The 57,671-nt window shown below is 39.2% G+C and carries 55 protein-coding genes; 28 read left to right on the top strand and 27 right to left on the bottom strand.

Going from position 1 to position 57,671, the window contains the following annotated elements; all coding sequences use genetic code 11:
* Positions 1–86 precede the first annotated feature (86 nt).
* The 5 genes from XEN7305_RS20220 (at position 87) to XEN7305_RS20200 (ending at position 10,460) form a co-directional block, all read left to right on the top strand.
* Complete coding sequence (locus tag XEN7305_RS20220) at positions 87–1,799, top strand: lipoxygenase family protein (RefSeq protein ID WP_006511373.1); 1,713 nt, start codon at positions 87–89, stop codon at positions 1,797–1,799.
* Between the two features lie 173 nt (positions 1,800–1,972).
* Entirely contained in the window at positions 1,973–7,273 is a 5,301-nt protein-coding gene (locus XEN7305_RS20215; protein WP_006511372.1) for a diguanylate cyclase domain-containing protein, read from the top strand.
* Positions 7,274–7,509: 236 nt separating this feature from the next.
* Positions 7,510–8,115, top strand: coding sequence for a hypothetical protein (locus XEN7305_RS20210; protein ID WP_006511371.1), 606 nt, complete (start codon positions 7,510–7,512; stop codon positions 8,113–8,115).
* A gap of 62 nt (positions 8,116–8,177) precedes the next feature.
* Complete coding sequence (locus tag XEN7305_RS20205) at positions 8,178–8,531, top strand: STAS domain-containing protein (protein ID WP_006511370.1); 354 nt, start codon at positions 8,178–8,180, stop codon at positions 8,529–8,531.
* 6 nt (positions 8,532–8,537) lie between these two features.
* Positions 8,538–10,460, top strand: a complete 1,923-nt coding sequence (locus tag XEN7305_RS20200; RefSeq protein WP_006511369.1) for a mechanosensitive ion channel family protein — start codon at positions 8,538–8,540, stop codon at positions 10,458–10,460.
* A 60-nt stretch (positions 10,461–10,520) separates the two neighbouring features.
* Here XEN7305_RS20200 and XEN7305_RS20195 read toward each other — a convergent pair whose 3' ends face one another.
* From XEN7305_RS20195 to XEN7305_RS20185, 3 genes are all read right to left on the bottom strand, one after another.
* Positions 10,521–11,588, bottom strand: a complete 1,068-nt coding sequence (locus XEN7305_RS20195) for a mechanosensitive ion channel family protein (protein ID WP_006511368.1) — start codon at positions 11,586–11,588, stop codon at positions 10,521–10,523.
* 267 nt (positions 11,589–11,855) lie between these two features.
* Positions 11,856–13,145 carry a glucose-1-phosphate adenylyltransferase gene (locus XEN7305_RS20190; RefSeq protein WP_006511366.1) on the bottom strand — a complete coding sequence of 430 codons (1,290 nt, stop codon included), beginning with the start codon at positions 13,143–13,145 and terminating at the stop codon, positions 11,856–11,858.
* Between the two features lie 199 nt (positions 13,146–13,344).
* Positions 13,345–14,358: a glucokinase gene (locus XEN7305_RS20185; RefSeq protein ID WP_006511365.1), complete on the bottom strand. Its 1,014-nt coding sequence runs from the start codon at positions 14,356–14,358 to the stop codon at positions 13,345–13,347.
* A 126-nt stretch (positions 14,359–14,484) separates the two neighbouring features.
* On the opposite strand from XEN7305_RS20185, the gene XEN7305_RS20180 reads away from it, so the two are divergent.
* Entirely contained in the window at positions 14,485–15,570 is a 1,086-nt protein-coding gene (locus XEN7305_RS20180) for a hypothetical protein (protein WP_006511364.1), read from the top strand.
* 42 nt (positions 15,571–15,612) lie between these two features.
* On the opposite strand, the gene trpD is transcribed toward XEN7305_RS20180, so the two are convergent.
* Positions 15,613–16,668 (bottom strand): anthranilate phosphoribosyltransferase, encoded by a 1,056-nt coding sequence (trpD, locus tag XEN7305_RS20175; protein ID WP_006511363.1) that lies wholly within the window; start codon positions 16,666–16,668, stop codon positions 15,613–15,615.
* Positions 16,669–16,860: 192 nt separating this feature from the next.
* On the opposite strand from trpD, the gene XEN7305_RS20170 reads away from it, so the two are divergent.
* Positions 16,861–17,157 carry a hypothetical protein gene (locus XEN7305_RS20170; protein ID WP_006511362.1) on the top strand — a complete coding sequence of 99 codons (297 nt, stop codon included), beginning with the start codon at positions 16,861–16,863 and terminating at the stop codon, positions 17,155–17,157.
* A gap of 192 nt (positions 17,158–17,349) precedes the next feature.
* Complete coding sequence (locus XEN7305_RS20165) at positions 17,350–17,661, top strand: nucleotidyltransferase (RefSeq protein ID WP_040898832.1); 312 nt, start codon at positions 17,350–17,352, stop codon at positions 17,659–17,661.
* 2 nt (positions 17,662–17,663) lie between these two features.
* Here XEN7305_RS20165 and XEN7305_RS20160 read toward each other — a convergent pair whose 3' ends face one another.
* A complete protein-coding gene (locus XEN7305_RS20160) occupies positions 17,664–18,794 on the bottom strand; it encodes an esterase-like activity of phytase family protein (protein ID WP_006511360.1) in 1,131 nt (376 codons plus the stop codon).
* Between the two features lie 120 nt (positions 18,795–18,914).
* On the opposite strand from XEN7305_RS20160, the gene XEN7305_RS20155 reads away from it, so the two are divergent.
* The 3 genes from XEN7305_RS20155 to XEN7305_RS20145 all read left to right on the top strand — a co-directional run bounded on the left by XEN7305_RS20155 (position 18,915) and on the right by XEN7305_RS20145 (position 22,215).
* On the top strand, positions 18,915–20,165 hold the full coding sequence (locus tag XEN7305_RS20155) for a lipopolysaccharide assembly protein LapB (protein WP_144053331.1): 1,251 nt from the start codon (positions 18,915–18,917) through the stop codon (positions 20,163–20,165).
* A 203-nt stretch (positions 20,166–20,368) separates the two neighbouring features.
* Positions 20,369–20,677 (top strand): nucleotidyltransferase family protein, encoded by a 309-nt coding sequence (locus XEN7305_RS20150; protein ID WP_006511358.1) that lies wholly within the window; start codon positions 20,369–20,371, stop codon positions 20,675–20,677.
* Positions 20,678–20,877: 200 nt separating this feature from the next.
* Positions 20,878–22,215: a histidine phosphatase family protein gene (locus tag XEN7305_RS20145; RefSeq protein WP_006511357.1), complete on the top strand. Its 1,338-nt coding sequence runs from the start codon at positions 20,878–20,880 to the stop codon at positions 22,213–22,215.
* A 64-nt stretch (positions 22,216–22,279) separates the two neighbouring features.
* Here XEN7305_RS20145 and XEN7305_RS20140 read toward each other — a convergent pair whose 3' ends face one another.
* The 4 genes from XEN7305_RS20140 to XEN7305_RS20125 form a co-directional block, all read right to left on the bottom strand.
* The gene (locus XEN7305_RS20140) at positions 22,280–23,128 is read right to left on the bottom strand and encodes a DNA-formamidopyrimidine glycosylase (protein WP_006511356.1); all 849 of its coding nucleotides are present in this window, start codon (positions 23,126–23,128) and stop codon (positions 22,280–22,282) included.
* Between the two features lie 145 nt (positions 23,129–23,273).
* The gene (locus tag XEN7305_RS20135) at positions 23,274–23,483 is read right to left on the bottom strand and encodes a photosystem I reaction center subunit IV (protein WP_006511355.1); all 210 of its coding nucleotides are present in this window, start codon (positions 23,481–23,483) and stop codon (positions 23,274–23,276) included.
* 85 nt (positions 23,484–23,568) lie between these two features.
* Complete coding sequence (locus XEN7305_RS20130; RefSeq protein WP_006511354.1) at positions 23,569–24,195, bottom strand: DUF6391 domain-containing protein; 627 nt, start codon at positions 24,193–24,195, stop codon at positions 23,569–23,571.
* Between the two features lie 192 nt (positions 24,196–24,387).
* Positions 24,388–25,125, bottom strand: a complete 738-nt coding sequence (locus tag XEN7305_RS20125; RefSeq protein ID WP_006511353.1) for a hypothetical protein — start codon at positions 25,123–25,125, stop codon at positions 24,388–24,390.
* 112 nt (positions 25,126–25,237) lie between these two features.
* On the opposite strand from XEN7305_RS20125, the gene cobJ reads away from it, so the two are divergent.
* The 7 genes from cobJ (at position 25,238) to XEN7305_RS20090 (ending at position 30,626) form a co-directional block, all read left to right on the top strand.
* Complete coding sequence (gene cobJ / locus XEN7305_RS20120) at positions 25,238–27,142, top strand: precorrin-3B C(17)-methyltransferase (protein ID WP_006511352.1); 1,905 nt, start codon at positions 25,238–25,240, stop codon at positions 27,140–27,142.
* 39 nt (positions 27,143–27,181) lie between these two features.
* Positions 27,182–27,472 carry a hypothetical protein gene (locus XEN7305_RS20115; protein ID WP_006511351.1) on the top strand — a complete coding sequence of 97 codons (291 nt, stop codon included), beginning with the start codon at positions 27,182–27,184 and terminating at the stop codon, positions 27,470–27,472.
* Between the two features lie 128 nt (positions 27,473–27,600).
* On the top strand, positions 27,601–27,912 hold the full coding sequence (locus XEN7305_RS20110) for a hypothetical protein (protein WP_006511349.1): 312 nt from the start codon (positions 27,601–27,603) through the stop codon (positions 27,910–27,912).
* A 213-nt stretch (positions 27,913–28,125) separates the two neighbouring features.
* Entirely contained in the window at positions 28,126–28,326 is a 201-nt protein-coding gene (locus XEN7305_RS20105) for a type II toxin-antitoxin system HicB family antitoxin (RefSeq protein WP_006511348.1), read from the top strand.
* Positions 28,326–28,550 (top strand): type II toxin-antitoxin system HicA family toxin, encoded by a 225-nt coding sequence (locus tag XEN7305_RS20100; protein ID WP_006511347.1) that lies wholly within the window; start codon positions 28,326–28,328, stop codon positions 28,548–28,550. The genes XEN7305_RS20105 and XEN7305_RS20100 overlap by 1 nt, the downstream gene beginning before the upstream one ends.
* 103 nt (positions 28,551–28,653) lie before the next feature.
* Entirely contained in the window at positions 28,654–29,757 is a 1,104-nt protein-coding gene (locus XEN7305_RS20095) for an agmatine/peptidylarginine deiminase (protein WP_006511346.1), read from the top strand.
* Between the two features lie 128 nt (positions 29,758–29,885).
* On the top strand, positions 29,886–30,626 hold the full coding sequence (locus XEN7305_RS20090; RefSeq protein ID WP_006511345.1) for a TIGR00297 family protein: 741 nt from the start codon (positions 29,886–29,888) through the stop codon (positions 30,624–30,626).
* A gap of 721 nt (positions 30,627–31,347) precedes the next feature.
* Here the strand turns inward: XEN7305_RS20090 and fni are convergent.
* A complete protein-coding gene (gene fni, locus XEN7305_RS20085) occupies positions 31,348–32,379 on the bottom strand; it encodes a type 2 isopentenyl-diphosphate Delta-isomerase (protein ID WP_006511344.1) in 1,032 nt (343 codons plus the stop codon).
* Positions 32,380–32,744: 365 nt separating this feature from the next.
* Between fni and XEN7305_RS20080 the strand changes: the two genes are divergently transcribed.
* Positions 32,745–34,358 (top strand): glycoside hydrolase family 3 N-terminal domain-containing protein, encoded by a 1,614-nt coding sequence (locus tag XEN7305_RS20080; RefSeq protein WP_006511343.1) that lies wholly within the window; start codon positions 32,745–32,747, stop codon positions 34,356–34,358.
* Between the two features lie 3 nt (positions 34,359–34,361).
* On the opposite strand, the gene XEN7305_RS20075 is transcribed toward XEN7305_RS20080, so the two are convergent.
* Positions 34,362–34,703, bottom strand: a complete 342-nt coding sequence (locus XEN7305_RS20075) for a translation initiation factor (RefSeq protein ID WP_006511342.1) — start codon at positions 34,701–34,703, stop codon at positions 34,362–34,364.
* A gap of 82 nt (positions 34,704–34,785) precedes the next feature.
* Here XEN7305_RS20075 and XEN7305_RS20070 point away from each other — a divergent pair, with 82 nt between their 5' ends.
* The gene (locus tag XEN7305_RS20070) at positions 34,786–35,745 is read left to right on the top strand and encodes a lysylphosphatidylglycerol synthase transmembrane domain-containing protein (RefSeq protein ID WP_006511341.1); all 960 of its coding nucleotides are present in this window, start codon (positions 34,786–34,788) and stop codon (positions 35,743–35,745) included.
* A 146-nt stretch (positions 35,746–35,891) separates the two neighbouring features.
* Entirely contained in the window at positions 35,892–36,215 is a 324-nt protein-coding gene (locus tag XEN7305_RS20065; RefSeq protein WP_006511340.1) for a hypothetical protein, read from the top strand.
* Between the two features lie 26 nt (positions 36,216–36,241).
* Here XEN7305_RS20065 and XEN7305_RS20060 read toward each other — a convergent pair whose 3' ends face one another.
* Entirely contained in the window at positions 36,242–36,784 is a 543-nt protein-coding gene (locus XEN7305_RS20060; protein WP_006511339.1) for a COP23 domain-containing protein, read from the bottom strand.
* Between the two features lie 420 nt (positions 36,785–37,204).
* A complete protein-coding gene (locus XEN7305_RS20055) occupies positions 37,205–37,993 on the bottom strand; it encodes a hypothetical protein (protein WP_006511338.1) in 789 nt (262 codons plus the stop codon).
* A gap of 171 nt (positions 37,994–38,164) precedes the next feature.
* Here XEN7305_RS20055 and XEN7305_RS20050 point away from each other — a divergent pair, with 171 nt between their 5' ends.
* Positions 38,165–38,674, top strand: a complete 510-nt coding sequence (locus tag XEN7305_RS20050) for a peptidoglycan-binding protein (RefSeq protein ID WP_158500426.1) — start codon at positions 38,165–38,167, stop codon at positions 38,672–38,674.
* Positions 38,675–38,775: 101 nt separating this feature from the next.
* Here the strand turns inward: XEN7305_RS20050 and XEN7305_RS20045 are convergent, their stop codons facing one another.
* The 4 genes from XEN7305_RS20045 to XEN7305_RS20030 form a co-directional block, all read right to left on the bottom strand.
* The gene (locus tag XEN7305_RS20045; protein WP_006511336.1) at positions 38,776–39,180 is read right to left on the bottom strand and encodes an NIL domain-containing protein; all 405 of its coding nucleotides are present in this window, start codon (positions 39,178–39,180) and stop codon (positions 38,776–38,778) included.
* 103 nt (positions 39,181–39,283) lie between these two features.
* Positions 39,284–40,078, bottom strand: coding sequence for an ABC transporter permease (locus XEN7305_RS20040; RefSeq protein WP_006511335.1), 795 nt, complete (start codon positions 40,076–40,078; stop codon positions 39,284–39,286).
* A gap of 69 nt (positions 40,079–40,147) precedes the next feature.
* Positions 40,148–41,110 carry an ABC transporter ATP-binding protein gene (locus tag XEN7305_RS20035; RefSeq protein ID WP_006511334.1) on the bottom strand — a complete coding sequence of 321 codons (963 nt, stop codon included), beginning with the start codon at positions 41,108–41,110 and terminating at the stop codon, positions 40,148–40,150.
* Positions 41,107–41,571, bottom strand: a complete 465-nt coding sequence (locus XEN7305_RS20030) for a hypothetical protein (protein ID WP_006511333.1) — start codon at positions 41,569–41,571, stop codon at positions 41,107–41,109. The genes XEN7305_RS20035 and XEN7305_RS20030 overlap by 4 nt, the downstream gene beginning before the upstream one ends.
* A 62-nt stretch (positions 41,572–41,633) precedes the next feature.
* On the opposite strand from XEN7305_RS20030, the gene petN reads away from it, so the two are divergent.
* From petN to XEN7305_RS20015, 5 genes are all read left to right on the top strand, one after another.
* Positions 41,634–41,723, top strand: a complete 90-nt coding sequence (gene petN / locus XEN7305_RS27860; protein ID WP_006511332.1) for a cytochrome b6-f complex subunit PetN — start codon at positions 41,634–41,636, stop codon at positions 41,721–41,723.
* A 59-nt stretch (positions 41,724–41,782) separates the two neighbouring features.
* Positions 41,783–41,923: a hypothetical protein gene (locus XEN7305_RS29370; protein WP_173399709.1), complete on the top strand. Its 141-nt coding sequence runs from the start codon at positions 41,783–41,785 to the stop codon at positions 41,921–41,923.
* Between the two features lie 246 nt (positions 41,924–42,169).
* Entirely contained in the window at positions 42,170–42,508 is a 339-nt protein-coding gene (locus tag XEN7305_RS20025) for a hypothetical protein (RefSeq protein ID WP_006511330.1), read from the top strand.
* Positions 42,509–42,721: 213 nt separating this feature from the next.
* Positions 42,722–42,976: a hypothetical protein gene (locus tag XEN7305_RS20020; protein WP_238569012.1), complete on the top strand. Its 255-nt coding sequence runs from the start codon at positions 42,722–42,724 to the stop codon at positions 42,974–42,976.
* 74 nt (positions 42,977–43,050) lie between these two features.
* Positions 43,051–43,941, top strand: coding sequence for an FTR1 family protein (locus XEN7305_RS20015; protein WP_006511328.1), 891 nt, complete (start codon positions 43,051–43,053; stop codon positions 43,939–43,941).
* A 250-nt stretch (positions 43,942–44,191) separates the two neighbouring features.
* On the opposite strand, the gene XEN7305_RS20010 is transcribed toward XEN7305_RS20015, so the two are convergent.
* The 8 genes from XEN7305_RS20010 to XEN7305_RS19975 all read right to left on the bottom strand — a co-directional run bounded on the left by XEN7305_RS20010 (position 44,192) and on the right by XEN7305_RS19975 (position 52,163).
* Positions 44,192–45,937, bottom strand: a complete 1,746-nt coding sequence (locus XEN7305_RS20010) for a ShlB/FhaC/HecB family hemolysin secretion/activation protein (RefSeq protein ID WP_006511326.1) — start codon at positions 45,935–45,937, stop codon at positions 44,192–44,194.
* 37 nt (positions 45,938–45,974) lie between these two features.
* A complete protein-coding gene (locus XEN7305_RS20005; RefSeq protein ID WP_006511325.1) occupies positions 45,975–46,769 on the bottom strand; it encodes a YdcF family protein in 795 nt (264 codons plus the stop codon).
* Between the two features lie 25 nt (positions 46,770–46,794).
* On the bottom strand, positions 46,795–49,320 hold the full coding sequence (locus tag XEN7305_RS20000) for a mannose-1-phosphate guanyltransferase (protein ID WP_006511324.1): 2,526 nt from the start codon (positions 49,318–49,320) through the stop codon (positions 46,795–46,797).
* A 233-nt stretch (positions 49,321–49,553) separates the two neighbouring features.
* Entirely contained in the window at positions 49,554–49,736 is a 183-nt protein-coding gene (locus XEN7305_RS19995; protein WP_006511323.1) for a hypothetical protein, read from the bottom strand.
* A gap of 165 nt (positions 49,737–49,901) precedes the next feature.
* The gene (hisF, locus tag XEN7305_RS19990; RefSeq protein WP_006511322.1) at positions 49,902–50,669 is read right to left on the bottom strand and encodes an imidazole glycerol phosphate synthase subunit HisF; all 768 of its coding nucleotides are present in this window, start codon (positions 50,667–50,669) and stop codon (positions 49,902–49,904) included.
* A 4-nt stretch (positions 50,670–50,673) separates the two neighbouring features.
* Positions 50,674–51,513 carry an SWIM zinc finger family protein gene (locus XEN7305_RS19985; RefSeq protein WP_006511321.1) on the bottom strand — a complete coding sequence of 280 codons (840 nt, stop codon included), beginning with the start codon at positions 51,511–51,513 and terminating at the stop codon, positions 50,674–50,676.
* Between the two features lie 34 nt (positions 51,514–51,547).
* Positions 51,548–51,925: a type II toxin-antitoxin system VapC family toxin gene (locus tag XEN7305_RS19980; RefSeq protein WP_006511320.1), complete on the bottom strand. Its 378-nt coding sequence runs from the start codon at positions 51,923–51,925 to the stop codon at positions 51,548–51,550.
* A gap of 1 nt (position 51,926) precedes the next feature.
* Positions 51,927–52,163 (bottom strand): type II toxin-antitoxin system Phd/YefM family antitoxin, encoded by a 237-nt coding sequence (locus tag XEN7305_RS19975; RefSeq protein WP_006511319.1) that lies wholly within the window; start codon positions 52,161–52,163, stop codon positions 51,927–51,929.
* Positions 52,164–52,304: 141 nt separating this feature from the next.
* On the opposite strand from XEN7305_RS19975, the gene XEN7305_RS19970 reads away from it, so the two are divergent.
* Complete coding sequence (locus tag XEN7305_RS19970) at positions 52,305–53,312, top strand: caspase family protein (RefSeq protein WP_006511318.1); 1,008 nt, start codon at positions 52,305–52,307, stop codon at positions 53,310–53,312.
* A gap of 177 nt (positions 53,313–53,489) precedes the next feature.
* Here the strand turns inward: XEN7305_RS19970 and XEN7305_RS19965 are convergent, their stop codons facing one another.
* Both XEN7305_RS19965 and XEN7305_RS19960 read right to left on the bottom strand, forming a co-directional pair.
* Positions 53,490–56,699 carry a DEAD/DEAH box helicase gene (locus XEN7305_RS19965; protein ID WP_040898809.1) on the bottom strand — a complete coding sequence of 1,070 codons (3,210 nt, stop codon included), beginning with the start codon at positions 56,697–56,699 and terminating at the stop codon, positions 53,490–53,492.
* An 85-nt stretch (positions 56,700–56,784) separates the two neighbouring features.
* A complete protein-coding gene (locus tag XEN7305_RS19960) occupies positions 56,785–57,375 on the bottom strand; it encodes a DNA-3-methyladenine glycosylase I (protein WP_040898819.1) in 591 nt (196 codons plus the stop codon).
* Positions 57,376–57,671: the final 296 nt, after the last annotated feature.

Raw genomic sequence — 57,671 nt, 5'->3', positions numbered from 1 at the left:
TTCGATTGAGAGGATATTACGACAGGGCATTCATCTAGGTCTGTTTACGAAATGTATTTGAAACAATTACTCAGGAGAGATTTCCCATGAATAAATTAGTTTTGCCTCAACATGATCGACAAGATACAAAAAAGAGAAAGAGTTACTTAGACAAACAGCGCAAACTCTATGAGTATGTATATAAACTTGGTGGGAATATTGCTCGGCTGAAATTACCTGAGTATTTAGAAAAAAAACAGCCCACATATCTAAAATTAATAAATTTGTTAAGAGCATTTGTCCTGTGGTGGCCGAAACGAGTACCATTTAGTTTTGAATTTTTCTTCAAGTCAGTTGTCAGATGGACAACTCTCGTGCCGCTGGTCTTGCTGGCCTGGTTGAAAATGTTGATTAAAGGATTTCCTTTCCCCGAATTTCAGGATTATTTCCTTTATTCCTTCTACCCCTATCCGTTTAAACGCTTTTTACATAATTTTGATGATGATGTATATTTGGGACTACAAAGAGTCGCGGGGGTAAATCCTACTTTAATTGAAGGACTAACGCCAAAAAACCCTTTACGCGAGACCTTCCAGGCGCAAGAGATAGTTAAGTTTTTGACCCCTAAATCCTACGAGGAAGCATTGCAAGATAGCCGATTATATGTCACAGACTACTCGGTTTTGAAAAAACTTGCTGACAATCCTGGGTTGGTTGATGGTGAGACAAAATACTGCACCACACCGATCGCCCTTTACTATCGTCAGGACAGCGGATTACTTAAACCACTAGCGATACAACTATACGCAGAAAAACCGACAAGTTCTGAGAATCCTGTCTTTACCCCAGCTAATGGAAATCATTGGTTGATGGCAAGAGCCTATGCCCAATCTGCTGATGCTAACCTTCAAGATACTTGGACACATGCTGTCTTCCTGCATTTTGTGATGGAGGGAATTATTTTAGGAACTTATCGTAACCTTGCTTATAACCATCCACTTTATGCATTGCTTTATTCTCATACAGAAATCACCCTTTTACTCAACAACCTTTTTCCATACTTCGATCCCCCTCCAACGGCTCTAACCCGATTATTTGCGGCTGATCAATATACAACTGTCGCTTTTGTTGGCCAAGCTATGGAAAAGTACAATTTTCGGGAACAGATGTTTTTCGAGGATATTAAGCGGCGGAAGGTAGATGACCCTAACTTATTTTATCCCTATCGAGATGATGGTCAGCTTGTTTGGGATACTATTTATGAATTTGTAGATGAATATATTAGGCTCTATTACAAATCTGAGCAGGATGTATTAGAGGACATTGAATTACAAGCTTGGGCTGATGAAATTGGAAGCAGTTTTAAGATCAATGGCTTTCCAACACAATTCACCACCATCAAGGATTTAGTTGAAATAATCGCCAACATTATTTTCTTAGTATCAGCTAAACATAATTGTATTAATTACAGTCAATTTGAGTACCATACCTTCATGCCTAATAATCCTTTTGCAATTTATGAGCCTCCCATTACCGACTTGAACAAACCTATTTTCAAAGAAAATTTAATTAAGCTATTGTCTCCAAATAAGTTGACGACCTTGATCCAAACTTACCTCTTCTATTTGACGGGCTTTAAGATTAATCGGCTGGGTGACTATCCCTTAGAAAAATTTGATGATCAAGCGAAAGAAGTTATCCAGAAATTTCAGCTCAAGTTAAAGATAATCTCAAAAGAAATTGAGAGACGTAATCGAGATCGAGATTTCCCTTATCCCCACATGGATCCTGCGAATATTCCCAACAGCATAACTGCATAACTTTGTTATTGTCTGAATTCTGAATTCAGCACTTGAGTCGAGAATTATTGTGATTGAGCTGGCTATATAGCTTTTGCTGATGAGGTCGGAGTTGATTGATTGGATGTTTTCTCTAGAAAATTGGGCATATTACATACATTGGTTGGGATAGAAAACAGATAAGAGAGACATTCATGAGACGAGTAATTGCCAACTATCTTCTTACTGAGAAAATTTATGAAAGTGCCAACTCAGAAGTGTATCGAGGTAGTCGAGAGTCAGATCGTCGCTCCTTTATTCTCAAAGTCCTCAAACAAGATTATCCCACAGCACAAGAACTGACACGCTATAAACAAGAATATGAAATCACGCGCAACTTAAATTTAGATGGAGTCATCAAAGCTTATAGCTTAGAACCCTATCAGAGAACGCTAGCAATCATCCTGGAGGATTTTGGTGCATCGTCTTTAAAGAAGTTGATGAATGATTCCTCTCTTTTCCCGCAAGCTAAAAGCGTTGCGGAGCGAACTAAGGCATTTCTCCGCCTCGCTATCAAAATTACCGAAACCTTAGGTCAAATTCACACCACGAATATTATTCATAAAGACATTAATCCGTCTAATATCGTCCTTAATCCAGACAGTCAAGAGGTAAAAATTATTGATTTTGGTCTGTCTACAATTCTGACTCGCGAAAATCCTACCCTCAAACATCCCAATGTTTTGGAAGGTACATTAGCCTATATTTCACCAGAACAAACGGGAAGGATGAATCGTTCCCTGGACTACCGCACAGACTTTTACTCCTTGGGAGTCACTTTTTATGAACTACTGACAGAACAATTACCGTTTCCTACTGCTGATGCCATGGAGTTAGTTCATTGTCAGATTGCGAAACAGCCGGTACCGCCCAGTGAACTTTTAGAAAGGCATGGTGATGATGATTTTCGAACCACTGTCATCTCAGACATTATTATGAAACTGATGGCGAAAACGGCAGAGTCTAGATACCAAAGTGCTTGGGGACTGAAAGCCGATTTAGAAAAATGTCTTAGGCAATTAGAGACAACTGGCATAATTGAAGAGTTTCCTCTGGGTTCTCAGGATATATCTGACAATTTTCAAATTCCCCAAAAACTCTACGGCAGAGAGCAAGAAATAGAGACTTTATTAGCAGCATTTGAGAGAGTAGCGGCTGGGGGAAGAGGCTCAGAAATTCAGGAACTAGAGGGAAAATTAAATCGTGCGGAGAACAAGGTTCCATTAGAAATGATGCTGGTTGCTGGTTATTCTGGCATTGGTAAGTCGGCGTTGGTGCAGGAAATCCATAAACCGATTACCGAAAAGCGTGGCCATTTCATTTCTGGAAAATTTGACCAGTTTCAGCGTAATATTCCCTACTCGGCTATAGCCTCTGCTTTTCAAGGATTGGTAACCCAACTGTTAACTGAAAATTCGGAAAGCCTTAACCAATGGAGAGAAAAACTTTTAGCAGCTCTTGGAGCAAACGCGCAAGTGATCATTGATGTTATTCCTGAAGTGGAATTGATTATCGGCAAGCAGTCAGCAGTGTCATCTTTAGGCCCAATCGAGTCGCAAAATCGTTTTAATCTTGTATTTGGCAATTTCATCCGAGTATTTTGCAACCAAGAACATCCTTTGGTAATCTTTTTAGATGATTTACAATGGGTCGATTCGGCTACTCTCAAGTTGATAGAACTGATGGTGACCGATAATGACACGCAATATCTGTTTCTGATTGGAGCCTATCGGGATAATGAAGTCAGTTCTAACCATCCCCTGACGATTACTCTTAAGGAGTTGCAAAAGCAAGCGGTCATTATAAATCAAATTACCCTAGCACCTTTAGCACTCGATAGTGTGGTTCAAATCCTTGCTGAGACCCTATATTGCGATCGCGGTAGTGACAGCTTTGCTGATCGCGCAGTGCCTACCGAAAGGTCTCGCGGTAGTGACAGCTTTGCTGATCGCGCAGTGCCTACCGAAAGGTCTCGCGGTAGTGACAGCTTTGCTGCTCGCCTATCGGTGCAACCCCTAGCAGAATTGGTGATGTCCAAAACTAGAGGAAATCCTTTTTTTGTTAATCAATTTCTGAAAACTCTCCATCTTGAAAATCTGCTCAAGTTTGATTTTGATCGTCTCTGTTGGCAATGGGACATAGCTCAAATTAAAGCCATGGACATCACAGATAATGTAGTGGAGTTGATGATTAGCAAAGTTAAGCGACTACCATCACCCACCCAGCGAGCTTTACGTTTAGCGGCTTGTGTCGGTGCATCTTTTGACTTAAGGACTTTATCTATCATTTGTGAACAATCCACCTCAGAAGTTTTCCAACATCTTTTGCCAGCAGTTCAATCAGGGTTAATTCTAACCATCTCAGAGTTAGACGAAGATTTATTAATTCAAGATTATAAATTTAGTCACGATCGCATTCAACAAGCAGCTTATGCTTTGATTGAGGAAAATATAAAAAAACCGATTCACCTTCAAATAGGAAGACTTTTGCTGGCGAATCTCTCCGCACAACAGCGTTTGACAAGGCTGTTTGAATTAGTAGACCATCTCAATATGGGTCGAGAGCTGATTGCCGATGCGCGAGAACAAACAGAACTACTAACATTGAATTTAGAAGCTGGTCAAAAAGCGAAACAAGCTACAGCTTACGCCGCTGCGCTGCAATATGTGACTATAGGAATGGAATATCTCAGCAAAAATAGCTGGGCTGAAAATTATGAACTCACCTTTAAACTAACCCAAGAAAAGTCAGAGCTTGAATATTTAAATGGTAATTATGAGCAGGCTGAATTTTTGATTATGCTTCTCTTGGAAAAAGCAAGGTCATCCATTGAAAAGGCTGACACTTACAGTTTTCTGGTTCTGCTCTATACCATGCTTGGAGAGTACCTAGAAGCCATTGAAGCTGGGCGCAAGGCCCTAAAACTACTTGGCATTGATTTACCGAAAGATAATTGGTTGGATGCACTAAACCAAGAACTTATTGAAGCCAAGGCTAATTTGGGAGACAAGCCCATTATTTCCCTAAGTGATGCTCCAGAAATGGTTATTCCTGAAAAAAAAATAGCCATAAAATTGCTTAAAAATCTGCTGACGCCGGCTTATGTTTTGAATCAAGATTTATTTGGTTTAATTTGTAGCAAAAGCGCCAATATTTCTTTTCAATATGGTGCTCATCCAGAGTCAGCAATGGCTTATGGGTCTTACGCAACGACATTGTTATCCCGTTTGGATGATTATCAATCAGCTTATGAATTTGGATTGGTGGGTCTGAAAATTAGTGAGAGGTTTAACGATTTAGCGAACAAGTGTAAAGCCTGTAACATGCTAGCGAATCATATTATTCATTGGATTAAACATAGCAAATATGCTCAAGCTATCAATGATGAAGGTTATAAGGTGGGTTTGGAATCTGGGGAAATACAATTTGTAGGTTATATCTTACATTCCCAAGTAGTGCATGGGTTTTTTGAAGGTAAAAATCTACAAGATCTTCTGGCTGTTATTCCCAACTCTCTATTATTTGCTAGTCAACCCAAGAATATTTTGGCGTACGATACATTATTTGCCTATCAACTCACAATAGTTAACTTAATCGGTAAAACTCATGTTCAACATTCTTTGGTTCAGCAGGAAATAACGGAGGAAAAATACCTTGAAAATTGTCAATTGCAAAAAAATGACTTCTCTCTTTGTTATTACTATATCTGCAAATCCTATACTCACTATCTTTTTCATCAATATAATTTAGCCCTTGAATACTCAACTAAGGCCAAAAAGATACTTTCTTTAATTCGGGGTATGGTAGCAGAAGCGGATCAAAATTATTATGCCTCACTTAGTTCAGTGGCTATCTATTCTAGCGCTACTGCCCCGGAGCAACAAGCATATTGGAGCAAGATAGAAAGTAATCAGAAGCAAATGAAAATTTGGGCTGACAATTGCCCAGAAAATTTTCTCCATAGGTATCTTCTAGTCGAAGCTGAAATTGCGAGAGTTGCAGGCCAAGATTTAGAAGCAATGGAATTGTATGATCGCGCTATTGCCTCTGCTGCGGAAAATAAATTTATCCAAAATGAAGCCTTAGCCAATGAACTAGCAGCCAAGTTCTGGTTAATCCATGGGAAAGAGGAATTTGCCCAGCTTTATCTAAAGAAGGCTCACTATGGCTACCAACTCTGGGGAGCGCAACGCAAAGTAGAGGATTTGGAAAAGAAATATCCCCAGTTACTCTCTAGAGCATTTACTACCACAAAACAAGAAATTCAATCCACTAGTAACATCTCTTCTGAGAGCAATTCTAGCGTTCTAGACTTGACAACTGTTATTAAAGCATCCCAAGCATTAGCTAGCGAAATCGTCCTGGATAAATTACTCGCCAATTTAATGAAGATTTTGATTGAAAATGCTGGCGCACAAACCGGAATCCTGATTTTGCCATTAATCAGAGAAGGTATAGAGCCTGATGCTTGGGTCATTGAAGCGGCAGGGGTTGCCGATTCAGAGGAAGTTAAGATCTTGCAGTCAATTCCCATAGATGCAATTAATGCGGCGACACAACTCACGCATCTTTCTACATCTATTGTTAACTATGTTCTGCGCACTCAGGAAAGCCTAGTCTTGAAAAACGCAGCTTTTGAGAGTAAATTTATAGGCGATCCCTATATTGTTGCTACCCAAACTAAATCTGTTCTCTGCGCACCTTTGCTGAATCAGGGGAAACTCAATGGCATTATCTATTTAGAAAATAACCTGACGACAGGAGCTTTTACTTCAGAGCGAGTTGAAATTTTAAGGATACTCTCAGCGCAAGCCGCAGTTTCCATTGAAAATTCACGTCTCTACGCAAAATTAGAAGATTACAGCCATACCCTAGAAAAAAAGGTTGAGGAACGGACAAAAGAACTTCAGAATGCCAATCAAGAACTAGAGCGTTTGGCAAATCTAGACGGGTTAACCAAGCTTGCTAATCGACGCTATTTTGATGAATATTTAGCTAGAGAATGGAAGCGAATGCTCCGAGAGCAGAAGTCATTGTCCCTGATTTTATTCGATGTGGATTTTTTCAAACGCTATAACGATCACTATGGGCATCAGGCTGGAGATGATTGTTTAGTGAAGGTAGCCCAAGCAGCGAAACAGGCTGTTAAGCGACCTGCTGATTTGGTAGCTCGCTATGGTGGTGAGGAGTTTGTTGTTGTTCTGCCCAATACAGATTTTGAAGGAGCAAGCGCGATCGCAAAACGGATTCAAGATGAACTCCAGCAGTTTCAAATTGCCCATGAAAAGTCAGAGGTTAGTCCCTTCCTTACCATCAGCATAGGACTAACCTATCAAATACCGACCCCAGGTCACGACTGCAAGCAGATGGTTGGCGAGGCCGATGCAGCCTTATATATGGCTAAACGGCAGGGTCGGAATCGATATTGTCTCTATAGTCCACCCACGCCAAATTAGGGAGGAAAGAATATGGATACTATAATTTAGATTTCTAATGATGTCCGAACAAATATTGGCAAACAAAAAATCTTTGAGGATCAACAAGGTCAGATCCTCAAACAGCAATAAATTGAAATAATAATTTAAATTTATATTAGGGAATACTAGAAATCATAAAATTCAGCAGCCAGTTGTTGATAATATTACTTTAATAATACGGAACCAGTAATAAATTTATTTTAAGAGGTTCAAAAATGCCCAAACTGTTTGGGGAATTCTTCGATGTATTACCTTATGTAAGAGATTCTTTGGAGATTATCTTTAGTCCCACAGCTCATTGCGTCAGGAAAAGATGGTCGATCAATCGGATATCTGCTCAATTTATTGCTGATTATTTCTCTGCTTTTTTGCCAATAGATGAAAATGAGACTGATGGCGATCGCAGAATTGAGGAGGCGAAGAGTTCAGTTATCTACCTATCTAATGAGTTGCTAGAAAATGCGATGAAATTTCATTTTTTAGAAAGCAACATGAAGGTCAAATTTGCAATTTATATTCTAGAGAATAGCTCCAATGAAAGCTCCGAGATCACGATAACACTTCACACTACAAATAGCCTTAGCATAGAAGCCCAGGAAAAATTTCAAATCTTTTTAGTTAACTTACTTGCTTGTGATCCTGAAGAATTATATGTTAGCCAAGTCGAACAAACTCTTGAGCAAGAGGACACCGAATCATCAGGATTGGGTTATTTAACCATGATTAATGATTACTCAGCCAAACTAGGTTGGAAATTTGAAACAGTCAGTGTCCGGCCTCAGATTTTAACTGTAACTACGATGGTGCAAATAAAAGTATAAGATGAGGAAATAAACAATTTATTGAAATAATTAAAGAAAAATTCTAAAAACTTTTAAGTATTATGACAATTAAAGAAATTAAAGATCAAGATTACATAGTGCAATATGATTCCGATGCCAACCTAGTCGATTTTATCGGTTTGTTTAGCCTCAAGGGACCCAAAGAATATGCCCCTATCGCCGAGCTATTAAATAAAATCGCAGCAGATGAACCAGAACAAATGACTTTAAATCTAAAAAAATTAGAATTTCTTAATAGTTCTGGTATCAGTATGTTGTCAAAATTTGTTTTAGGTTTACGCAAAAAAAAAGCAATTCAATTAGTGATTTTGGGCTCAAATAAAATGTCTTGGCAGACTAAGTCATTGAAGAACTTGCAAAAATTCCTACCTAGTTTAAAACTAGAAATTGACTAATTCTTTATGTTAGAAGAACTTCTCCCTTTTGAAAGTAATAGCGGAGCCTTTGTGATCGCTAGCTTGCTCATCGCAGCTGTCGGGGCAGTTCTACTATATATAATTTTATTTTACGTATTGCGATCGCTGTTTCGCCAATTTGAAAAAGATATTGCTCTGGTTACTCTAGATACTTCGGCCTATCCAGCACTGGCAATTTTTGTGCTATTAGCGCTGAAAATTAGCTTCAGCCACTTAGACTCGATCGAGATAATTGCCAGTCTGGAAAATCTTCTAACAGCTAGTCTTATCATCGTATTTAGTTATTGGCTTATTCAGCTTTTAAATAAAGTTGTTATCTACTATCTTAGGGATTACACACAACAAACCGAGGTCATGTGGGACGATGTATTGTTGCCCATAATCGAAGCTGCGGCTCCTATCGTCATCCTAATTGTTGGTGGGGGATTAGTTCTTAAATCTTTTGGGGTCGATCTTACCGGAATCTGGGTTACTTTAGGCGGAGCCACTTTTATTATCGGTTTTGCCATTAAAGATATTCTAGCCAACTTTTTTAGTGGAATTGTGCTCCTAATAGATACTCCGTTTCAATTTGGGGATGTCCTGTGCCTAGAAGACGGTTCCTTAGGCATGCTCAAAAAAATTGGGGTGAGAGTAACGCAACTATATATGTTTGATAGTCACTGTGACATTTACATTCCCAACAGTAAATTACAGGGTCAAAATATTACTAATCTTAGTCGCCCCACTTCTTATTATTATTACGAAACATCAATTGAAATTCCTGTTACCTGGGACTTAGATCGTGCCAAGACAATCATGGAAGAAATTATTCTAGCGCATCCAGATACCTTAGGTGACATTGATTTGAAACTAAGATTTATTGAGGAATTTTACCAAAATGAATTAGCTGGGGTTTCTGTTGAACAACAAAGTATTGGTAAATTGAGATTGTTAACAGAACAAGAAGTCAATTCTAAACTAGAAGAAATTGGCGCATTTTTAGAATCGCTGATTCTGACAATCCAATTTGCCGAAAAAGGAGGTTTAAATGAGGAAGAAATTGCCAATATCCAACAAGAATACCTGAATATATTATTATTAATTGGATTTAAAGTGGTTGTAGATTTTGAGGAAAATTCTTCGGGAACCACCTTAAAAGAAACAAAGTCTGAAGATTGCTTAATTGAATTAGTCAGAGAATGGTATCGAGCTTCCTTAAAAGACCCCAATTTGCTCTATGATGACCAATATCTTATTTCCGAACAATGGGAACGTAATATTAATCTTTTGACCAAAAGAGTCAACAAATTGTGGCAAGTTATATCTAATCCGGAACGAGAAGAAACCAGGGTAGATGATCGTGTTTTAGAACTACTCCAGTGGCTCAAAGGAAGATTCAAACAAATTAGAAGCCAATGGCAACAACCTCAAGTGAAAATGAAAGGACTTAGCCATGATGAAGATTGCGTCTTCGTCGAATTTGAGCTAAACTTTTATGTCGATGACATCAGATTAGAGGATGGTAAACGGGGAACTCGTATTTGTAGTCAAATTTATCAGGAAATAATCCGTTACTTCAAAAATAATTACCCTAGTTGGAGCGGGAATGAAGAGCCTCCATTTAGAGAAGAAGTTATTACTGAAATCCAAAATGATCAAGAGCCGCTCAGAGAAGAAGTCCTTGTCGCAGTCCAAGATGAAAAGTCACCATTAGCGGAGAAAACTTTTGTCGAAACGCAAAATAATGAAGAACAATTATTGACAAAAGAAATTCTTGCTGAGAACCAAAATGATGAAGAGTCAAGATCTACAGGAGAAGCCCTTGCCGCAACCACAAATATCGAAACGACAAATATTGTGTCAACGAATTCAGAGCAGGGCGTAAAAAGCCGCCTAAAAGCTTGGTTTATGGGAAATCGAGAGTGATAATACTCTTCAATTTTACTCAGTCATCAGTTCTCTCCATCCCATAAAAAAATTAACTGTTCACTGATTTGACGAATTATCATCAAAAGTCTGGGTTAATTTTTCATTGGCAATATAGGCGTTCTTAATGGGGAAAGGAATTTCAATATTTTCGCTTTGATATCGTTTATATAATCGCTTGATGAATTCATGAGTAATAATCAAATGATCATAAAACTCTTGAATTTGCAGATAGACAGTGAACTCAATACTAAAATAATCGAAACGTTCATAACGCATAAAAGGCTCGTATTCGGCATCTCCTCCCAGAACTTCGGCTAGGGTTTCTCGGGCTACTTGCAACGTTACTGTTTCTACTTTCTCCAAGTCACTATCGTAGCTAATACCGACTTTCACGGGGATTAACATTTTGTTTTCTGGCAAGGCATAGTTTCTAAAACTTGAAGCAATTAGCTGAGCGTTGGGAATTACCAGCAGATTTCCTGTAATTTCTCGAATCACTGTATATTTCAACTCAACATCTACGACATAGCCTTCTTCACCGGTTTTCAGTTTGATATAGTCTTGAGGTCTAATTTTTTTGGAAGTGATGATATTAATCCCAGAAATTAGGTTGGCTAGTGGTTCTTTGAGTGCCAAACCCAGAGAAAGACTACCTACCCCCAAAGTAGCTAAGATTGGGGCGATCGGAATATTAAGTGATTCGAGAGTAATCAGAATACCGATCGAGAGCACCAAAATCTTGGTGATAGTCTCAAACAAAGTTGTAAGCATGGGACTCGTTCCTTCTCGGCTACTATAGAGCTGAAGAAAACTAACCGCTAATCGTGATACTAAAAGGGTGATTGACAGAAGAAAAACAGCATATAAAGCACGATGAATTACGACTACGCCCTGGAAAGTTAAGAAAACACTTGCGAGGTAACAACCACCTAAAGCAAACCAAATAAAGCTAATGCCCTTAACATTATCAATAATTAGATCGTCTCCTTTCCAAGCAGTTTTTTCGGCAAAAACGCTTAAGCGCTTCAGGACCCTCCTATCAAAATAAAGTCCCAAACCTATGCCAGCTACAACGAACAAAACAGGAATAGAGAATTGTTGTATTAGAAGAAGCCATTTAGACATTATTAATATTTTTCAAATCTAAAACCTACCACTTAAAACCTAACACCAATCTTGACGAGGAAATCGTGTCTTCTACTAAGTCGCGTTCTAAAGTGTAATGGAAGCATCTCGCGCAAAGAGGTGCGACCCCGCGGAATTGGAAATCCGCAAGGGAACGCGCACCTAGCAAAGACGCAAAGGGAATTAAAAAAGCGATCGCAATGTAAATGCGATCGCTAATTGTCATCAAAAATTAATAAAGTAAATTGAGTTATATTGTTTGTTGTTTTAAATTACTGTGTTGTCAGGAATAGTTGCTCCCTTGATAACCACAACAATTCCATTGCGAATATAAAAACCTTCGTCTTCTCTTTTCGCTTCTTCTACCCGATCTTTGTTGGTAATCTGGACATTACGACCAATGCGAGCATTTTTATCAATAATAGCCCGGCGGATTGTGCTCCCAGCACCAATTCCCACGGGAACTTGATTATTTTGTAGACCAGATTTTCTTTCGGCAAAGGGCTCATAAAAATCGGCGCCCATAATCAAAGTGTCTTCGATCGTACAATCGGCTTCGATTCTCGTCCGAATGCCCAATACAGAATGATGAACACGACATTCTTTAAGAATAGATCCTTCCCCAATCATGGACTCTGTGATTTGACAATTCAAGAGTTTGCTAGGGGGCAAATACCGAGAACGCGTATATATAGGGGCTTTTTCGTCATAGAAACTAAAAGCAGGTGTAGGCTGTTCGGTTAAAGCTAAATTTGCATCATAAAAAGACTCAACAGTTCCGATATCTTCCCAATAACCTTTGAAAAGATATGCTTGAACATTATGGTTTTCCGCTGCGGCAGGAATAATTTCTTTACCGAAATCAGTTTGCTCTAAATTGGCTTGCAGAAGATCAATCAAAACATTTTTTTTAAAGACATAAATTCCCATAGAAGCAATATAAGGACTCTCTTTAGCTTCTTGGGGTGTTAATCCTAAAACAGTTGTATCTACCTGCATTTTTTGGAGAGCATCACCTTGGGGTTTTTCATAAAAGTCAACAACCCTACCTTGATCGTTGATTTTCATCACACCAAAGCTCGAAGCACGTTTCTCATCGATGGGCACTACCGATAAAGTGATATCCGCATTAGTATCTCGGTGACGTTGGATGAATTTACTGTAGTCCATACGATATAGATGATCTCCTGAGAGAATAATATATTCATCTACATCCCAATCTTTTAGGAGATTGAGGTACTGACGCACTGCATCCGCTGTTCCTTGAAACCAATCCTTACTTTCAGCAGTTTGTTGTGCCGATAAAACCTCTACAAATCCTTCTCTAAATCCAGAAAAGTTATAACTGCGGTTTAGATGACGATTGAGAGAAGCAGAATTAAATTGAGTTAAAACATAGATTTTGAGAATCTCTGAATTAATACAGTTACTAACTGGAATGTCGATTAAACGATATTTACTTGCTAGGGGAACTGCCGGCTTTGCCCGCAGTTTGGTTAGAGGGTATAAACGCGTGCCCGCGCCTCCTCCTAGAATGATACCTAATACTCTTTTCACAAGACCAACCTCGCAACTGCTTAAATCTCTCAAGATAAAGTTTATCAGGGATCGGGAATTGGAGATTAGGGATTAATAATCAGTAGTTGAAAATGGGGGATCGCTTGAAGGTGAAAGCTTTTAACCGAGCCTGAGCTTATATGTTCAACCAAAGATCAATCTAAGAATATTCACCTTAATCGCTCATTAAAATACTAGTTTAGCTATTGAGAAGATATAAAATTGCGCCCAATAGACCAACTTCTGAATTTAAAACCACATGAAGAGGAATTCGCTCCATAAGTGACTTCATCCGACCCTTATCTTGAAAGGCAGCCAGAAAATTCCCATCTTGCATCAAGGATAAGTTTTTTGCGGCAATCCCTCCTGCAATATACATTCCTCCATAAGGAAGTAGTTTTAATGCCATATTTCCCGTTTCTGCGCCATAGGCTTCGATAAACATGTTCATTGTTTTGGCACATAACTCATCTCCGTTGGCTGCGCCTTGAGAAATAATTGCCGCAGGATCAATGGTTTTGGCGGTTTCTTGTTCCCAACGACTTATCGATTCACCAATAGCAGACGATTCGGCAGCAAAATTAGCATCCCTCAAGAATTGATAAATCGAAATAATACCCTGACCAGAAGCAATTCTTTCAACCGAAATATGGCTAGTATTCAGCTTGGCTTGTAAATATTTGAGCAAATCGAATTCTAAATCATTCCGCGGCGCAAAATCAGTATGTCCTCCTTCGGTGGCAAAAACTTGATAAATTTCTCCTTGAGGAATTAAAAAGCTCTGCCCCAAACCGGTCCCCGCACCAATGACTGCTATGGGAGCATTTTTATTAATTTCTCCAGTTTGGATAGTTGCAAGCTCCGTATCTTTTAGCCCGAGAACACCATAACTATTGGCCGCAAAATCATTGATTAATCTTACTTTGCCGATATTGAGTTCTTTTTCTAATCTATTACCGCTTAAGTCCCAACTGAGATTGGTAAGTCGGCAATTATTATCGATCACGGGCCCTGCGATCGCAAAACAGGCAGATTCTGGGGTCTCTTGCTCACCTGCTGCTAAAAAATCTTCAACTATGGGAACTAGATCAGGAAAACTCGCACTGACATATTTCTGCTCTCGAATAGATTTAAAAGACTTATCCTGGGGATCTGCTTCTACCAAACGCAGAATTGTTTTTGTACCACCAATATCACCAGTGAGTAATAGCATAAATTTTAACCAAATCTAACTTGATTTTTTCCGAAGCACATCGAAATTCATGTTAAATCAAAATTTGACTTTTCTAACACCTAAAACCAGCCTTACCTAGACCATAACAATTATAATCTTGTGATTATGTCTTCTTATTTTCAACTATTTTGTTTCACCTTGATTTTGCTTTTGATACCAAAAACTTCCAAAGCAGAATTTGTGCGGCTTCAGGACGATCAAGCCCAATCATGCTCACTGCAACTTGCCTCGGCGAAAAATATACCCCATCAATGTCTGGCCAAGACAGACCAGAGCAGTCCCTTGGAAGTCTGGCAACAGAGACTATCTTTTGTTTTTGGCAAAATTTCTGAACAGGATTTTATCTTACTCAAAAATACCTATAGTGGATGGAGTGATGCAAAAACTGCTGTTTCCTATGATCGCGATCGCTCCTATCAACTCGTGGATTTTTTGCCGCCCTTAATCCAAGCCCTTAATGGTCATCGATTTGTTCCCGAAACAAGAACATTCAAGCCCCAAGATGGGAATTTGTTGGCAGAGCTATCTGCTTCTAAAACTGAATTTAAAAAATATTTATATATGAACTGTTGGGGACTGGTCTATGAGGTTATGCGCGCAGCTCAAGATTCTGAGGCCAAACCTGCAATTTTTATGGCTCAGGCTAGCCTAATGCTGGAGAAAATTCGTACCAATTCTGAGATGCTTTCGGCTTTTTCGGAACCTTCGGAAATGCCGATTCCTGGGGAATCAATTCAACCGGGAGACCTGATTCTCGTGATGCATAGAAGTTCTGCGGGCTATGAATATCTCGACCATATTGCGATCGCGATCGATGATGGTCTTTATTTTGAAAAGGCAGGAGCTGGGGAACATGTTCCGATCAGAATAACTGACGAAGCAACTTTACTGAAGATCTGGCCTCCTGGAGTTTTTCATTATGAACTGCGACGACTAAAGCCGAATGCTTCCCTGCCTCACCCTCAAGAAATTTTTAGTCTCAACTCGCCCCAAATCAGAGAACAACTTTTTCCCCTGGCGGATATTCCTTTGACTATCGGCAAAGATACGAGCCTGACTTGGGATATTGAAAGTAATAGTTTATCTGCGATTTCTTGGTTTTATCTGATTGATCTTTCCCCATTATCGAGGGACGAGACCGAGAAATTCCAACTGAGAGATAGCTTATATCAACCTCTTTTAAAAGATTAGATGGCAGATGAATAAATTCTACTTCTCCTTATTGGCTTTGTTTTAACTATCCAAAAATTTAACTAATTCTTCTAATTTAGTCCAAGCCGCACCACTAGCAATGATCTCGCGGGCTTTAGCAACTCCCTGCCCGTGATCGCCAAACTTGACAGCTTCTCCTACTTGCAAGGCAAAGGATGCATTTAAAGCCACTGCATCTTGTTGAGCCCTAGTACCTTTTCCTTGGAGAACATTCTGCAAAATTGAGGCATTCTCAATCACTTCTCCACCCTTCAAAGCCTCTAAAGATGCCGAGGTGAAACCCAACTCCTGGGGGTCAACACTAGATAAAGTTACTTTGCCATCTTTGAGCATTGCGATATCTGTGACATCTCCTAATCCAGCTTCATCAAGTTTTTCTCTGCCATGTAGCGCGATCGCGCTGGGAGTTCCTAAGATATTCAGAGCCTCTGCCATAGTTGCGACAAAAGCACCATCATAAACCCCAATCACTTGACCTGTGGGGCATAGAGGATTGACCAAAGGCCCTAATAAATTAAATACAGTTCTCACCTTAAGAGTTTTCCGTAAAGGGGCGACTCCTTTCATTGCAGGATGCCAACCTGGAGCGAACAAGAAGGTAATACCCACTTCCTCCAGTGCCGATCGCACCTTTTCACTCGAAGCTGTCAATTTTACTCCTAGATATTCCAACACATCGGCTGAACCAACTTTGCTCGAAGCCGAACGATTACCATGTTTTGCAACTTTAACCCCGGCAGCAGCAGTGACGAAAGCAACAGCGGTCGAAATATTAAAAGTAGATGCGCCATCGCCTCCGGTACCACAGGTATCAACAACGGGAACATGATGAGTAATCTCTTTTTGTTGTAGCGATTGGGCTTTTAAAACTTGCGCCATCCCTGCCAATTCGGAAGCAGATACTTGCTTGGCTTGAATTGCTGCCAAAATTGCCCCTGATAATACGGGGGGAATCTCCTCTTTGAGCCATCCTGTCATGAGTTGAGCGGCTTGAGCTTGAGAAAGGGATTGTTTGTCCAAAAGTTGTTGTAGCAAGCTTGAAAGATCAACCGATGGATCAAGGGAGTCTGGTTTCATCAGTGTAGTGGTTTTTATTATTAAAGACTTCTTTACGGATAGTAGAATATCATTTTCCAGCCCAAAATCATTTTATTTGTCTAGGCAGAACTTAAAATCTATTCGTGCGCCTAATTAAAAAATTACATTAATAAAAGTATTTAATCAAAAATTAAAGGTATAGTATTATAATTGAACCCCAATAAAACGACTATGTCTAATACGAGAAGTATCCAACTAAAAGTAAATGTAGAGCCTCAGCTGAAAAATGATTTCCAAGCTTTATGCGATCGCGAAAATGTCAGTCTCTCTTCAGCCATTGAAGATCTAATGGGCAAATGTATAGATAAAGATACTTTAGCTATCAGTAGTAGTTCTCGCCTTCATTTCCATGATAGGGAGATTGAGACTTTAAAAAATTTAGCCTCTAACTATAGTGATTTGTTAAATAACTTTTATTTGCTTCAAAAGCGTGTCTCGCGACTTGAACAGTTATTCCAGGAATCTTAGAATATCGAGAGCTCTTGAAATCTTCCTCAATGAGATTAATTTTTGTAATGAGTCTTGATTAGCGTAATGCACTCGAACACCACAGCACCACCAATCGAGTTACGAAGGAATGGGTTACTCTTAAAATGGAGAATGGTGATTCTTAGCCTGCGATTCAAGCCTCTAAAAAAATATCAGTCAGAAGTTTTGACTATGAAACAAAAAAAACTTCCCATTAATTTGTCTCAAGAAGAAATTAAACAATTTTGTCAACGCCACTCGATCCACAAATTGTCCTTATTTGGTTCGGTGTTGACAGATCATTTTACAAGAGAAAGTGATGTTGATGTTTTGGTGGAGTTTGAACGGGGCAAAACCCCTGGTTTAGCTATCATTACGATGGAAGATGAGTTATCAAATATGATCAACCGCAAAATAGATTTAAGAACTCCAGCAGGTTTAAGTCGCTATTTTCGCGAGCAAGTTCTAGCAGAAGCGATGCTTATTTATGATAAGGATTTATAGTATTAGTTGAAACGAAACAGTAAAAACTGAGTAACTTGATCCTCACTAAAATTATTATCACTAACAAGAATTAAACTATTACTCCCATCGGGTAACCGAGGCCCCATCGTCATTCCTTCCAGATTATCGAGATAAATCCCCAAATCTTGTAAATCTAAAAGTAAATCCTTATTTAGAGGTTGGATATCAGAGATATCCTTAAGACTGTCAATCGTATAAGTATCATTAGCATTCCCTGCGACCACTTGAAATATTTTGGCTCCTGCACCAGTAAAGCCAAAAGTACGCTCCAAACTAAGAAAATAGCCTTCTTGATCGAGAGTCAATAATTCTGTTAAACCATTAGAAATCGTTTCCGGCTCATCTGGTTCTAGTAAATATAAATTCTCGGCCACTACAATTGGACTGCCAATAGGATTGATTACATAATGCAAAAAACGAATCCTGGCATTTTCCTCTTCGGTTTGATCTTGAATTAATGATGATTCGATCGCAGTAAATAATCGAAAAGGATCTTGAGGCAAACCCAATGGCTTGATAGCCAAAGATTCAAAAGCGAGATTTTTTTGGATGCCCTGATTTTCTTCAGGAAAATATTTTGGAGAAAGTGGGACAGTAGACTTTAGCTTTCCTGTTTGTAAATCAAATTCACCAATGAAAGGATTAATCTGGTTATCAGGTGCACCCTCACTAGAGATAAAGATTGTGCCTCTGGGAGATAGGGCAAGCCCTTCTGGATCAATCGTTCCTTCTGCAAAGAAATTGCCATTGTGATCTTTGAGGAAAGTGACATTTTCTACTGTGATATTTTCAATAGAAATTTCATCATTATCATTAGCTTGGAGATTTAACTTCATAGTATAAAATCTTGCCGCTCCCCTTTCACTACGATCATCAGATAAAACGTAAAACAAATCCGAGACTTTGTCATAGGCGATCGCAGACAACCCGCCAACTATGGTATCTTCAAAGGTGGTTGGCGGTAATTCGTAACTGTCGAGAAATTCTAAGGATAGATCGAGGAACATTCTGTCCTGCGCCATGACCCGAGGTGGCAGACTACAGGCGGTGACAGAAAATAGTATGATTAGACAGCATAAGGAACGAATTAAAGGCAAGCGGAAAACATTCATTATGTCAGGGAAACTATAAGCTTGGCGGTACAGTCCTCATATTAAAGCGAAAAGGAAATTTTATTAGTAATTCCTAAAAAAAGAGGTGGTTTTAAATCATCCATTGTCCATTTGCAATTATTGAATAATCTAGTGTCAAGCGATCGCATATTTTCAGAAATCATTAAACATTCAACCATAGTACTCTTAACTATCCTTGGCATTGTAGTTCCGAGCACGATCCACCAGAAAATAGTTATTGCGCAAACAGATGTTTTCGACCCTTTAGCGACTCCTCAAAGCGATCCTTTATTGCCGCCATTAAATGTCAAAAGAGAATTAACCCCATTAGAAAAAACGCGGGTGAGAAATGCCATTATCGAAATAGATCAAGAGGCCAAAAATCAGCTGGCACAAGGAAATGTTGAGCTAGCTTTTGAACTGTGGTTTCGAGAGTTGAGATTACAAAAAGCTATTGGACTAAACGAAGAAATTGTCGATCTTGGCAGAATAGGTGCGATCGCATGGCAAGAAAATCTCGGGGAAAATTTACGGGTTATAGCTCGTCGCCTAAGTGTCATTGAACAAGAGGCGACCGCCGCTGATAATCGCGATCTAGAATTATTTACCAATCTGGGAACGGCTTATCAAGAAATTCGATACCTGGATCGGGCAGTCAATATTTATGAGCAGATTCTAACTGAGATTCGAAAAGAAGATAATCCAGAAGAGGAAGAAGAACTTCTAACTATTTTAGGTGATCTTTATCTGGCAAAATTTGATTATGTCGAAGCAGGAATTGTTTACGAAGAGTTACTATCTCTTGTGCAACAGGATATTAAAGATATTTCTCTCGATGAACCAGACTTACAACAAACTTATTTACTAAAGTTAGTAGATATCTACGATAGTTCGAAGCAGCCAGAAAAAGCAATTGTGATTAAAGAGCAGCTTGTAGAAAAATATGCTGAGCAAGAGCAACCAGAACAAATAGCTAGCCTCAAAATCTCTTTAGCCGCAGATTATCAGGCAATTGACGAACTAGAATTAGCTCAAAAATCCTATCAAGAAGCTTTTATTCTGGCTCAATATTTACAACAAATTGCTTTAGCTAATGAATCTCTAGAAAAACTGGCAATACTTTATCAAACTAGCGATCAATTAATATTGGCAACGCAAACCTATTTACAGTTGTTTGAGGTTCAAGAGCAAGCTAATAATGCCTACGCTTTACTTAATATTTGCGATCGCCTGGGCGAACTTTACTTATTACAAAATGATTATGATCAAGCATTGAATTATTACAGTCAGGGTTTAGAATTTGCCCAATTACTCAACTATCGTACGGAGTATTTTCAAACCCAAATTAGAGAGCTAAGAGGTAAGATGTAAAGATATTGCTGAATTCAAATATGGTTTATTATCTCGCGCAAAGACGCAAAGGCGCAAAGAAAGACACAAAGAATCTTTTTCATGTTTAAAGTAATTTTACTTCATAATGAATAGCCAAGTAAACAGCCTAAAACCTATAGTTAAGCGGTATAAGAAAATTAATTCAGCAACACCGATGAGAATAATAAATAAACCAACATGAAATGAATAATATCAATTTAGAAACTGAAAAAATATCAAAAATTTGTCAACACTGGCAAATAGTCGAACTAGCTTTATTCGGTTCAGTATTACGCGAAGATTTCAACTTTAATAGCGACATAGATATCTTAGTTTCTTTTGCCGAAGATGCGAAAATCACCTTCTTCGATCTCGATGACCTTGAACAAGAATTCAGTCAATTATTTAATCGACCCGTTGATGTAGTAACCAAAGCAGCTATTGAACAAAGTCATAATTGGATACGAAAAAACAACATTCTCGGAAACTCACAGATAATCTATGAACAGTGATTCTCTTGCTCTCTTTCTCTCTGTGCCTCCACGTCTCTGCGCGAGACAAACTCACATTCCCTAAAACCCAAAAGCAACTTATAAACAGCGATCGCAAAACCCATCAACTCCTATAAAAAAGAGATTGTTTCTTAAACTAAAGACTCCATCAGCTAGAATCTTTAGAGACATTTGTAAAGATCATAGAGAGGAAAAAGGAATTGGCTACTCGCGTCATTATTGTTCGCCACGGACAAAGCACTTACAATGCCAAGAAAATAATTCAAGGTCGTTGCGATGAGTCGGTTTTGACAGAAAAAGGTATTGCCGATGCCAAAAATGCCGGTCAGGCATTGAGCAACATCAAAGTAGATGCTTTCTATTGCAGTCCCCTACAGCGAGCAAAACAGACAGCCGAGATTATTCATTCCTGTTTAAATAATCCTCCTGCTCTGCAACCTACAGAACAATTGATGGAAATCGATTTACCTTTGTGGGAAAAGATGCAAAAGCAAGAAGTATTAGACAAATATCCCACCGAATATAGCCATTGGAAACAACAGCCTCATCAATTCAAAATGGTCTTAAACGATGGACAAGAATATTATCCCGTCCTCTCTCTTTACGAACAAGCAAAAGGCTTTTGGCAAGATGCTATCGCCCAGAATCAAGGGAAAACAATTTTAATTACGGCTCATAATGGTATCAATCGCTGCTTAATTATGTCGGCGGTGGGCATTCCTCCCGAAAGGTATCATTCTATTCAACAGTCCAACTGCGGCTTGACTGTCCTCAATTTCAGTGGTGATTTTGGTGATTCGGTACAAATTGAATCTCTCAACCAAACTTCCCATCTTGGTTTGCCAGTCCCTTCCTATCGTAAACCCCATCAAGGGCCCCGTTTGCTACTAGTACGTCACGGAGAAACCCAGTGGAACAAAGAATCTCGTTTCCAAGGAATTAAGGATATTCCCCTCAACGAAAATGGCAAAGCCCAAGGAAGAAAGGCAGGAGAATTCCTGAAAGACATCGAGATTGATTTTGCCGTATCTAGCTCCATGTCTCGCCCCAAAGAGACAGCAGAAATTATCCTAGAACATCATCCTGGAGTAAGTTTGGAGACTACTTCGGAATTGGTAGAAATCTGTCATGGCTTGTGGGAAGGCAAATTAGAAGCAGAAATCGAAGCGGGCTTTCCAGGATTATTACAACAATGGAAAGATAAACCCGAAACTGTGCAAATGCCTGAAGGCGAGAATCTCCAGCAGGTTTGGGATAGAGCGATCGCCGCTTGGTCAAAAATCGTCGCTAACTACAGCAATAGCGAATCTCCTCGCACAGGAATTGTCGTTGCCCATGATGCGATCAATAAAGTATTGATTTGTTCTTTATTAGGTTTACAACCAGACAATTTCTGGAATATTAAACAAGGCAATGGTGCAGTCACAGTGATTGATTATCCTGAAGGAGCAGAAGGCAAAGCCGTCTTGCAAGCAATTAATATCACGAGCCATCTGGGAGCTGGAGTATTTGATAAAACAGCAGCAGGAGCTCTTTGACAATTATCAGTTATCAGTTGCAATCTTTTTCCTCATCCTTTATCCTTCATCCCTCATCTTGATTCTATTCCTGACATTTCGGACAAAAATGCGAGGACCGGCCTCCTAATTTGATTTTCTCAATAGGAGTATTGCATACTCGGCAGGGTTCTCCTTGCCGACCGTAAACTAATGCCGAATTACCATAATTGCCGTTGACTCCTAATAAATTCAGAAAATCGCTAAAAGTGGTTCCTCCTTGGGCGATCGCGATTTCCAAAACCTCAATAATTGCTGCATGAAGCTTATCTATTTGAGCAACTGTTAAATCTGTCGCTAAGGTTTCGGGTCGAATCTGACTTTTGAAGAGAGTTTCATCGGCGTAAATATTGCCGATTCCGGCCACGATATTTTGATCTAGAAGTAAAGTCTTAATATTACGGCGACGCTTGCTCAATTTTGCCGCAAGATAGGCACTGGTGAATTCTGTCGCGAAAGGTTCAGGGCCCAATTTTTGCAATCCTGTAATAATCGTTTCTGGTGATGATGCTGGGGGAACTAACCAGAACTTGCCAAAGGTTCGAGTATCGACAAAACGCAATTCTTGATTACCAGGAAAAAATAAACGTACCCGAGTATGTTTCTGTAGGGGCTCAGATTGTTTTAGCCAGAGTAGCTGACCAGTCATGCGCAGATGTACACCCAAATATCCTGCGGGTTTTTTTGATTTATCTATTAATTCAGCAATTAAATATTTGCCTCGTCTTTGCCAAGACGCGATCGCAGCTCCCAAGATACTGTTATCAAATTCGGCAACAGAAAGAGGGTAAGCAACTGTCCTTGGTAACAAGACTGCACTTCCCTCTATAAATTGATTCGTAGTTAATTTGTCCAATCCACGACGGACAGTTTCTACTTCTGGTAATTCAGGCAAAGCTCAGGCGACCTCCTTATCCCGCTGTGCGGAAGTAATAAGTAGTAAGGTAATTAAGTATAAAACTTTTTACTTGTTACGCAAGGAATGCGCTAGAAGGAAACAATTACTCATCTGCCTTCTGCCCTCTGCCTTCTGCCTTCGATTAAACTTCTGCTAGTTCACTTTCAGCATAGTTGTTAGTATTAACGCCAGTAGCAGAACCGCTGATACCGTTATAGTTAACTCTATCAAAACGAACGATCACAGGGTAACGAATACCACTTTTGTCGACGCTAGCTACAGTACCGACATCTTGGTACCAGTATGACTCTTTACGAAGAATTCTTACTTTAGAACCACGTTTGATTGCCATAGTATTTTTTTTATTTAAAAATGAGCATTGTTCCCAAGATACTATTCGATGATGGGTACATGATTAAGCACAAGTTTAATTTTTATTACGAAGTTTGCCATTGCAAGCCAACAAAATATGCTTGATTGCCCCACATATCAATACTTTTGGCGATTTCTAAGATTTTTAAATTAAACGGGATCGCTGTCGTAATATATTTTTGCACCATCATGCCTATATCGGGAGCAAAATAGTTAGCCGTTGCCGTTGCCAATCCCATGCCAACCAATTGCCCAATAGGTTCTCGGGGTAACACTAAATGAGTAGTCAGAATCATTCCTGTAGTTAACAATGCTGCCACTGATGAATTTGTTCCACAACGGGGATGAATCGCCAAATCCCATTCCCCCCTCTTGAGACGAGCCAGAGCCAAATGTACTGCCTTTTTCAGCTGCTCAAGATTAATATCCCCATAGAGGAAAAAACCTTTTTCTGTTGACAATCCACCAATGTTTTCATTGTCATCACTACTACTAGAGTTCCTGTGAGCTGCTACTCCACCTAAAGTGCTAAGCATCCAAACTGTGGCATGTTCTAAGGCATGTACCTGACGCAACACTAATAAATCCTTAATGCCAGGCACGAAACCCCATTGCTGTAGCAACTCACTATCTTGGTCTTTTTGAGGGGGAAAAAACCAATCCCAACTATCGTAAATAGTAGCTTGACTCATTAGCTAATAAACATTCGAAATTCTATCCTTCATGCTAAAACCTATCGACAGCAGATCAGCATTACTTTTATGATTTCTTTGCATCCATGAATTTATTTTGTGGCAAAAAGCGATCTCCAAGAAATCTGCGTGGAGAAACGCACAGCCAAGGAATTTGTGAGACCGCATAGCGCCAGGTTATACCTAAACCGCCTATTTTTTCACTTGTTTATCAACATTAGTTACTTCCTCATAGACTTTGGTAAGACGGTGAACCCCTGCACTGCCACCCGCCAATAGTCCCCCAGTAAGCAGAACATCTATGGAATTGAAAAGAGATAGTTGTGTCCCCACAAGCGAGACATCAGCAAAGGACTGCAAGATTCGAATTCCCCCTAGACTAATAACAACCCCAGCTAATAGGCTCAATCTAGAAACAACAGCTTTGGTCTCATCTCTGTACTTACCCAAATCCTCTTGAGCCACTTCTAGTTTTTCCTGTAAAGTTTTCAGTTCTCCCTTTTTCTCGGCTAATTCCTTGGGGTCAAGAACTACTACTACATTAATGGTTTTATCAGCTTGTGGAGATGAAGCTGAGGGATCTTTTACAGAGTTGTCGGGGGCGACAACTGGGGTGGGATTTATTAAAGCTTTAATTTCACCAATATCTTGATTTAAACTACTAACAAGTCGTGTTTTTCGACTGCTTTGTTCTCCTCGCCAGTTACTAACAAAAACACCTAGCGAACTCTGAAGTGCTAGGGAGACAAAGGAAAAAACCACAATTGTGTTTCCCAGATCGGTTAAAGCTGATTGCTTTGGGGTAATGCCCCCGGTAAAGGAAGGAAAATAATTTAGTAATGCCCACAATAGCGATATAATCGCGAGAAATATTACTGAAGCAATAATTAGCGTCAAGCCACCTTGTTTCTTGTCTGAGGTATTTGTCATACAGTTAGAGGGTATAGTAATCTACTATTTAATTGGAAAGAAGATGCTATCACTGATGACATTAGCTGACGAGTTAACGATACAATAATTAACCCGCCAAGCTCTTTTCCCAATGTTAAATATTGCTTTCTCTCAATTCCAAACTATAGGATTTATTGGCATAACTCATACCAAAGCTTTGCAAATACTACACAACTTGCAAAATCATACAGGCGGAACTCTTTGGGTTTCTCGTGATTATGCCCAAAAATATTCTCAAGAACAAAATCCATTACTTGAGAAAGTTGAAGTCTACAATTCCTCGCTTAAAGAACATTTAGCGACAATTTGGAAGGACTATAATGCCTTAGTTTTTTGTTTAGCGACAGGTGCAGTAGTAAGATTGATTGCGCCTTTGCTCAAGGACAAAGCTCATGACCCGGCAATAATCGTTATTGATCCTGAGGGTAGTTTTGTTATTAGTCTCTGTGGCGGACATCAAGGTGGTGCTGATTTATTAACTAAAATGATTGCGCTACAACTTGGCGCAACACCAATTATTACAGGAGCTTCAAGCAGTTTGAGTTTACCAGGAATTGATATTTTAGGTCGTCCTTACGGTTGGGTCAAAGGACAAGGTAGTTGGACTAAGCTGATGGCGAAAGTTGCTAATCAAAATGAGATCGCAGTTATTCAAGAAGCAGGATCTGATCTTTGGCGGTCGAGCCTGCCCGAGAGTTTTTTTAAGAATGGGGAAAATGATAGAGTCCGGGGGAAGATTTGGATTAGTGCCAAGCAAAGAGATTTTTCCGATGAACCGGTCATCCCTCAAGTGCAATGGCATCCGCGAGTTTTGTGGGTGGGAATTGGTTGTGAGAGGGGCACTTCAAGGGAATTAATTGATCAAGCAATAGAATCAACTTTTGCCAAGCATGATTTGGCAGTAGAAGCGATCGCAGGTGTTGCCACGATAGATATTAAGGCAGATGAAAAAGGGCTATTAAAGGTCTGTCGAGATCGCAATTTACCTTTACAAACTTTTCCTGCGAGCATTTTAAAAAAAGTTGCGGTGCCGACTCCTTCAACTGTAGTCAACCAAGAGGTAGGAACTCCCAGTGTGGCTGAAGCATCTGCGATCGCAGCGGCAAAATTATTCGATGAGCAGAATATAAAATTACTCGAACCGGAAACATTACCATTACCCCTAATTGTGAAGAAACAAATTGTGAAACAAGAGCAACAACCTGGTGCAGTAACCGTCGCGATCGCCCAATCAGAAATCGAATATACAGGCAAGCCAGGCAAGCTCTATTTAGTGGGTATTGGCCCTGGAAGTTTAGATCAAATTACCCCCGCGGCCAAAACTGCGATCGCGGGGGCGGATGTGGTGATTGGTTATTCTCTCTACATAGATCTGGTGCAATCTTTATTTCGTCCTGAACAAGTTATCGAATCTTTGCCGATTACCCAGGAAAAACAACGAGGCGAACGAGCGATCGCCCTAGCGAGTCAGGGTTTAACCGTAGCTGTGATTTCTTCAGGTGACTGTGGAATCTATGGCATGGCGGGTTTAGTTCTAGAACAGCTTAAGCTAAATAATTGGGATGGCAAAACGCCCCAAGTGCAGGTTTTCCCAGGAATTTCGGCCTTGCAGGCTGTTGCCTCCAGGGTTGGAGCGCCTTTAATGCATGATTTTTGTGCGATTAGCTTGAGTGATCTTTTAACTCCTTGGGAAGTTATCCGCAAACGCTTGGAGGCTGCGGCGATGGCCGATTTTGTGACCAGTATTTATAATCCGCGATCGCAAAAACGAGTGGAGCAGATTGAAAAAGCGCAAGAAATTTTTCTGCAATATCGAAAGCCAGATACCCCAGTTGCGATCGTGCGATCGGTTTACCGCGATGATGAACAAATTATAGTAACTAGCTTAGAGAAAATGTTGGATAATCCGATTGATATGTTGACCACAATTATTATTGGTAATAGCAATACCTATAGCCATGGTGATTGGATGATTACACCAAGAGGGTACTTATAAAGTTTAAATGCTAAAGTTAAAATAACCGAAAAAGTTCTCATGACTAACCCAAAAGTTGAAATCGATTTAGGAGAAATTCTTCAAGAAATTAAGGGCGATCAGAAAGAAATCTTGAAAAAAATTTCTGATTTAGCAGTTGAATTGACTGAAGTAAAAGGAGGAATAAAGACTTTGGATGAAAAACTTTCTGGTCAGATAACTACGCTAGACACCAAGGTAGAGCAATTAGATAAGAGAATTGCTAACCAGGAATTTATTAATCGCAGTGTATTAATAGGGTTAATCTTGGCTTTTGTTGGTAGTGTTGTGAGTATGTTTTCCAATGCTTAATCGAGAGCCAGATACGACCGTTGCGATCGCACAATCGGTTTATCGTGATGATGAACAAATTACAGTCACTAGTTTGGAAATGAAGTTTATAAAAAATTAGATCGTTTATTAAATTAATTAAGATTCTCATGAATAATCCAAAAGTTGAAGTCGATTTAGCGGAAATTCTTCAAGAAATTAAGAGTGATCAGAAAGAAATTTTGAAAAAGATGTCAGACGTAAAAGATGACATTTCTGATTTAAAAGTTGAATTGACTGAAGTGAAAGGAGAAATAAAGACTTTGGATGAAAAACTTTCTGGTCAGATAACTACGCTAGATACAAAGGTAGAGCAATTAGATAAGAGAATTGCTAACCAGGAATTTATTAATCGCAGCGTATTAATAGGGTTAATATTGGCTTTTGTTGGTAGTGTTGTGAGTATGTTTTCCAGTGTTTAGATAATATGAAATATCGAAAATTATTATTGGTAATAGCAATACCTATAGTCATGGTGATTGGATGATTACACCACGAGGTTATTTAGAAGAAAATTAGAGGAAATAAGAGAATTGCTAACATCGCTCTAATCCCTATGCTTTTCAAAAATTTCCTTAAGCTATGATTTATCAAGTAAGACGCAGGTTAATAACAAAATAAAAAATAATCTAACTATGAAATGGCGAGTAGTTTTAGAAGCCGATCAAGAAACTGGAGAATGGGCAGTTTGGTGTCCCGAACTTCCTGGTTGTATCTCTTGTGGTCAAACCGAAGAGGAAGCTTTGGAGAATATCCTTGAAGCTATTGAATTGTATCTTGAGCCTAGCGATATTAAGCTTGATTCTGGTGCGGTTGTTCGTGAGGTAACTGTGTAATGGGCGATCGTATTCGTCGCATGAATGCAAAGCAAGTTGAAAAAATACTCAGGAAATATGAATTTGAGTTAATCAGTCAAAAAGGAAGTCATAAGAAATGGCGTAATTCGAAAAGAAACCTTCAAGTAACTGTTCCCTATCATCAAGGACGAGATTTACCTATTGGAACACTAAGGAATATTTTAGTTAATGCTGATATTCCCACATCTGAGTGGAAATATTAATAATGCTCAGGTAATCACACCAACAAGCGATCGCCAATTGCCCAAAACATCATTTTTAATTACACTCCTTACTAAAGATTAATATAAAAGCGTTCGATATCTTATGTTCTTAAAAAGGAGAAAACTTCTCAAATTTGGTTTATATTCTCTAGGGATGCTCAGTACTAATATTATGGGAGCTAATGTGAAAGCTCAAGCAATAGCGAATAGCCTACCGAGAACACCCAAACAAGACGGATTTTACTTTCCCGCAGAATGGCATCCCCACGAATATACCATTATGCAATTTGTCCCTCGCCAAAACTGGGCGGGTTATGGCATCAGACAAGCTCGCAAAGATTGGGCGACAGTGGCCAATACCTTGAGTGAATTTGAGCCAGTGTTAATGGTTGTAGATCCCCAAGATCGCGTAATTGCCAAAAAACTCCTAAGTAGTGATATTGAATTAGTAGAATTTCCCCTCAATGATGGTTGGGCTCGCGATTCTGGGCCATCATTTGTCGTCAATAACCAAGGAGAACGTCGCGTTACAGGTTTTACCTTTAATGGTTGGGGTGCCAAGTTTCCGCCCTATGACGATGATGCCAAGCTCCGAGCAAGGCTTTGTGAATATCTGCAAGTTCCTTTTTATGAAGCTGATTTAGTTCTAGAAGGCGGTGCCGTTACTCTAGATGGGGAAGGAACTTTAATCACCACAGAAGAATGTTTACTCAATCCCAACCGCAACCCAGATAAAAGTAAATCTCAAGTTGAACAAATTCTCAAAGAATCTTTTAATGTCAGTAAAGTAATTTGGTTAGGTAAAGGGACAACGCCCGATCCGATCACTGATGGTCATGTCGATGGTATTTGTGTTTTTGTTGCTCCTGGAACAGTAATGCTGCATACAACAGATGATCTTAATGATCCCAATTATCAGATTTGTCAAGATGCTAAAGCAAAACTACTAGCTGAATCTAATAGCAAAGATCGCCAACTAGAGATTATTGAGCTCCCTTTGGCTTATGATGTAGCTCATATCAATTTTTACATTGCCAATGGTTGTGTTCTGGTTCCGATCGCGAATGATCCTGCCCAGGATGACGCAGCATTATCAATTATTCGTAATGCTTTTGGTGAACGCGAAGTAATTGGCATTAGTGGTGAAATTCTCGCCAAAGGCGGTGGCGGTATTCATTGCATAACTCAACAAGTACCTATGATCTAGTAGAAGTGGGCGTAAATACAACACCCATGCACAAAGCTTGAAATCTTTATGATAAAAAACTTTTGACTTTTGACTTTTGACTTTTGACTTCCGCGCAGCAGCACTAGCTAATCATTCAATTTACTCTTATGCTCTCTCTAAACCCCTGGATTATTGCCCTAATTCTCAATAGTTTCCTCATCACGATCGCTTGGATTCTGCCCAAAAAATTACTCACTCCCCTTGGTTATCTCAACGCTTGGGTTTTAGGCGTACTCGTTTGGGGAACCTTAGGATGGCGAGGATATACCGTGGTGATGTTTTATTTCCTAGTGGGTTCTGCTGTAACCAAAATCGGCATGGCGGAAAAAGAAGCCGCTGGCATAGCGGAAAAGCGATCGGGGATGCGCGGACCAGAAAATGTCTGGGGCTCAGCTCTAACAGCGACTATTTGTGCGCTAATGACTATATTCTTCGACTCTCCTCTTCAGGAATTACTGATTTTAGGCTATGTTGCAAGTTTTGCTACTAAACTATCCGATACTAGTGCCAGTGAAGTAGGCAAAGCTTATGGTAAAAGTACTTTTTTAATTACAACCTTAAAACCTGTTCCCAAAGGAACTGAAGGCGCAATTAGCTTAGAAGGAACAGTTGCGGGGATGGTTGCTTCCATCGCGATCGCAATGATTGCCTATCTCCTGGGCATGATTAATCCTTGGGGAATAATTTGCTGCATCGTGGCAGCTTTCATTGCAACTAATATTGAAAGTCTAATCGGTGCAACTTTGCAAGAGCAATGGCAATTTTTAACCAATGAAGTGGTAAATTTTGTTAATACAACTATTGGTGCAATTGTCGCAATCATCATGGCTTGGGTTTGGACAATTTAACCAACAAAAAACGCAAAATCAACCGATCCCCAAGTTCCTATTCCTACATTCTCAAAATATTTCAAATCTCGCTTCAGAAAATTAGTATATTTACGGAAGACATTAATGGGAAGAAGCTGCTACTGTCTATGTCATGGGTAGATTACTTAAATTTTATGAGCATTTCACTTTGACTTTTAGGTATTTTACTTTAGTTTTATAGGCATTTTACTTAAGTCTATAGAATTTCCACTTACAGTTTTAGGCGCTAAAAAATATTATTAGTAAGTAATACTTAAGGTAACCAAAAGTCGTACAATCGAGTTTAATTTAGTCCAACCAATTAAACTCATAAGACAGTGTAAAGGCATTGCATGTCAAGCAATACCCAAGATAACCAACCAACTGTGAAGCAGCCAATTTAATCAAGTCCAACTGATTAAGTGCACAGGCAATATATATAGAATATAGTTATAACAATAAAAAAGGCATTGCATATAAAGCAATACCTAAGATAACCAACCAACTGTGAAGTAACCAATTTAATCGAGTCCAACCAATTAAACTGTAAATTAATCTATGAAGGCATTAGTAGTCAGCTAATGCCTTTTCAGTACAATTCTAAGCCGAGAATTAATTGAATATTGCATTGAGAATATCCTATGGTATTTATTAAGGCTTACAATCTATGCCCTATCTTGACCAGAGAAATTATTAATTTTCGTAACAAAGAGTCAATAAATTAATCGACTTTTCTTTTTAAGGAGTTACTTGATCTTAAACTTGCTAGGTCTGCATTGCCCGTACAAAAAAGAACTGTTTTAATCTCCGATAATAGTAATTGGATGAGCTCTTCCAAGGCAGTAGTGGATTCTGAGGCTGCCTGTAGAAAAGGAAAAGCTAAACCTGCCAAGTCTGCTCCTAGGGCGATCGCTTTAGCTACTTCCAGACCATTCCGTAAACCGCCAGAAGCAATGAGAGGAATATCTCGGTTCTGCTCCCGAGTTTGGATCAGGCAATCTGCGGTGGGGATTCCCCAATCAGCAAAAGTTCTTCCTAGTCTTCTTTGCACATAATTCTCAGCCCTTTCACTTTCTACTTTGGCCCAGGAAGTCCCCCCAGCACCAGCAACATCGATCGCCGCAACGCCTGCTGAAATCAGCTTTTGTGCCATAACTCCAGAGATGCCATTGCCAACTTCTTTAGCAATTACAGGAACCGAAATTTGCTCACAGAGCAGATGAATTTTGTCTAGTAAACCTTTGAAGTTGACATCTCCTCTCGGCTGAATGCATTCTTGCAACGGATTGAGATGAAGTATCAACGCATCAGCTTCTAGGATTTCTACTGCTTGCAAACATTGTTCCAGACCATAGGTATAGTTGAGCTGAACTGCTCCTAAATTGGCGAATAAAAGAGCATCGGGAGCCAAGTCCCGAATTGCAAAACTAGGTGCCGTATCAGGCTTTTCTACAGCAATCCTTTGGGAGCCTACGCCCATAGCCAAGCGATGATTTTGAGCTGCTTCGGCGAGGCGATAGTTAATAAGTTTGGCTTGTTCTGTACCGCCTGTCATCGAGGAAATCAGCAGCGGAGCATTTAACTTTTTGCCGAGAAAAGTAGTTTGTAAATCTACATCTTCTAGGTTGATTTCGGGTAAACAATTATGGGTAAAACGGTATTTTTCCAACCCATTGGTTACAAGGTTAAACTGGACATCCTCTTCCAGACAGATACGCAAGTGATCTGCTTTGCGCGTCTGGGTGTTAGTCATTACTTTTTTCCCAACAATCAACTACACACGACTTGGCAATTCATTTACGCTTAAAGACTGGTGTTAGGTTTTAGGTGGTAGGTTTTAGGTTTAAAAGAGTCATATTTTGCCAAGTCGTGAACTACAACCTACATTATTACAAACAACGACATAAAAATGTTTCAGGAATTTTAGTATTCTTATAGTCAGTTAGGTAGAGGATTAGCTGCGCGTCAAGACAGAAGACAATAAAGAGTTTTGGGTGTTAAATTTTGGGGACTGAAAAAATAACAGAAAATTGTCTTTTGAACTCACCTTGCGAAGTAGTAAGCTCAGAGCCCTAATTAGCTACCTTTTCCCTTTAACCTTTCCCCTTCACCCGAATCATGAATTTACGAGCCAAAATCGGACAAATGATCATCGTCCGCGCTTCAGGTTATTTATTTGATCACCAACGACGTTACCCTGCTTGGGAAGCGGATAATCAAACATTAGAAAGATGGCTCACAGAGTTGAATCTTGGAGGAGTAATCTTGCTCGGAGGTAGCGCCATCGAAGTCAAGACAAGATCGCAGCAACTTCAATCCTGGGCCAAGATTCCTCTGTTTATCGCAGCGGATATCGAAGAAGGCGTTGGGCAAAGATTTCCTGGAGCCACTTGGTTTGCTCCACCTATGGCCTTATCGGCGATCGCAGCAAAAGATCTCAATCTGTCTCTGCAATATGCAAAGGCAATGGGGAAGATCACGGCCCAGGAGGCGATCGCAATTGGCATTAATTGGTTGCTAGCTCCGGTGGTGGATGTAAATAATAACCCGGATAACCCAGTGATCAATATTCGCGCCTTTGGTCAAGATGCCCAGATAGTCAGCCACTTAACCAGGGCCTTCATTGAAGGAGCAAAATCCCACCCCATTTTGACCACAGCCAAACATTTCCCTGGTCATGGTGACACGGCAACCGATTCCCATCTCGATTTACCAAATATTCCCCATGATAATTCCCGATTAAATAGAGTCGAATTACCACCTTTTGTCAATGCGATCGCCTCTGGCGTTGATAGTGTAATGAGTGCCCATCTGACGATTCCTGCTTGGGATAAAGACTATCCGGCAACTCTCTCGAAAAAAATTATGACAGGGAAACTGCGAGCAGAATTGGGCTTTGACGGTTTGATTATCACAGATGCCCTGATTATGGGAGGAGTCACTAAATATGCCACCGCCGAAGAAATCGCAGTTTTAGCTGTGACAGCAGGAGCAGACATTTTATTAATGCCTGAAGATCCTGAAATTGCGATCGAGTCTATCTATCAAGCTGTGCGATCGCAAATCATCACAGAAGAAAGAATTGAGCAGTCTCTAGAGCGGATTGAACAAGCAAAATTAGGTTTAGTTGACGAGTTTGTTGAGGAAGATAAGAGAAACAGCTTAGAGTTTCAATCTTCAACTGAGTTATTATCAGCACCTCAACATAGGCAAATTGCTCAAGATATCCTGCGGGATTCTGGGCAAACAGGAGGTAATTTACCTTTAACTGTCGATGATGCGCAGGCACAGCGCAATCTGATCGTGGTTGATGATGTTCTCAATTGCAGTTTTCTCGATCTGGCGGCTCCTGCGATCGCAATTCCCCAAAAATTCGGCTATCAAAGACAAATATTAGATCAAAATAGTCTGGAGCAAATTAATCATGATCAACGTAAAACCTTGCTACAAGTCTTTATTCGCGGCAATCCTTTTCGCGGGACAGCAGGCTTGACGCAAAACGCGATCGCACAATATAAATTACTTTTAACTAGTGAAAACTTGGCAGGATTAATTATCTATGGCAGTCCCTATGTCAAAGATTGGTTCATCTCCCAACTCGCGATCGAGCTGCCTTGGGTCTTTGTTTATGGACAAATGAATTCAGCTCAAGCAGTTGCCATGCAAAGTCTGTTTAATCTAGAAAGTAATACAGAATCTGCGACCAAAATCACCAATAACTTTGGCTTCTAGATTTTAGCCCCCACTAATTTTCGCCTTATAACCTAGTTTAGTCATAATTTGTAATAACTTTTCTTTGTGCTCGCCCTGAATCTCCAAATTATTGTCTTTAACTGTTCCCCCACTACCACATTGCGCCTTCAGATTTTTGAGTAATTTACTCAGCGTTTCTGGGTTATGTTGAAATCCAGTGAGCACAGTGACAGTCTTGCCTTTGCGACCAGAACGCGTAGCTTGTATTCTAATATTTTGTTGTTGTGGCGGTAAATCGGGGGTGGCCCTTGCCAAAGCTGCATCATTACTACTATTGCCAAATTCCCTGTAGGCAACTCGGTTTTTCTTCGATTTGGAAGCCATATTCTTATCTTTAAGCTGTCATACTTTTTACAATACCATCAACTTTGTTGTTTATCACTTTCTGCTCTTTACCTATAATTTCATGAACCTTAAAAGATTTATTTCCATAGTTGTTAGTGTTGCTATCTTACTAATTTTATATTCCCAAATCGAGCTCAAAAAATTACTAGAAGTTTTTCAAAACTGCGATCCTCTATGGATGATTATTAGCTTGGGTATGGTGATTCCTATTACCTTATTTACTTCTTGGCGGTTACAACAATTGATGCCTCAAGGAACAAAACTAGGTTTTATCGAAGCTAATAGATTAATCCTCGGCGCTAGTGTTCTCAATATGGTTTTGCCTTCAAAAATGGGTGATATTGCCAAAGCTTATTTTATGAAGGAACGAGATAATCTTAGTGGCAGTTTGTCGTTAGCTATTGTAATTTTTGAAAAAGCTTCTGATATGCTGTCTTTATTATTATGGTGTATCTTTGGCTTGCTACTATATCCGACCAAAGATCCATTTTTTCTAACTATGATTCTTGGCATTTTAGGAGGATTAGTTTTAGGGTTATTTATCCTCGGTAGCCGCCAAGTTGCTAACTTATTTTTTAATGCAACAATCCAAATATCCCCCAAAGGTATTAGTAAGAAATTGCAAAGTATGCAGGTTTCTTGGTCACAAATGCAAAGTTATTTTTGGGAAGACAAAAAACAGTTGTTGGTGATCTCGATTACGTCTGTATTTATTTGGTTTTTACATTTACTACAAATTTGGTTATTTATTATTGCACTTAAAGCCTGGGTTCCATTTTTGATTAGTCTGGCTCTTTCTCCCCTCTCAATCTTAGCTGGCTTACTCCCCTTAACTTTTGCGGGAGTTGGTACTCGTGATGCAGCCTTAATTTTGTTCTATAAACCTTATTTTAATGAAGTAGTTGGTGCGGCATTAGGTCTACTCTGTACTTCTCGTTATTTTTTACCCGCTATCATTGGTTTACCTTTTTTAGGACAAATGCTAGCCACCCTCAAAAAATCAACTTCTGTCACCAATTAATCACATTAGCTCAATAATTGTTGATTAAACTGTATTTTTGTAAATAAATATTGCAACTGTAAGAAAAATATGGAAAAGTTATTCCTTCGTTCGGTATTTCTTATACTCTAAGTATATAACGAAATATTTATTTGAGGTCTCCTGCTATGGATAAGGAAATAACAAAATATAAGATGATTTGTACCCTGACTTTTGGGGATATTTACCTACAGATAATTATATGGTTAATTGTGATTTTTGTGAGTTTGGCAACAACTCTTGCTTTATGGAGTAGTACTCGTCAGATTTATGCCCTAGCAACAGTAGGAATTGTCCTCGTATTATCTTTACCTTTCCTATTATTTGCTTTTGTTACTACATTGCTCAATAACATTGAATTTGTTCCTGTTGAGGAAGAAGAAGCTGCTGCTCGGATGTCTTCTGGAAGAAAAATAAAATCATCTCAAAACCCAGCGCGAGCTGCGGGATAAGAAGAATAAATTAAGCATTAATTGGTTTACCACAACCACCAAATAGGTTTGTAAGGAGAGTCGGGAACACTAAAAACACCTCTGGCTCTCCCCACGACTACGCATTCTAGGGGTTCTTTCCTATCTAGAATGCATTTAGCATCATAATTGGGGTTGACGGTGAATAATGGTTCACTATTGTTAGAGCCACAAGTGTCATTTTCAATTTTTACGGTGCAGACTAAAGTATGTCCCTCTTCTTCCTGGGTAGAAATATATTTTTGTCCTGGTTCTTGATATAAATATTGCAGTTTTTCTGCGACTTGTTGACAAACTGTGCTTCCAGAATCCTGGGGAAGTAGATATTCTTGATGCCAACTTATGAGGGGAGTTAAAGAAGTTTTCCCTGATGTATATGCGTATAAAGTGGGAGTTGGGTTTTCCGTCGCACAGGCAAAAAAGTTTTGCGACGAGATATCTGAATTATTTTTCTCGGCTTTTTGGTATTCAGAAGAACGGGCCGTCTGGCGCAAAGCGAAGCACTGTATAAGCGCAATTATCGGGACAAGAATGAAGTAATATCTTTTCATAATAATTACTTGCTTAAATATATAAAAAATAAAGTTGGGAAAAAGTTTAGAAAATAAAACTGTGTTTGCTTTATTATGCCCTTAACTACTAGGCGATCGTCTCCGTTGATTCTCGGAAATTAAGTACTTCGTAATACAAAAGAGTATCCTGGAATTTACATAGAATGAAGGCAGATGGCAGACGGCAGATGGCAGATGGTAAAGAGTAGAACAAACCTCTGGAAACGTAAGCTCGATGAGTACAAAATTTACTAGTTCTGAATAAGGACTTGGGGATTTAGGGATTTGGGGATTTAGGAACAAGCCTATTACTTCGTTGTTCAACTTGGGAAATTTAATCAAAAAAAAATTCGTCGAACTGACGTTCTGGAAAATCGGACTCACGACTACGCCTTATATTTACTCAATCTACAATTATCACTATATTAAATATTCGGCATTCAAACGTTCAACTTTAAACTGTTTACCAATCTCATTCATAATTTTGGTTATTTTTTCAACTTCTGTTTCTGTTTCTGTTTCTGTCTCTAATTTGAGCAATAAAAATAATCTAACAATCGCGTTGTCTTTCTGACTGTCAAAATCTTGACTTAGAGAATCTATCAAAGCTTTTTCAGCAGAAATTATTCTTGTTATATCAGATAAACTTCCTTGTTGATTAGGTATATTAATTTCTAGGCCAAGAATACATCTTATATCTATTAGTAAATTTTGCTGTTTAAATTTTTCTAGAGATGAATATTCAAATTTTCTTTTGATTCTTTTATTTTCTAGAATTCTTTCATCATTAAAATCTTGAATATCTTCTACTTTAATGCTTAAAAGATTATTAAGTAAATCAACTAATAAATCATCTTTTTCTAAAGAAACTAACAAACAAAATGTACCGAATTCACCTTCTATATTAACTTTAATATCTAATATATTTCCCTGACAATCCGCTATTGACTTAGAAATTATGTAGATTGTCCCTCTTATATCTTTTTGAGCTTTAATTTGTAGCTTTATTAGGGAATTGCCTGAGATTTTTCTTTCTGGAATTGTAGGTCTTTTTACAGTCAAATGACCGTCTGCGATTTTATTTAAAAGATCACTGATACTTCCTTTCCCTCCATAAGTGCAATTATACTGCTCAGCAATCTTTTCAATTCTTCTCTTCGCTGTAGCTGATAATCTTGCGCGAAAAGTTGTACCTTTTTCCGTTGGCATTCGTTAACAATCTCTCAATTCAATACATCTATTTTAACCTAAGTATGTATCATAGCGTTACTCTTTTGCTTATTTTTATTCATGAGAAGCAATTTTTTGTCGGAAATGATACACACTTTGTGACTTATTTTAGAGATACTGGAATGAAAATACCGAATTGATAATATGAGTATGAACAATACAGCTCGTGAACTTTGCTTAAATGACATAGGACAAGACGTTAGACAGTTGCAAACCCTGATCAACCAAAAATACGGATTAACTCTAATTGAGGACGGAATATACGGAAAGAAAACTCTTGAAGTAATTGAACAGATTCAAACTAATAGCAACCTATCTGTGACTGGAATATGTGATCGACACACGTTAAAAGTTATAGAACAAGAGAAGGATTGGGATTATCGCGGACAAATGCGTAAACATAAAAACAAATATCTAAATAAAAACTTACTTCGGTTTGTAATTTTGATAATGCCTTTATTGATTATGGCGATTTTCTTATTAAGACCTGATTTAATTGCTTTTATTTTTCATAAAGATCGGCTAAAAATATTCTTTTTTGTCTCTTGCGTCGCTTGGATTTCATTGATTGTTAATCATGTTTTTGGGTTAGAAGTTAATCAGTTATTAACTGAATTACTTAGATATTTTAGAGATTTTATTAAACTTTACAACCAATAACTTTTCTTAACTCTCTTACCGTCTTGCTCTTTTCAATCTCAACTTCAACAATTTTCTCAATTATGAGATCGCGTTTATCGAATATTCCCAAACTCATTAAATTAAAGGTTAGTTGAAATTGCATCCAAAGGACAAGTCGAAACACATTGCTCACAGACTACACAGCGCGATCGCATAAATTTGAGACGAAAACTTTTAGGATCTAACGTCAAAGCCTTGGTCGGACAAACTCCGGTACATAAACCGCAATCAACACAAAGATTCTCATCGATCGCAATTTCACTATTGGCCGAAGAAACATCAATATTGCTATTAGTCATCCATTCCAGTGCCGCATCGATCGCATCAATATCGCCTTGAAGTTCCACAGCAAGTTTCCCCACCTTATCTGGAGCAATCTGGGCGCGAATAATATTGGCCGCAACATTAAAATCCTTCGCCAAACGATAGGTGATAGGAATCGGAACTGTAGTGCGAGGAAAAGTTAAAGTAACTCTTTTTTTCATGATGGGAATAGAGAACGGGAACGAAGGAGAGTAAAAGAATAAAATAATTAATCTTATAATCTAGCGAATAACTGTTCACTGATAACTGATAACTGATAACTGTTCACTGATTATGTCGTAGAATTTCTACTGATTGAGCAGTAAAAAATATACCCAAAAAGATATAGCTTAATAATAAAACTATATTATCGACTTCCCAAATACCATTAATTAAATTGTTATAGCTCTCTAATAAAGATAATTGTCGTAAAAAATCACCGATCGCACCATTTATATTATTAGCAATAATATCGACAATCCACAAAAAAAGAATTAAAGCAAAAGTCAGAATGGCTGAAATAATATTGCTATCAGTCAAAGAAGAAATAAACATTCCCCAAGACAAGATCGCAGTGGCTAATAAGATTAATCCTAAGTGAGCCGATAATGGCACAGCAAAAGGCATCGCCGGAGTAGCCGCACTGAAAATAATTGCCTCGTAAAAAAGAAACGGCATAATCATAAACAGGAAAAAAGCAACTACACCAAGTAGCTTTCCCACAGCAATGACCCAATTAGATATTGGAGATGTCGCCAACAATTCCAGGGTGCCAGATTTTCTTTCCTCTGTATAAAGTCCCATCGAAAGTATGGGTAAAATAAATAAGCAAAGTGTACCTAGTATAGAAAAAAAAGAAGTCAGAAAGATATAGGGTACATCAATAGATCCGAGCGGAATTCCCAATTGCTCTCCATAGTTAACTTCTTGGATAATTCCTTCTGGCCCTAAAAGTATACTAACCATAAAGGTTCCCGCAATTAACCAATAAATCCCTGCAATGATATAAGCTAGAGGAGATTTAAAATAGCCCTGAAATTCCTTTTGAAAAATTGCAATAATATTCTGTACAACTATCATTTATTTTAAAGTATTACTTATTACTCATTACTTATTACTCATTACTTATTACTTATTACTCATTACTCATTACTCATTACTAATAATTTCTTCAGTTGTTAATTCTAAAAATACATCTTCCAAACTAGGACGAATTCGTCGCATTTCATATAAACTTACACCCTGGTTAATCGTAAGAGCTGCCAGTTCTTTTCCCGGCTCACTGTCAGCATTACAAGTGACTTCTACGAGGTCACGATTCTGGTTATTCAGATTTTCGGTGATAACTTTACTGGCAACAACTCCAGGAATTGCAGCCAACTTGGGCAGGAGATCGGCAATATTTCCTGCTAGCTCTAGTTGATAGCCATAATTCCCCGCAAGTTGCTTTTGTAGCTCATCAGGAGAATTAGTAATCACGATTTTACCCTGATTAATAATCATAATGCGATCGCAGGTCATACTAACTTCTGGCAAAATATGAGTCGATAAGATAATTGTATGTTCGATCGCCAAACTCTTGATCAAATTGCGTACTTCAATTATTTGACGAGGATCTAAGCCCACTGTCGGCTCATCTAGGATAATCACTCTGGGCTCATGAACGATCGCCTGGGCAATGCCCACTCTTTGACGATAACCCTTGGATAATTTGTAGATGGCGGTTTTGGTCTTATCTTCTAGCTGACAACGCTCAATCACGGTCGTCACTTTCTTTTTGCGATCGCATTTTGCCACGCCCTTAATTTTCGCGACAAAATTCAAGAAACCTTCTACGGTCATCTCAGGATATAGAGGCGGATTTTCTGGTAAATAACCAATACGTCGCCGTACTTCCATAGACTGTTGATGGACATCATAACCAGCAATTTTTGCCGTTCCCGTAGTCGCCGGTAAGTAACCTGCCAAAATCCTCATGGTAGTGGTTTTTCCAGCTCCGTTAGGCCCCAGAAAGCCGATGATTTCTCCTGTTTCTACGGTAAAGTTAACATCCTCGATCGCAGTGGTCGAACCATAGACTTTACTCAGATTTTGGACTTCAATGCTATTCATAGAAAGGGTTTGATAAATTTTTTGCCCAAAGCAAAATCGAGACAATAACGGGCGATCGCGAAACTGATAATCCCTTCGGCAATCAAAATACTCAAAGACCAGAATTGCCCTGACTTAATCGCTGTCGCCTCCAGCAAAGCTAAGCCTCTAACTAGGCCAAAAGCCATGACAGCACCATCCTTGAGATGGGAATTGCGATCGCTACGAATAATATAACGATAGGTTACACCAAACAAAAAACCACTTACTAATGCCGTAGCAATGGTAATTAGGCTGTCTAACAGAGAATTTAGTTGTAGTAGGCGAAACCCGACTCCCCAGGGAACAAAAATGAGATTATTCAATAGGATAGCTGTTAGATCGGCAACCGTAAATGCGATCGCTCCTGCCAATCCAGCTTTAACCGATTCAATTCTTTCTGCGACTAAACTAGGCAAAACCCTCACCAGAAAACACCACATAGAAGTATGATAGACTGTGACGTTGTTTGACGAATTTATATTTCAAAAAGTAAATACAAATCATGGATATTTTAACATTAGGTTGGGTTGCCGTGCTAGCTTTATTCACTTGGTCGATTTCAATGGTAGTTTGGGGTCGTAACGGATTCTAAAATATTATTGCCACAAAAGATTGGGGTAAATGTCAGTTCATCCTTACCCTTCGTTGATCATGGAAACAAGCTATATAGTTAACATTTTATTTCTCGTTGCTCTAGGACTACTACTAGTTGTCAGCAGCGGGATAGTATATCTTTCTTCGGTTAAATGGCGAGATCGTCGTCGACAAAAACAAGATAAAGAGGCTGGTTAATTCATTTTTTCTACCTTGAAAAGAGATCGTTATTGAGTTCTAAAATCTTAGAATTAATAGCGGTCTTTTTTGATTTTACAACTAGTACCTTAATTTAACCTGAAAGATTGATAATAATTTTCTAGTTAATATTTCAGGCATTCTTAATTTAGCGATTAGAATCTTCTCAGTGAATTTAGTGATGCTTAAAGATATCAAAGCAAGACAATAATTCAACTACCTCAGGGTAACTGAGGAGGCAAACAAATGAAAAGGATCTTAATCAGTACATTATCTACTATATTACTCTCCACCATTGCTGTTCCCGCATTAAGTCAAGTAAGTTTAAGTTCTAGTAGTAAAACTAGCAATACAGTAAACATCACACCTTTTAATCTCGTAACCGGTGCTTACCAAGGCCGTTTTGAAGATCAAGACATTCCTTCTAATGCTGTTTTCTTGGCGAAGGTTCGTAGTAATAGAATTGGAGCTGAAGAGTTGGTTCAAGGTGCGATCGCAGCTGGAAGATTATCGGAAGATACTCTCTATGATCAAGGTTATCTGAACTCCGTAGAAACTCTAATCGACAACTTGGATAAAGACTAACTTGTTCTCTATTTCCTAATCTTGGTGTGCGCTCCCTAAAGCGATGAAGATAATTTTGCAATTTAGACATGTAAAAACCGGTTGACATAATCTAGACGATTTGGATTTTGGTGAGTTTTATCTCACCTTTTTTTTACAGTTTGGAGCAAAATATCAAGATTGAAGAATTATCCCCACTGAAGTTGCCAGTCGATCGCAAAATCTGAGAAAATCATGGTGCAACAATCATTCAGGAGAAATATAGATATGACTGGAGAATCTAATTCCACCGTAACCCCCGAACAGCTAGCAGAAGTGATAGCTGAATTTGAGCAATATCGCGATCGCCTATACAATGAAACAATGGCCAGCGCCAAAAAAGCGAAACTCCCCAAAAAACTCGCTATAGCTCAATTACAACCTCAATTAGATCAAATTGATAGCAAACTAGAACAATTGCGCAATCAATATTCTTCGGCCATCAGTTAGCATTAATCAATTGAAAATTTCTGAGTATTTTTCCCTCTGCCCTCTGCCCTCTGCCCTCTGCCTTCATTTGACTCATGGATTTATCCGCAGCATTCCCAACTTTTATTGTTACTTTACGAGAAGGTTTTGAAGCAGCATTAGTCGTGGGGATTGTGGTGGCTTGCCTGCAAAAAGCCCAACAAACTCAACTCTATCGCTGGGTCTATTTTGGTGTTGTTGGGGGAATCCTTGCCAGTATCGGAGTGGGCATTATTCTTGCTAATACCCTCCAGGGTTTAACCGCTGCAAGTGGAATCTATGCCCCACTCATCAAACAGATTTTAGCAGCTGGATTTGGCGTAATTGCGATCGCGATGTTGAGTTGGATGCTGTTATGGATGAGTAAACAGGCCCGCTCGATGAAAGGAGAAATGCAATCGGCGATCGATAATGCCTTAAATAACCAGAATGCAGGAGCAGGGATATTTCTTCTCGTATTCATCGCTGTTTTGCGAGAAGGGTTTGAGACTGTCCTCTTTATCCTGGCAAAGTTTCAAGAATCATGGTTATTGCCAATTACAGGGGCAGCAGCGGGTCTGATCGTCGCTGGAGTTATGGGATGGTTATTATTTGCGATCGGCATTAAAATCAATGTTCGTCTTTTCTTTCAGATTATGGGAGTATTTCTCCTATTGATTGTTGGTGGCTTGGTATTAAGTGCTGCCTATCATTTTGACCAATTTGCCCTACTATTATCCGAGTTATCTAATAACAATTGGTGTTTCGGCAATAGTTCTTCCTGTCTTCTGGGGATACAAATTTGGGATGGCTCGATAATATTGCCCGATCAAACCTTCCCTGGTATTGTTTTAAAAGCTCTTTTCGGTTATCGGCAGACTCTTTATTTGCTACAAATTATTGTCTACCTTACTTTTTTGCTAGTCGTTGGCACTTCTTATTGGAATCAATTGAAAATTAAAAATTGAAAGTTGTTAAGAAATTACAATTTCCATCGTAGAAAATGAAACAACCACCAAGACAATCCCTCATTTTCCAACTCACTAGTCAATCCTTACGCAAGGGGTTTGGGGGCGGCGTCCCGGCCCCAACAGGGGGTCTGGGGGACTGGTCCCCCAGTAGCATTTATGGCTTTGATCGATAATTTACTAAATAACAATATTTCATTTTGCGTAAGTCCTAGATAATTGATAATAGGGAACAGCAGTAATTCAAAATTCAAAAAGCTTTGGTTCTTAAGGAAAAGTAGAACCCATTTTCTTGTAGAGAATCTCCCGCAGTTTCAATTTCGGAAAAAGGAATTCCCCAATCAAGACGAAGTATTACGTTGTTCTTAATATCTAGTCTTAGCCCCAAACCAGCACCAGCTATTGTATTACGAGGTTGATTCAACTCCCTATCAGTATTCCAAATGCGTCCAAAGTCAATAAAGGGCGTGAGATCTAGAGCAATTCGGGATTTTTCTAACCTTAAAAGATTTTGTTGAATTTCAGCAGAAACAAAGAATCCATTATCTGCTATCAAAATATTTTGGGCATAACCGCGAACAGTATAGACCCCACCAATACTAAATTGTTCCAAAGGCACTAATCCATCATCGGCAAATTGCATCCGGGATCTGAGCAAAAACGCTGTTTTGTTGGTTAATATCCGGTAATAATTAGCCTGTCCTGCCCAAGCAACAAATTTACTATCTTGTCTGTCGACACTGACATTAGAGTCGAAAGCATCAATCCCGATGCTTAATTGCGATCGCAGAGCCCAAACCCGCCGCTGATTACGATTCGTATAGTCTTGGATCAAACGAATGGCCGAAACTTTAGTCTTACCCTCATCATCTGAGGCTCCAGAAGGGCTAGGAAAGGGTAGCCCATCGAGAAAGGTTGACCGGGAATTGGTATGGATGAAACTAATCCCGGCAATGAGTTCTTGGCTCAAAGATTTATATAGTTTGTGGGCATATTTAACTTCGTAGTTACTAATCTGATTCTCAATGTCTAAGGCGTCGAAAGGTTCTTGAGTCAGATTATTATCAGAATAACCATAGACTAATTTTAGTTTTCCTTGATAATTATTCAGGGGAAATTCATAACTGAGATTATCTAAGGCATGGGTACCATCTGTGTTGAGATAGGCAATGTTAAAGCGATCGCCATAACCCAAGAGATTATTTTCATTCAATTCTAGTTGGCGACGAAATGTCCCCACACTACTCACTCGATAGTTATCAAAATTCAAACCAAGGGAAAAAGTATCGGGTTCTTCTTCTACTGTGACTTCCAAAATACTGCTGTTGGGTTCGATTCCTGCTGAGAGTTCGGCAGATATATTGGCAATCAGGGGATCTATTTGCAGCAGTTGTAGAGCTTTGAGTAATTGAGTCTGATTTAAAGGAGGCTGGGTTGCTCTTGCTAATCGACTACGCACATAACTAGGTTTAAGCTTTTGTAGACCAATAACCTTAATCTCACTAATAGTTCCCGGAACAATTTCGATTTGGACTGTGCGATCGGTGATCGCTTGTGGAGAGAGGATCGCGCCAGAAGTAATGTATCCTGCATCGAGATAAAGTTGGGTGATTTTTCGCGGGACTTGGAGCAATTCGACAAAGGAAATTGGTCTGAGAGTATATTCTGCGATCGCATCTTCGATGATTTGGGGCTCAAGGACTGTATTGCCAATAATTTCAAATTTTTTGACAATAATGGTTCCTGGAACATCTTGGGGCTCTAGAGGAACAAATGTCGGAGTGGTTTCTAGTTGGGGAAGACTTGGTTGCAGAGGGGCTAATGGTTCTGGAATATCTGGGGTAGGAGTTTCGGGAAGGGGCAATTGAGCAATCATAGTTTGAGCTTTAATTGCCATTGGCTGACAAAAAGAAGCAAAAAAAGAGATGATAGCGATTTTGGCGAGGGACTTTAACTCGATCTGCTTGATTAACAGCAATCGATTCCAATAGTTCATAGCAAGAAAAAATTAGCTAACCAAAATTATATTCTGATTACAACCAACCTCGCAGCCAATAAACAATAGTTCCAATATATTCTTTGATCACCATTGTGGTTCGATCTAAACTTTTAGTATTGGGAATAAAACTAAGAATTTTCGATTCGGCACTATGATCAGCTTCCCGCAATTCCTGTTGACTCACATAAAAATCTGTTGGCGCAGGAACCGCATCAATCCCCAGGTGCTGAAAAATCTTTAGCGATCGCGGCATATGAAAAGCAGAAGTGATCAGGATGATTTTTTTTAGACCTTGCTCTTCAAGAATTTTCTGGGTAAAAATCGCATTTTCATAAGTATTAACCGACTCGCCTTCTTGAATCATCGCAGAGGAAGGAATGCCCATTAATTCTAAAATTTTTGTCGTATCCTGGGCTTCTGATGAGCCATCGCCATACCAATCAATTCTCCCGCCAGAAAGCAAAATAAGAGGAGCTTTGCCATCATTGTATAATTTGGCCGCATAGATAACGCGATCGCCATGTTCATTCAAATCAGGTAATGTCCGAGGATAGGCAACACTATGAACCGAACCACCCAGCACGACTATAGCATCAGCAGTCGGCAATTCTTGATCGCTTAGATATTGCCATTCCAAAGATTTGAGGAGAGAGTGAGAAACTCTACTATTTCCTGCTATCAAAAAAATTACTAATGCCAGCAGGATCGGAATATAACTATACTTTGAGCGCTTAAAACTAAGAACTAAAGCAACGATTAATAATATACAAGCCAATCCCAAAGGATAGACAAAGAGGGGAAGTAATTTCGATAAAAACAAAAAGTTCATCTAGTAATCCTTCTACTCGTAATTTTCAATTTTCACTATCAAGCCCCTGTTCTCGCTCAATAAAATTCTGAACCTGCTCGCGATAACTATTGATATTTCGATCTACCCAACCACGATCATCACTATTCGCAAAAATATGAACTAGCGGTTCCCCCGCATCAGGTAAGATCAGTACCCAATTATCATTTTGAGGATTAATGATTTTGACTCCATCTATGAGCTCCAAATTCTCTGTAGCATGGGTTTCTACCAAATGACGCATCAAAGAACCTTTAATCTTCCAGGGACATCGCACCGTATAAGATCTATGACAAACTGAAGGTAGTTCGTTGCGAATTTCAACCAAAGATCTTTCTTGAATAGTTAACATTTCAATCAATTTGGCAATGCCGAACATCGCATCAAACCCAGGATGCAGTTGCGGAAAAATAAAGCCAATTTCACCACTACCCCCTAAAGAAACATTGGGATTGGTTTGTGATGCTTCCATCAATGCGGTGGGATTAACTTTTGTCCGAATCACATTGCCATCATGACGTCGAGCAATTTGTTCCACGGCACTCGAAGAATGGACAGGAACGACTACAGTGCTGCGGGGATTGGCCGTAAAAATTGTATTGACCATCAGAGCAGTTAAGGTTTCACCACGAATCGGCAACCCCGACTCATCCACCAGAATAAATTTTTCTCCATTGGCAGATACTTGAACTCCTAAATTAGCGCCAAGAGCTTCCACAACCTGTCCTAATTGCTTGAGTAGATGGTCTTTTTCCTGATTCGCGATCGCATTTTGATTTAAGCTGGCATTAAGCACCACCGCATCACAACCAAATTTCGCTAATAGCTGGGGCAAAATAGCTCCGGAAACAGCATAAACATAATCGATCACAATCTTCGATCTACTATTACGAACTGCTTCAATATTGAGATGGGTTTCAAAAGTATGGCTATAGGCTTCAATGATTCCATCAAGATAGGCAATCTTGCCAATTTCGGTAATCGAAACCCGACGCAGATCCTCTTTGAAGTAGGTGCCTTCAATCTTTTTTTCTTTGGACTTGGAAATATTGATGCCTTCTCGATCAAAAAACTCAATCAAAATATGATCATGATGATTAGGTTCTAAACGAACATGAAGCCCCCCCGCAGTTGCCAGGCGATCGGTCATGGTCCGAGAAATGGGAATTGCTGTAGCCTCCAAATTTTGCACATTAACCCCTGCCGACATTAATCCTGAAACTAAAGAACGACTGATCATCCGAGAAACACTGCGTTGATCCCGAGATGCCAAGACTGTCGATCCTAGTTTTAAAGTCGAGCCATAGGCAGCACCCAGTTTAACGGCAAATTCGGGAGTAATGTCAATATTGGCTAATCCAGACACCCCACGCTGCCCAAAAAGATTGCGCTGTGCCATATTTCCCCAAATTAAATTTATATTGAGAATGGCCCCAGATTCAATTCGCTTGCTAGGCCAAACCCTGACCCCAGGGGATATTTGAGCTTCTTCTCCCACATGACATAAAGGGCCTAAGACAGCTCCTTCTAGTACTTGAGCTCGTCTATCTATTCTCGTCCCCCGAGCAACGATACAAGCCCGTAAATGAGCTTCTTCTCCCACTGTGACACCATTCCAAATAATCGGGCGCTTGAGGTCGGCATCATTGCCAATGGTTACATTATCCCCAATTACGGTTCCTGCCTCAATCTTGACTCTTGCTCCAATACGACAGTTATTGCCAATTAGTGCTGGAGCTTCAATTTTTGCACTAGGGTCGATATAGGTATTAGAACCAATCCAAATTCGCGAGGATTTTTCCTGGTAGGCAAAATCGATAGTAACCTTTTGCTCTAGAGAATCATATTGAGCCTCTCGACAAGCATCAAGATGACCGACATCACACCAATAACCCTCTGCAATATAGCCATACATGGGTTCTCCCCGATGAAGAAGCATCGGAAATAAATCTTGCGAAAAATCGGATTCTTCGTTTTCTGGAAGATAGTCTAAAACTTCTGGTTCGAGAATATAGGTTCCAGTATTTACAGTGTCAGAAAAAATTTCACTTAAGGAAGGCTTTTCTAAAAAACGGTTGATGCGGCCATCGGGATCGGTAATAACCACCCCAAATTCTACGGGATTGGGAACCCGAGTCAGAATTAACGTGGCTTTTGATTGTTTTTCTCGATGAAATGCGATCGCTGCTTGCAAATCAAAATCAGTGATACCATCCCCACTAATAACAATAAAAGTATCTTCTAACCATTGTTGGATATTTTTGACACAACCAGCAGTCCCCAAAGGCTGCTCCTCTTCTACGGCATAGGTCATCTCCACACCAAAATCTTTACCATCCTGGAAGTAATTTCGCATTACATCGGGTAGGTAATAGAGAGTAGCAATAATTTGTTTGATATTATTTCTTTTTAATAAGTTAATAATATGTTCAGCTATGGGACGGTTGAGTACTGGCACCATCGGCTTTGGAAGATCACAGGTCAAGGGTCTTAATCTAGTTCCTGAACCCCCAGCCATTAGCACTGCACGCATGATTCCTCCTGACGGTAAATAAATTATCTTGGAGTTCTATAAGATGACTCCCTAATCTGTAGCTAAACACTATGATTTCAGAAATATCTCCATATATCCAGCTTTAGCTTAGCGGAAAAGACTCTTCCTGAAAAAGTAATTACGAGCAAAATAACAATATTAGATAATAGTTTATGCTAATAATTATCAATCACCTTTAGATATTTCAGTCTAGAAGAAATAATGATCAAAAACTATAATAATTGGCTCAGGCAGTTGCCAACCAGAAAATAGACAACCAACATCGCAGCAGCAACCAGCGCGACCAAAGTGCCCGCTAGCATGAGGGAAAACTCTTTCCGATTTAAAGCCTCTTGCATCAAATGCAAGGACCAAGCGACCAGAGCTACATCAAATATGAGAATCGGAATCAGCATCGTTAAGAAATGTAAACTCTGTATCTATTCTAGTACACAATTTTTATCATTCGGTATTACTTTTGAAGAATTTAAGTTTTATTTAATAAGAATATTGCCGCTCTAGGCTTTGAGCTGTTCTGAATTTTCCCATCTGCCCTTTGCCATCTGCCATCTGCCTTCGACTCATTGCCGAACAGGAACTTGATGTTGTTGAAGATAGCTTTTGACTTCCTCAACAGTTAACTGTCCATAATGCAGTAACGACGCAAGCAACGCGGCTTCTGCTTTGCCTTCGCTGAGAGCCTCATATATATGCTGGCAATTTCCGGCCCCACCAGAGGCAATTACTGGTATTTCGACTTGTTCGGCAATAGTCCGAGTAAGCTCCAAATCATATCCTGCCTGAGTTCCATCGGCATCCATACTAGTGACTAGGAGTTCTCCGGCTCCGCGCATCGCGACTTCTTTAGCCCAAGCGATCGCATCCAAACCAGTGTTTTCTCTGCCGCCTCGAACATAAACATCCCATCCAGGATTACTCGGATCTGGGCGTCTTCTAGCATCGATCGCCACCACAATACATTGTCGGCCAAAGCGATCGCTTGCTCGGTTGATCAAGTCAGGATCGCGCACCGCAGCGGAATTGATACTAATTTTATCTGCACCTGCTCGCAAGAGATTTTTAATATCAGGCAAAGCGTTGATCCCACCACCGACAGTCAGAGGGATAAAAACTTGATCTGCGGTGCGGTATACCACGTCAATAATAGTTCCTCGGTCTTCATGGGTTGCGGTGATATCGAGAAATACTAATTCGTCCGCACCAGCATCGTTATAAACCTTAGCTAGTTCGACGGGATCTCCAGCATCTTTGAGATCGACAAAGTTAACGCCTTTCACAACTCGTCCTGCATTGACATCGAGACAAGGTAAGATTCTTTTTGCGAGCATAAATTTATATTAAATTCTGATTTTTAGTTTTGACGCGTTTATATAATTCTTCCATAGTTTCAATGAAAGAATGATCTTTATGCCAAAAAGCAGGGAAATCACCCTCTTTCTTAATTGCGATCGCCGGTATGCCACTAGCTGTTGGCACGTCAATTGTAGGAGGTAATCTCTTAGCGCCCAACCAAAATTCTCTGGCACTAGGTTGTTCTTCAAGCGATCGCTTTTCGACTCTCGTGTATAAAGAATCAGAAAGTTCTACCGTAACCTCTTTGCTATTTAATTCTTCTGAAAGTATTTTCCCTAAAGGCGTTTGCTCTAGTTTTTTCTGTAACTCTAACTTAGATAATCCTCGCAGTTCAAATAACAAAAAAGGATTTTCATCCAATTGAGCCGCAACCAAATAATAAACTCCAGCAATATGTTTACAGGGATTAGCATAATCTGGACAAGAACATTGAGTCTGGAAATCTCGGCGATCATAGGGCAATAAATGAAAGCCCAACTCTGCAAAACTAGATTCAATATTTTCGGGTACTTCGTTTAATAACAATCGAGAGATTATACTGGCCTTAGAAGACAATTTCTCGACAATCAAATCCCACTTGGCTTTAGCGATCGGGGTAATTTCAATAGAGATTATATAAGTTGGTTCTTTGTAAACACCAAAATAGGGATTGACCGAACCTCTGACCACAGCGGTAATCCGATTACCATCAATATCAAAGCTTTTTACTTTCCCCCCATTGGCATAGGAACGTCCTCTTTGTAATCTTCCCGAATCAGTAAAAGATTCTAAAGCTTCAATAAAAACTTTTCCCCACCAAGTCCTACTAAATTTAGCCATAGTTTAACTTAAGAATAAAAAACAAATCGCATATTTAGGCTTTAACTATCTTGACATCGTACTTACTAATTTCTGAATCCCGAGTAATCAAAATTAGTTTTTGCTGTCTTGCTTGAACAACTAATATTCGATCAAAAGGATCTCGATGATGCAAAGGTAATGTTCGATATTGTTGGATTTGAGGAATAGTCAGAGAAAGCATTTCAAATCCTCCTTCTCGTACAACCTCAAAAAACCCTTTTGGGATGTCTAAACGACCAATATTTTGTTTAATACTAATTTCCCAAAGAGAGATTAAACTGACACAAATAATATTATTTTGATCAGATATGATTTTTTGAGCTTTTGTTGAGAGTTTATCTGGTTCAAAAACTGCCCAGAGTAAACTATGAGTATCAAGCAAATACTTCATCCTATTCGATGATTCCCAACAATTTTGCTTCTTCCTCATTCCATTCGCCAAAATCATCAGGTATTGTAGCTTGTCCCTTCATTAAGCCTAATCTTTTGTTTTCAGCAATGGGTTCATAAGCAGATATTGTAACGGCTGGTTTTCCCATTTTTGTGACTATAACCTCCTCTCCTTGTAAAACACTCTCTACTACTTGAGAAAATTTAGCTTTAGCATCGGTGACAGAATATATTTTCATTACTTGTTTTGAAAGTAAAGTAGTTTGACCTAGTCTGACTATAATTTTATCTTACTCAAAATTTGTTAGAATTAGCCCCATATGTCTAGCAACTTTTCGCATAATAAATAGTTAGATATCCTTCAAATAATATTGAAATGGATGGTATCACTTAAAAAATTAAAAAACTTTATCAACTTCAGAATCATTACAGGGACTATTGCAACAACTCTGATGGCTTTGGGAATAGCTTGGTATTTTTCTGAAGGTACATACCCATCTGCTATTGCCGCAATTTCAGGGGCAGGTGGTTTTTTAGGATTATTTCAATATTCATTCTTATCATTTGATAAAAATATCGTCACTGATCGTATAGCACTAGTCGTTGGCAATCAGGATTACATAAATACACCCCCACTGATGAACTCAATAAATGATGCTGAAGCAATATGTAAAGCCCTGAAAAAATTAGGATTCAAGATCATAAAACGGATTAACCCATCAACTGAAGAACTAAAGAAAGCAATTGATGATTTCCAAACAATTCTTAGTATAGGTGGTGTTGGTCTCTTCTATTACGCAGGTCACGCGTCTCAAATTAATGGACATGACTATATTTTGCCAGTTGATGCAAATTTAACAGAAAAAGAAGAGTTTGCAACCAAGGCAATAGATCTTAACGTTCTTCTCCGTCCAGTTGATAAGATCATTGAAGAAACTCCGATGCATAATGGCAGCATTATTATGTACTCTACAGCATCTGGAAATCTTGCCTATGATTTTTTTCAAAAGCCACCAGAGAATGAAAATGGAAAGAATAGTGGTGGCGAAAAGCGTAAGTATGATAATGATGATGCATCAGTGAAGAATAAGAGTAGAATCAGCAGGCATTCACCTTTTGCTCAAGCTTTTCTATCTCTTGTAGATAAGTGGAATGTAGAAATCTTTGAGCTTTTTCGAGAGTTGCTACCAAAGGTTCGTGATTCAACTGATTACAAACAAATTCCTTGGATTGCTGCATCTGTTGATACTGAGTTCTATTTTAAACCTATAGTTAAAGAGGACATTGGAACCCTAAAAATTCTGATTTTCGATGCTTGTCGCAATGATCCTTTCTATCGTCCGCCTGTTTACTATATGTTGCCTCCTGATAATGACGTTGAAAGCTAACTTCTAGGTGATAGGTTAAGATGATGCTTTAAAACATAAAAAAATATTTAGACTAATCTTCTTTGCTTCTTCCTTTGCGTCTTTGCGTCTTTGCGCGAGACAAATTCATATCCGGATTCAGCAGTACCAAAACAGATTTTACGAGAGTGGATCTCGCACCGTTACTTAAATTACTACCTAGTCTAAAATTGCAGTTTTATTCAAAGCAATTAATTCTTTAAACGCATCATTATCCAACTCCGTCAACCAAGATTCATCACTGCCAATCACAGCATCAGCAACCCTTTTCTTATCCTCAATCATTTGATCTATTTTTTCCTCTAACGTGCCAATGGCCACAAACTTGTGCACAAAAACATTCTTTTCCTGCCCAATCCGAAAAGCCCGATCTGTCGCCTGATCTTCCACCGCCGGATTCCACCAGCGATCAAAATGAAAAACATGATTAGCCTTAGTCAAAGTAATCCCCACACCACCTGCTTTTAGGGACAGAATAAACACCGATGCTTCCGTTTCAGGCGATTGAAATTGAGCAATCATTTTTTCTCGCCGTTTACGAGATGTTCCTCCATGAAGATAATAAGTATTACAGTGGAGAGCATGTTTCAGGTGTTTGGCTATCCCTTGGCAAATTTCCGTAAATTGACTAAAAATTAAAATACTTTCTCCCTCAGCAATTGCTTCTTCTACCATCTGGACCAAACGACCAAGTTTATGAGAGCGAGTCGGTAAAAAATCACTCCCATCTTGAAGAAATTGGGCAGGATGATTGCATATTTGTTTTAACTTCACCAGAGTCGATAAAATCAAACCTTTGCGTTCAATGCCTTCAGTATTTTGAATCTTATCATCTACATCTTTAACCACAGCCTCATAGAGAGAAGCTTGTTCTTTAGTTAAGTTTGTATAGAGTTTTTGTTCGACTTTATCTGGTAAATCATGAATGATAGATTTATCGGTTTTAACTCGTCTTAAGATTAGGGGCTCGACTAATTTTTTTAAGGTTGTTGATTGAATTTTATTATTGTCTCTTTGAATGGGAATCTCAAAAGATTTGCGAAATTGGGCTTTTTTCCCCAAATAACCAGGATTAAGAAAATTAAATATCGACCATAAATCCAAGAGACGGTTTTCCACAGGAGTTCCCGTCAAAGCTAAACGATGTTTTGCCGACAGTTTCAAAATCGCTTTGGTTTGGGCAGCTTGGGGATTTTTAATATTTTGGGCTTCATCTAAAACAATGCGTTGCCATTGCAGGCTTCCTAGGAGTTTGACATCTTTGCGTGCCAAGGTAAAAGAGGTAATTACGACATCTCGTTTTAAACAATCAGATTTAAACTTAGCTAGATCTTTTATGCGATCGCCGCCATGATGGACACTCGCATTTAGATGAGGCGCGAATTTGGCAATTTCTCTGAGCCAATTGCCGACAACGGTCGTCGGCGCAATTAATAAAGTAGGAGCAACTGAAACAGATTTTTTCTTATTTCCTTGACTAACCAGTTCTCTTTCCTGAACAAGTCTGGCAATCACTTGCACCGTCTTACCCAGTCCCATATCATCGGCTAAACAACCGTTCAAGCCTAGTTGCTCCAAATAACTCAACCAAGAAACCCCTCGCTTTTGATATTCTCGCAAAGTCCCCTGAAGTTCGGCTAAATCGGCAATAGGCTCAAACTTACTTTTATCTTCTAATTTCGACCTCATTTCCGAGAGAAATTCGTCATGTTGAACTTCCCAATCATCCCCAACAGAAGCACTGCGTTGAAGCAATTCCAACATCGTCATTTTGGGCTTTTCCTCACCATGAGACTGCCAAAATTCCAGAAATTCCTGCATTTTATCGCGGTCTAATTCCATCCACTGTCCGCGAAAATGAACTAAAGGAGTCTTAGCATTCACCAACTGTTGCCATTCAGCTGTACTAACTTCTTCTTCCCCAATTGCTAGCTGGTATTGATATTCAACCACAGAATCAAGCCCAAAGTACCCTTTATCATTAGCATTTTTAGTGGCCGATTTTCCGCTACTAGATGCTTTAAGCCGAATTTTAGCTCGACGACGGCCGGTGGGAGTATACCAAGCTGGGACAATGATCTTAAACCCAGAATCTTCTAATACCCAGGCATACTCTTTGAGGAAATCAAAGGCTTCGGTTAATGTCAGTCTCAAGCCATCAGGTTGTGCGGTTTCCATCCCCTGCCATAATTTAGGGTACATCCTTGCGGCATAGCCTAAATTTAAGAGCAAGTTTGCCTCGAAATCTTGACCAAATTGTTTTTTGATCCCAGTTTTTGCTAGATCATTCATCAACCAGTAATCACTTAGGGTCAGCTTTAAAGAAGGGTCTTTTTTATCCCCAACCAAAAACTGCATCTGCCAATCATTTATGGTGTCTGGTTCTGCCGAATGTAATTGGAAGTATAAGTTAAAGTTGGATTTGTGAGTTGTGTGGGTAATTCTCTGTTTCCAGACTAGCCATTGCTGATAGTCTTCTAGATTGGCATTGCTGGTTAGTGGGCTATGCTGTTCGGCATAAAAACAATCATGAACTAAAGAATTCGCAATTTTTTTATCAAATGCTGCGGTAGAAGATGTATGAGTGACTAGATCGCAAAGCAGATATTCGCTGAAGTGACACAATAAGGTTTTAGGCTCAAAAAAATCAGGATTGTCACTCGGAGAATTCGCCCCAGCTAGACAGATTAAAGGTATATATTCAAGGTATTTGTCTAAGTTGGCTTCATATTGTTCGGAAACTATTGACCAAGTGGGATAGATTTCTCCTGATTTGGATAGCTGATTTTTTTTCTTACTTTTAGCTTTCGCCTTTGCAATTGGTCGATATTTGAAAGCAGGAATATATTGGTCTTTGATAATTACTTCCTTAAAAGCTTGGGTGTAGTGATACCAAAATAATAAGTCTGAACCCAGTTGAATTTCTTGAGAATTGTATAGGGCTAGAAAATGAATTTCTTGGAGCAGCCTAATGATATTAATTGCTTTAGAGGACTTATTTTTAACAGCAGTTACAGTTTTATAACAATCTATTTGCCAATATTGAAATTCGTCGTATTCTTCAGAAATTTCTACATCTAAATACCTGATTAATTCTGGAGAGGGAATTGGTTTATTATTGGCGGTTGGCAGGGCAAAATATCGGGTAATTATATTTTGTTGAAGATTTAATGATGAGTCTTTAAGGCCCAATTCCTGACTTAAAAAGGCTTCTAACTTGTCTCTGGATAGATGATTAGGGTGAATTTGGTGCTGGTTTTTTCTCGTTCTCTTGGCGCTCGATGAGGTTTCAACCCACAAATAAAATGAACCTGGCTGAATGTAGTCGAACTCAGCATCTGGAATCCAAGTACCGTGAATAACCTTCATCATGAATATTAATTCTGAATTTTATTGTTACGCTTAAATTTTATCGGGTTTTTCCCTATGCTCAAAGCGCCTTGGCAATTCTAGTCTAATCAACCAATAATTCTGAATGCCGAAAACAATCTATAGTATGGTCATTGACCATCCCCACTGCCTGCATATAGGCATAACAAATAGTTGAGCCAACAAATTTAAACCCTCGTTTTTTCAAATCTTTACTCATCGCATCGGATTGAGGCGTTGTAATGGGCACTTCTTCTAAGGTTTGCCAATGGTTTTGAATCGTTTCCCCCTCAACAAATTGCCAAATATAGCGGCTAAAACTACCATATTCTGACTGGACTTCAAGAAAACAACGAGCATTGCTAATAGTTGAGGCTATTTTTCTTTTATGACGGATAATACCAGGGTTTTGCTGAAGTTCCAATTGTTTGGTCTCATCAAACTGAGCAATCATTTCTGGGTTGAAGTTGGCAAAGGCTTGACGATAATTTTCTCGCTTTTTCAAAACTGTAGTCCAACTTAGTCCTGCTTGCGCTCCTTCTAGGATAAGCATTTCAAATAGTTTTGTATCTTCAGTGACCCGAACCCCCCATTCCTTGTCGTGATAGGCAATTTCTAGGGGATTATCTTTGACCCAGCTACATCTCACGTAATGGCTTCTCCTGAGCAAATACATGTCATTGTTCATTCCTCTAAAAAATTTGTGATTAGCTATTAGCTCCAATAATAATAGTTGAACTTTGCTGACAACATACATCCGAAAGAACAATTATACTTCCCAAGATAGAAGTCAAAAAGCGTATAGCTAACAGCTCAGCAATTCCAAATTCGAAAGTAACAGGGGATACAGAACTAGGCTTACGGTAGCGCAGCAAGATAGAAAAAAGTCAGAAATCAAGAGTGAGCTAATTTATGGAAGTCAAAGCGCTTAGTTTCACAGTGCTTTTAGGATATATAGAGACAGTCATCGAG

The organism is Xenococcus sp. PCC 7305, assembly GCF_000332055.1.
Lineage (GTDB): Bacteria > Cyanobacteriota > Cyanobacteriia > Cyanobacteriales > Xenococcaceae > Xenococcus.
Note: the sequence above shows the minus strand (reverse complement) of the source record. Positions and strands in the feature narration are given on the sequence as shown.

Excerpts from the sequence above, each read along its gene's own strand:
- XEN7305_RS20220 (WP_006511373.1), top strand. The coding sequence starts at position 87 with ATGAATAAATTAGTTTTGCCTCAACATGATCGACAAGATACAAAAAAG.
- XEN7305_RS20215 (WP_006511372.1), top strand. The coding sequence starts at position 1,973 with ATGAGACGAGTAATTGCCAACTATCTTCTTACTGAGAAAATTTATGAA.
- XEN7305_RS20210 (WP_006511371.1), top strand. The coding sequence starts at position 7,510 with ATGCCCAAACTGTTTGGGGAATTCTTCGATGTATTACCTTATGTAAGA.
- XEN7305_RS20205 (WP_006511370.1), top strand. The coding sequence starts at position 8,178 with ATGACAATTAAAGAAATTAAAGATCAAGATTACATAGTGCAATATGAT.
- XEN7305_RS20200 (WP_006511369.1), top strand. The coding sequence starts at position 8,538 with ATGTTAGAAGAACTTCTCCCTTTTGAAAGTAATAGCGGAGCCTTTGTG.
- XEN7305_RS20195 (WP_006511368.1), bottom strand. The coding sequence starts at position 11,588 with ATGTCTAAATGGCTTCTTCTAATACAACAATTCTCTATTCCTGTTTTG.
- XEN7305_RS20185 (WP_006511365.1), bottom strand. The coding sequence starts at position 14,358 with ATGCTATTACTCACTGGTGATATTGGTGGTACAAAAACAATTCTGCGT.
- XEN7305_RS20180 (WP_006511364.1), top strand. The coding sequence starts at position 14,485 with ATGTCTTCTTATTTTCAACTATTTTGTTTCACCTTGATTTTGCTTTTG.
- trpD (WP_006511363.1), bottom strand. The coding sequence starts at position 16,668 with ATGAAACCAGACTCCCTTGATCCATCGGTTGATCTTTCAAGCTTGCTA.
- XEN7305_RS20170 (WP_006511362.1), top strand. The coding sequence starts at position 16,861 with ATGTCTAATACGAGAAGTATCCAACTAAAAGTAAATGTAGAGCCTCAG.
- XEN7305_RS20165 (WP_040898832.1), top strand. The coding sequence starts at position 17,350 with ATGAAACAAAAAAAACTTCCCATTAATTTGTCTCAAGAAGAAATTAAA.
- XEN7305_RS20160 (WP_006511360.1), bottom strand. The coding sequence starts at position 18,794 with ATGAATGTTTTCCGCTTGCCTTTAATTCGTTCCTTATGCTGTCTAATC.
- XEN7305_RS20150 (WP_006511358.1), top strand. The coding sequence starts at position 20,369 with ATGAATAATATCAATTTAGAAACTGAAAAAATATCAAAAATTTGTCAA.
- XEN7305_RS20135 (WP_006511355.1), bottom strand. The coding sequence starts at position 23,483 with ATGGCAATCAAACGTGGTTCTAAAGTAAGAATTCTTCGTAAAGAGTCA.
- XEN7305_RS20130 (WP_006511354.1), bottom strand. The coding sequence starts at position 24,195 with ATGAGTCAAGCTACTATTTACGATAGTTGGGATTGGTTTTTTCCCCCT.
- XEN7305_RS20125 (WP_006511353.1), bottom strand. The coding sequence starts at position 25,125 with ATGACAAATACCTCAGACAAGAAACAAGGTGGCTTGACGCTAATTATT.
- cobJ (WP_006511352.1), top strand. The coding sequence starts at position 25,238 with ATGTTAAATATTGCTTTCTCTCAATTCCAAACTATAGGATTTATTGGC.
- XEN7305_RS20115 (WP_006511351.1), top strand. The coding sequence starts at position 27,182 with ATGACTAACCCAAAAGTTGAAATCGATTTAGGAGAAATTCTTCAAGAA.
- XEN7305_RS20110 (WP_006511349.1), top strand. The coding sequence starts at position 27,601 with ATGAATAATCCAAAAGTTGAAGTCGATTTAGCGGAAATTCTTCAAGAA.
- XEN7305_RS20105 (WP_006511348.1), top strand. The coding sequence starts at position 28,126 with ATGAAATGGCGAGTAGTTTTAGAAGCCGATCAAGAAACTGGAGAATGG.
- XEN7305_RS20100 (WP_006511347.1), top strand. The coding sequence starts at position 28,326 with ATGGGCGATCGTATTCGTCGCATGAATGCAAAGCAAGTTGAAAAAATA.
- XEN7305_RS20095 (WP_006511346.1), top strand. The coding sequence starts at position 28,654 with ATGTTCTTAAAAAGGAGAAAACTTCTCAAATTTGGTTTATATTCTCTA.
- XEN7305_RS20090 (WP_006511345.1), top strand. The coding sequence starts at position 29,886 with ATGCTCTCTCTAAACCCCTGGATTATTGCCCTAATTCTCAATAGTTTC.
- fni (WP_006511344.1), bottom strand. The coding sequence starts at position 32,379 with ATGACTAACACCCAGACGCGCAAAGCAGATCACTTGCGTATCTGTCTG.
- XEN7305_RS20080 (WP_006511343.1), top strand. The coding sequence starts at position 32,745 with ATGAATTTACGAGCCAAAATCGGACAAATGATCATCGTCCGCGCTTCA.
- XEN7305_RS20075 (WP_006511342.1), bottom strand. The coding sequence starts at position 34,703 with ATGGCTTCCAAATCGAAGAAAAACCGAGTTGCCTACAGGGAATTTGGC.
- XEN7305_RS20070 (WP_006511341.1), top strand. The coding sequence starts at position 34,786 with ATGAACCTTAAAAGATTTATTTCCATAGTTGTTAGTGTTGCTATCTTA.
- XEN7305_RS20065 (WP_006511340.1), top strand. The coding sequence starts at position 35,892 with ATGGATAAGGAAATAACAAAATATAAGATGATTTGTACCCTGACTTTT.
- XEN7305_RS20060 (WP_006511339.1), bottom strand. The coding sequence starts at position 36,784 with ATGAAAAGATATTACTTCATTCTTGTCCCGATAATTGCGCTTATACAG.
- XEN7305_RS20055 (WP_006511338.1), bottom strand. The coding sequence starts at position 37,993 with ATGCCAACGGAAAAAGGTACAACTTTTCGCGCAAGATTATCAGCTACA.
- XEN7305_RS20050 (WP_158500426.1), top strand. The coding sequence starts at position 38,165 with ATGAACAATACAGCTCGTGAACTTTGCTTAAATGACATAGGACAAGAC.
- XEN7305_RS20045 (WP_006511336.1), bottom strand. The coding sequence starts at position 39,180 with ATGAAAAAAAGAGTTACTTTAACTTTTCCTCGCACTACAGTTCCGATT.
- XEN7305_RS20040 (WP_006511335.1), bottom strand. The coding sequence starts at position 40,078 with ATGATAGTTGTACAGAATATTATTGCAATTTTTCAAAAGGAATTTCAG.
- XEN7305_RS20035 (WP_006511334.1), bottom strand. The coding sequence starts at position 41,110 with ATGAATAGCATTGAAGTCCAAAATCTGAGTAAAGTCTATGGTTCGACC.
- XEN7305_RS20030 (WP_006511333.1), bottom strand. The coding sequence starts at position 41,571 with ATGTGGTGTTTTCTGGTGAGGGTTTTGCCTAGTTTAGTCGCAGAAAGA.
- petN (WP_006511332.1), top strand. The coding sequence starts at position 41,634 with ATGGATATTTTAACATTAGGTTGGGTTGCCGTGCTAGCTTTATTCACT.
- XEN7305_RS29370 (WP_173399709.1), top strand. The coding sequence starts at position 41,783 with ATGGAAACAAGCTATATAGTTAACATTTTATTTCTCGTTGCTCTAGGA.
- XEN7305_RS20025 (WP_006511330.1), top strand. The coding sequence starts at position 42,170 with ATGAAAAGGATCTTAATCAGTACATTATCTACTATATTACTCTCCACC.
- XEN7305_RS20020 (WP_238569012.1), top strand. The coding sequence starts at position 42,722 with ATGGTGCAACAATCATTCAGGAGAAATATAGATATGACTGGAGAATCT.
- XEN7305_RS20015 (WP_006511328.1), top strand. The coding sequence starts at position 43,051 with ATGGATTTATCCGCAGCATTCCCAACTTTTATTGTTACTTTACGAGAA.
- XEN7305_RS20010 (WP_006511326.1), bottom strand. The coding sequence starts at position 45,937 with ATGAACTATTGGAATCGATTGCTGTTAATCAAGCAGATCGAGTTAAAG.
- XEN7305_RS20005 (WP_006511325.1), bottom strand. The coding sequence starts at position 46,769 with ATGAACTTTTTGTTTTTATCGAAATTACTTCCCCTCTTTGTCTATCCT.
- XEN7305_RS20000 (WP_006511324.1), bottom strand. The coding sequence starts at position 49,320 with ATGCGTGCAGTGCTAATGGCTGGGGGTTCAGGAACTAGATTAAGACCC.
- XEN7305_RS19995 (WP_006511323.1), bottom strand. The coding sequence starts at position 49,736 with ATGCTGATTCCGATTCTCATATTTGATGTAGCTCTGGTCGCTTGGTCC.
- hisF (WP_006511322.1), bottom strand. The coding sequence starts at position 50,669 with ATGCTCGCAAAAAGAATCTTACCTTGTCTCGATGTCAATGCAGGACGA.
- XEN7305_RS19985 (WP_006511321.1), bottom strand. The coding sequence starts at position 51,513 with ATGGCTAAATTTAGTAGGACTTGGTGGGGAAAAGTTTTTATTGAAGCT.
- XEN7305_RS19980 (WP_006511320.1), bottom strand. The coding sequence starts at position 51,925 with ATGAAGTATTTGCTTGATACTCATAGTTTACTCTGGGCAGTTTTTGAA.
- XEN7305_RS19975 (WP_006511319.1), bottom strand. The coding sequence starts at position 52,163 with ATGAAAATATATTCTGTCACCGATGCTAAAGCTAAATTTTCTCAAGTA.
- XEN7305_RS19970 (WP_006511318.1), top strand. The coding sequence starts at position 52,305 with ATGGTATCACTTAAAAAATTAAAAAACTTTATCAACTTCAGAATCATT.
- XEN7305_RS19965 (WP_040898809.1), bottom strand. The coding sequence starts at position 56,699 with ATGAAGGTTATTCACGGTACTTGGATTCCAGATGCTGAGTTCGACTAC.
- XEN7305_RS19960 (WP_040898819.1), bottom strand. The coding sequence starts at position 57,375 with ATGTATTTGCTCAGGAGAAGCCATTACGTGAGATGTAGCTGGGTCAAA.